Consider the following 57,671-nt stretch of genomic DNA (forward strand, 5'->3'; position numbering starts at 1 on the left):
TGTAAAATAGCCACCCCAGCTGTTGAAAAACAGCCAGGGTGGCTGTTTTGCGTTAAGCACCAGCAATTTGCTGTCATTCAGATTTAGGCTCAGGCAGGGCCCGCAGGGCGCTGGGATTCCAGAAAGAGGCAGCATCGTGAGTGATACACCCAGGCGTGACGGCCCATCCAGGGATGGCCGGCCTTCCAGCGGTCGTTCCGGAGCTGCCGGTGCTCGCGGTACCAGCAGGGGCGGTTCAGACCGCGACCGCGGCGAACGAACCCAGGGCGGCCAGGGCGAACGCGGTCGCGTCGAGCGCGGCCAGGGTGACAGCGGTCAGAAGCCGTCGTGGTCGAAGCGGCCCGAAAATGTTCCGGGGTCGAAGCCCGGTGAGAAGCGCCTATGGACCAAGGGCGGGGCACCGGCCCGTGGTGACAGGGACGCCCGGGAGCGAGAGGTTCCCGAGGATAGGGACCCTTTCGGCATCCGCTCTGTACGTGCGTATCACGAGGCACCCGAGATCCCCGAAGATGTCACTCCGAAACAGCTCGATCGGGTTGCGCTCAACGAGCTGAAGACCCTGAGCAAGGAGAACGCAGAGGGCGTAGCGAAGCATCTCGTGATGGCCGCACGTCTGATCGAGGATGACCCGCAGCTCGCTCACAGCCATGCCATCTCGGCAGCGAGGCGCGCCGGTCGGATCGGCGTGGTCCGCGAAACCCTCGCGATCACGGCTTACGCGATAGAGGATTACGCCCTCGCGCTGCGAGAACTGCGCACCTACCGCCGCATCACCGGGCGCGACGACCAACTGCCGATGATGGTGGACAGTGAAAGGGGGCTCGGTCGCCCTGAGAAGGCGCTTGAGCTCGGTCGTTCCGTGTCCCGGTCCACACTCGCGGTTGGCGTGCAGGTTGAGCTTGCGATCGCGATGTCAGGTGCGCGACTCGATCTCGGCAATGCTGAGGCCGCCCTGGTGGAGCTGGAGATTGCGCAACTCGATCCGGAGACGGCCTTCTCCTATAGTCCGGGCCTGTTCGGTGCCTACGCGACAGTTCTCGAGGAGCTCGGTCGTGGCGCCGAAGCCGAGCAGTGGTACGCCCGGGCGGAACAGGCTGAAGACGCGCTCGACGAGCTGGGCGGCGACGATGACATGATCGAGGTCATCGAGGAGGACGCGATCGAGGTCATCGAGGAGGACGCGATCGAGGTCATCGAGGAGGACGCGATTCGGTCGGATGCCGTCGACCAGCAGGCCCCTCAAGAGCAGGCCCCTCAAGAAAACATCGCTGACGAGAAGACCGCTAACGAGCAGATCGAGGATGTGCGTGATGACGCCGAAGTTGCCAGGTCCCTTCAGGCGGCGGAAGACGACAACGTCGATGACTGACATTTCGTCGATGACTGACATCTCGGCGCTGGCGGGGACTTCGGTGCTGGCGGGGATCGACCTGGTGCTCACCGACCTCGACGGAGTGGTCTACCGCGGTCCGACGGCGTTGCCGCACGCGGTGGAGACTCTCAATCGCATCGCCGAAACCTCACGAGTTGCGTACATCACCAACAACGCATCACGCACTGATGCGTCGGTCGCCGCGCACCTGACGGAGCTCGGGCTCACCGTGGTGCCGACAGACGTCGTAACGTCGCCGCAGGCGGCTGTCGCCATCCTGAAGCAGACCGTCGACGCGGGTGCGGTGATCCTTGTCGTCGGGGGTGACGGGCTCGTCGATGAAGTCAGCAAGGCCGGATTCATCGTCACGCGGTCAGCGCTCGATGCTCCAGCCGCGGTGATTCAGGGTTTCGCACCGGAGGTCGGATGGGTGCATCTCGCCGAAGCTGCCTTCGCGCTCAACGGGGACGGTGCCTCGGGAGACCTGCCCTGGATCGCCACGAACACTGACTGGACTATTCCGCAGTCGCGCGGCACGGCGCCGGGCAACGGCACGCTCGTGTCGGCGGTGCACACCGCGGTGGGTCGCCTTCCGATCGTCGCAGGGAAGCCCGAGGTCGCGATCTTCACTGAGGCCCTGGACAGGTTCGGCTCGCGAGCCGCATTGATGATCGGCGATCGACTCGATACCGACATCCTGGGTGCCAATCGCTCCGGAATCCCGTCGGTACTCGTGTTGACGGGCATCGATGGGCCGAAGCAGGTGCTTGCTGCCGTCGAGGCAGAGCGCCCGACGTTCATCGTCGACGATCTTCGGGGGCTGCTCGAGCCATATCCGGCCACGGAGACCCGTGAGATTGCGGGCGGAACGATCACCATCGTGGGGAACGCCGCTGTTCGCCGCGTCGGAAACGTGCTCACTGTGGACTCGGGCAACGGTATCGACCTGCTCAGGGCGGGTTCCGCGGCAATCTGGAATTCCGGGCTCGCGATCTATGCCCTCGAGGTTCCACCGGAACTATATTCGTGACCATGACCGATTCGGGCGACGAGGAACCGACTGCAGACGCCATCGAGCTCGATTCGAATTCCCTGCTGTCACGCTTGCGTGTTATCGAGGATCAGCCGCTCGAATCCCGGGCTGCCGCGTTCGCACGGGTGCATGACACGTTGCAGCGCAGGCTCGAGGGTGGAGACTCGACGGCCTCGCGTGGTTGACGGCGCCCAGCGGCTCGACGCAGCCCTCGCGACCCGGGGCCTTGCCAGGTCACGCACCCACGCCGCGAAGCTGATCGCCGACGGACTCGTCAGCGTCGATGGCACCCCCGTCGTCAAGTCCTCGGTGCAGGTGACGCAGAGCCAGGGCATCACGGTGGCCGACAGCGACCACTACGTGAGCCGGGCCGCGCACAAACTCATCGCGGCGCTCGACAGTTTCAGCGTGGATCCGACGGGGCTCCTCGCGCTCGACGTCGGGGCGTCGACCGGGGGGTTTACGCAAGTGCTGCTCGAGCGTGGCGCCAGGCACGTGATCGCGCTCGATGTGGGGCACGGCCAGCTCGCGGCATCCATTCGCTCTGACGCGAGGGTGTCGGTCGTGGAGGGCTCGAACGCCCGCTACATGACTGCTGCGTCGCTCGCAGCCGATGCTCGCACGACCGAGATCCCGACACTGGTTGTCGGCGACATCTCCTTCATTTCGCTCACAACAGTGCTGCCAGCGCTTGTCGCATCGATAGGACTCGATGCTGACTATGTGTTGCTGGTGAAGCCGCAGTTCGAGGTCGGAAGAACGGGCATCCGCGAAGGGATCGTGCGTGACGCCGGACGTCGGGACGATGCGGTGATGGGGGTGCTCTGGGCGGCCTGGGATCTCGCCCTTCCGACCGCGGGCATCATCCCCTCCCCACTAGCGGGAAACTCTGGAAATCAGGAGTATCTCGTCTGGCTGAGCGCGAGCTCGGGCAGCAATCCGACAGAATGGACTGCGCAGGTTTCTGCGATAACCGCCAACCGCTGACACAGCCTGGCGACGAAAGTACTGGACAATCAGCAGTGTTCGACGATGAAGGGGCATTCACCGTGACATCCGACCGCCACATTCTCATCGTGGCGCACATGGGCCGCGCGGAATCTCGCAATGCCGCCATCAGCGTGTGCCGTCAGTTGATCGCTGACGGACTGACCCCCGTGCTGTCGCGGGACGAATACCATGACGTCCTCGCCGTCGCCCACGACCTCGCACCCATCGCACTGCTCGGCGACACCGTGCAGATCGGGGAACTCGAACTCGTCATAGTGCTCGGGGGTGACGGAACGATTCTGAGGGCAGCCGAACTGGCTCGTGGATGCTCCGTTCCGCTGCTGGGGGTCAATCTCGGTCACGTGGGATTCCTCGCCGAGAGCGACAAAGAAGATCTCACTGACACTGTAACCAGGGCCCTCGCCCGGGACTATCTGGTCGAGGAACGCATGACGCTGTCCGTGCGGGTCAAAGTGGATGCCGAGGTCGTGTTCGAGACCTGGGCGCTCAACGAGGCGACGGTGGAGAAAGCGAGCAGGGAGCGCATGCTCGAGGTCGTCATCGAAGTCGACGGTCGACCGCTCTCATCGTTCGGCTGTGACGGGGTCGTGATGTCGACACCGACAGGTTCTACCGCATACGCGTTCTCGGCGGGAGGGCCTATCGTCTGGCCGAGCCTGAACGCGATGCTGTTGGTGCCGTTGAGCCCGCATGCACTCTTCGCGCGTCCCTTGGTCGTCGGTCCGGATTCGACGCTCGCCGTGGAAGTTCTCGACCGCACGCAGGGTACCGGGGTGCTGTGGTGCGATGGCAGGCGCACCCGCGATCTTCCCCGCGGCGCCAGGGTGATCGTGCGGCGTTCTCCCGTTCCGGTCAGGCTCGCGCGGCTCTCGCAGGGACCGTTCACCGATCGTCTCGTCAACAAGTTCAACCTGCCGGTCAACGGGTGGCGTGGGCCACTCGACGACGAGGACCAGCGACCGTGATCGAAGAGATCACCATTCACAATCTCGGTGTGATCGGCGAAGCGCGACTCCCGCTCGGGCCGGGCTTCACCGCACTCACCGGCGAGACCGGTGCCGGAAAGACCATGATCGTGACGGCCCTGGGCCTGCTTCTCGGAGACCGGGCGGACAGCGGGGCCATCCGCTCCGGAAGCTCGCAGGCGGTCGTCGAAGGACGCTGGCAAATCGACGACTCCGGCTCTGTCGCCGAGCGGGTGAGGGATGCCGGGGGAGACCTCGACGACGGCGAACTGATCCTGAGCAGGTCCATCTCGCAGGAAGGCCGCGGACGCACCGTCGTCGGCGGGCGCAGCGCTCCCGTCAGCGTGCTCCATGAGATCGGTCACCAGTTGGTGGTCGTACATGGCCAGTCCGACCAGGTTCGGCTGCGATCATCCATGGCCCAGCGCGAAGCCCTCGACCGGTTTGCCGGGGCGTCGGTATCGCGTGTGCTCGGCGAATACCAGGACGTCTTTGCGCGCTGGCAGTCCCGCCAGGGCGAACTCGACCTGCTCATGGCCGAAGGCGATCGGCGCGCCCGCGAGGCCGACGACCTGCGAGACGCCATGGCGCAGATCGAGGCCGCGGGCGCGACCCGCGGTGAAGACCGTGCACTGGGTGAGCGAGCGGACCGACTCGGCAATCTCGAGGAACTGCGGCTCGCGGCCGGAGAAGCCAGAGCCATGCTGTCGTCAGAGGTGTCGGACGAATCCACGGATGTCGTTGGCCTGCTGACGGCCGCCCGACGGCAACTCGAGCGCGTGGCGGACCATGACGCGGCGCTCGCGGCGATCGCCACGACCGTTGCCGAGGCGTCCATCGCCGTCACTGAGATCTCGGGGGAGCTGTCACGCTACCTCGCCACCCTCGATGCGGATGGTGCTCGCGAGCTCGACGTCGTAAACGACCGTCTCGCCCAGCTGAACTCCCTCGTTCGAAAGTTTGGCCCCAGCCTGGACGACACCCTGGACTACCTCGACTCTGGCAGCAGCAGGCTGTTGGAGCTCGACAACGACTCCACGCGAATCGAATCACTGGAACGTGAGGTCGAAACCGATCGCGAGAGCGTCATCGAACTCGCGCAGCAACTCAGTTCCATCCGCAGTGAATTCGGCGTGGCCCTGTCGGAACGCGTCACAGCAGAGCTGGCGGCGCTCGCGATGCCCAACTCGAGGGTGACTGTCGTCGTCGACGACCGCCCGGACTACTCGCATACCGGAAAAGACCAGGTCTCGATCCTGCTCCAGGCGCACTCCGGTGCGGAACCACGGCCGCTCGGGAAGGGCGCCAGTGGCGGAGAGCTATCCCGTGTGATGCTCGCCATCGAGGTCGTCATCGCGGGCAATGACCCGGTTCCCACCTTCATCTTCGACGAGATCGATGCTGGCGTAGGCGGGGCATCAGCAATCGAAGTGGGCCGGAGGCTCGCGCGACTGAGCCGCACTGCGCAGGTCATCGTCGTCACCCACCTCGCCCAGGTCGCGGCATTCGCCACGAATCACCTGCAGGTGAGCAAGGACAGCGACGGCGCAGTGACGGCCTCCAGCGTGACCCAGCTCCTGGGCGAAGACAGGATCTCTGAGATGGCGCGACTGCTGTCTGGACTCCCGGATTCCCAGAGCGGACTGGCTCATGCTCGCGAGCTGCTGGATATAGCGCAGGAGCTCCAGCAATAGCATCGAGCACGACCGTGCTCCACATCTGCCGGATCCATGACCAATACCTGCGAGTCACAGCGAGCGGCAGTGATCGGGGATAAGATGAAATCCCGTGGTGGATAACTCTGAGCGGTTCGTAACTAAGCATATTTTCGTCACCGGTGGAGTCGTCTCCTCCCTCGGTAAAGGGCTTACGGCTGCCAGTCTCGGCAACCTGCTCACGGCTCGGGGCCTGCGGGTCGTCATGCAGAAACTCGATCCATATCTCAACGTCGACCCCGGCACGATGAACCCGTTCCAGCACGGCGAGGTGTTCGTCACCGACGACGGTGCAGAAACCGACCTCGACATCGGGCACTACGAGCGATTCCTCGACATCAATCTCGACCAGGCAGCCAATGTCACGACGGGCCAGATTTACTCTCAGGTGATCGCGAGGGAGCGCCGCGGCGAGTACCTCGGCGACACGGTCCAGGTCATCCCGCACATCACGGACGAGATCAAGCGAAGGATGCGACTGCAGGCGCAGGCCGGACCAGGCGGCGAGCAGGCTCCCGACGTGATCATCACGGAGATCGGTGGAACCGTCGGCGACATCGAGAGCCAGCCGTTCATCGAGTCTGCACGCCAGGTTCGCCATGAGCTCGGCCGCAAGAACGTGTTTTTCGTGCACGTCTCACTCGTGCCCTTCATGAATGCCTCGGGCGAGCAGAAGACCAAGCCGACCCAGCACTCGGTGGCGGCCCTCAGGTCGATCGGTATTCAGCCGGACGCCCTCGTGCTTCGCTCAGACCGACCGGTGTCTGACAGCAACAAACGCAAGATCGCCCTCATGTGCGACGTCGACGAGGACGCCGTCGTCAACGCCGTCGATGTGCCATCTATCTACGACATCCCGACCATGCTGCACGACCAGGGTCTCGACGCGTACATTATCGAGCAGCTCGGGCTGACGGCATCCGACGTCAACTGGGACGGCTGGAGTGAACTGCTCACGGCAGTGCACGAGCCTCGACACGAGGTCACGATCGGCCTCGTCGGAAAGTACATCGACCTGCCCGATGCCTACCTCTCGGTCACCGAAGCACTCAAGGCTGGCGGCTTTGCGCAGCAGACGAAGGTCAACATCCGCTGGGTGCCGTCTGACGAATGCGAGACGTACGAGGGTGCAGCGCGCAAGCTGGGCGACCTCGAGGGAATCGTGATCCCCGGAGGTTTCGGGGTCAGGGGCATCGAGGGCAAGCTCGGAGCACTGAAATTCGCCCGTGAGAACGGACTGCCCGCGCTCGGCCTGTGCCTGGGAATGCAGTGCATGGTGGTCGAATATGCGCGGGATGTCGCCGGGCTCTCCGGTGCTTCATCGTCGGAGTTCGATCCGGACACCGAGTTTCCCGTGATCGCGACGATGGCAGAGCAGGTCGACATCATCTCGAGCGGTGACATGGGCGGCACCATGCGACTCGGGCTCTACGAGGCCGCGCTGGCGCCGGGATCCATCGTCTCGGAGCTTTATGGAGCCACCACGATCGCGGAACGGCACCGTCACCGCTACGAAGTCAACAATGCCTACCGGGAGCAGATCGGCGCGGCCGGCCTCCAGTTCAGCGGAATCTCCCCGGACCGTACCCTCGTCGAATTCGTCGAGTTGCCCCGCGACGTGCATCCGTTCTACGTCGGCACCCAGGCGCACCCCGAGCTGCGCTCGCGACCGAACCACGCGCATCCATTGTTCCGCGGCCTGATCACCGCGGCGCTCGAGCGCCAGCAGGCCAGCAGGCTGTTCGAGGTCGCCGAGAGTTCCGACGACCCTGCGGTCACCGCGGTCGATGCCTGACAACCCGTCCGGGTCCGGCCGGCTCGTCGATGATGCGATCGAACTCACTGTCGCCAGCACCGACATCGTGTTCGAGGGCAAGGTATGGAACATTCGGCGCGAAGCCTTCGAACTCGACGGCCACCGGATCACCCGCGAATTCACGGATCACCCCGGGGCCGTCGCCGTGCTCGCCCTCGACGAGCACGACCGCGTGCTGCTGATCAAGCAGTACCGGCACCCCGTGAGGCTGCGCGAGTGGGAGCTGCCGGCAGGCCTGCTCGACATAGCCGGTGAGCCACCACTTCTCGCGGCACAGCGTGAACTCGCCGAGGAGGTCGACAAGGTCGCCGCCGACTGGAACCTGCTGGCCGATTTCATGACCTCGCCGGGGGGCAGCAACGAAGTGCTCCGCGTCTACCTCGCTCGGGGAATCACCGACACCGCAGAGGTATTCGACCGCATCGCGGAGGAAGCCGGAATCGAGGTGCGCTGGGTTCCCCTCGATGAGGTGGTCGACGCGGTGCTCGCGCGTGACGTGCAGAACTCGATTCTCGTGATCGCCGCGCTCGTTGCCGCCGCCGGCCGCGCAAGAGACTGGACGACTCTCGGTGATGCCAACGCTCCGATGACGAGGCACCCATTGGAGCGCGCGGCGCGATGACTTCCGGGGCGGTCGACATTGCGGTCGCCGTCGACCGCTACCTGCGCCACGTCTCGATCGAGCGCGGACTGTCGCCCAACACCGTGCAGGCTTATCGCCGCGACCTCGGTGCGTACACCGACATGCTCGCTGGTCGCGGCATCCACAACCCGTCGGCGATCGCGACACAGGATGTCGTGGCTTTCGCCCACGAGCTGCGCACCAGACATGAGCGGCCGCTGAGCGCGTCATCCACAGCCAGGATGCTGTCATCGGTGCGCAGTTGGCACCGGTTCCTGCTCGATGAATCGATCGTGGAGGTGGATGTCGCATCCGAGGTGCAGCCGCCGAAACAGTCGATGCGGCTGCCGAAGGCGATCTCGATCGAACAGATGGAATCTGTGCTCTCGGCAACCGATGGCGACGACGTGCAGTCCCTGCGGGATAAAGCACTACTGGAGCTGCTGTATGCGACGGGTGCCCGAATCTCGGAGGCTGTCGCACTGAACGTCGATGACCTCGTCGATGGCGACATCGTGCGGCTGTTCGGCAAGGGCAGCAAGCAGCGCATCGTGCCGGTGGGCAGCTTCGCAAGATCGGCGATCGATGCATACCTCGTGCGTGCGCGACCCATATTTTCCGCGCGCGGAGCTGCCACTCCCGCGTTGTTCCTCGGTTCCCGGGGCCACCGGGTGTCGAGGCAGAATGCGTGGCTCATCATCAGGGCGGCGGCGGAAAGAGCGAAGCTCGGCCTCGAGATCTCACCGCACACCTTCAGGCACTCGTTCGCCACCCACCTGCTCGCCGGCGGAGCCGATGTGCGCGTGGTGCAGGAGCTGCTGGGGCACTCATCGGTTGCCACGACCCAGATATATACGATGGTCACTGCCGATACGCTGCGCGATATGTACACGACCGCGCATCCCCGGGCGCGTTGACGAGTAATAACCTTCAACCTCTGGTAGAGGCGAACCGCGCGCGCCGCTCGCGTGGCGGCAGTTGCTCCCAAAATCGGCACCGTACAGTGGAGCCATGACGGTGCACAGGGACGATTCGGCGGTGCTGTCCGGCATGGAAGCACCGGTCAAGGGGCCCACTGGCAGGCCGTTGCGAACCTTCGCAGAACCGCCGGTTTTGAAGGGCCACGGACCCGCGCGCATCATCTCCCTCTGCAACCAGAAGGGCGGCGTCGGCAAGACGACGACCACCATCAACCTGGGGGCGACACTGGCCGAACTCGGCAGGCGTGTGCTGGTGATCGACTTCGATCCGCAGGGTGCGCTCTCCGCCGGGCTCGGAGTGCAGACGCACGATGTCCCGACGATCTACGACCTGCTTCTCGGGACCGTGAAGAACCCGGTCGAGGCCATCGTCCACACGAACTATCCGAACCTCGACATCATCCCGGCGAACATCGACCTCTCTGCGGCGGAGGTGCATCTCGTCAACGAGGTCGCCCGTGAAACAATCCTCGCCAGGGTGCTGCGCAAGGTCAGCGACCAGTACGACGTCATCCTGATCGACTGCCAGCCCTCGCTCGGCCTGCTGACCGTCAACGCCCTTACGGCAGCGCACGGGGTGCTCATCCCGCTCGAGTGCGAGTTCTTCGCCCTGCGTGGGGTTGCCCTGCTGGTCGAGACGATCGAGAAGGTGAAGGATCGGTTGAACTCGGCCATCGAGCTCGACGGAATCCTGGCCACCATGTACGACTCCCGCACCCTGCACTCGCGCGAGGTGCTCGACCGGGTGGTCGAGACCTTCGGCGACAGTGTCCTGGAGACCGTCATCGGCCGTACTGTCAAATTCCCTGACGCCAGTGTCGCCGGTGCCCCGATCACGAGCTTTGCTCCCGAGCACGCGGCATCGCAGGCGTACCGCCAGCTGGCCAGAGAACTGATCTCCCGTGGCGCTGTCGCCTGACGGCGTCGGCACCGGACACGCAATCGCTGCCGAACCGGTGGAGCCCCCCGTCGGCTTCTCCGTCAGCCTGAACAACTTCAACGGTCCGTTCGACCTGCTTCTCTCCCTCATCACCAAACACGAGCTCGACATCACCGAGGTGTCGCTCTCGAAGATCACCGACGAGTTCATCTCTTACCTGCGCGGGCTCGACTCCGAGGCAGAGCTCGACCAGGCGACTGAATTCCTTGTCGTGGCAGCGACACTGCTCGACCTGAAGGTGGCTGGGCTGCTCCCGCAGGGCGAACTCGTCGACGCCGAGGATGTCGCGCTGCTCGAAGCGCGGGACCTCCTTTTCGCCCGGCTGTTGCAGTACCGCGCCTTCAAGGAGGCCGCCCAGTGGTTCTCGGCTCAGTGGGACGCCGAATCCACCCGGCATATCAGGACGGTGCGGCTGGAGGAGAAGTACCGAAAGCAGACGCCCGAGCTGGTCTGGACCATGACGCTCGACGACTTCTCTGCTATCGCCTCACTCGCCTTCGCCCCTCGCGAGATTCCGTCGGTCGGTCTCGACCACCTGCACGCGCCCCTCGTATCGATAAGGGAGCAGGCTGCCTACGTCGTGGCGATGTTGAGACGTGGTGAGGTCCTGACCTTTCGCCAGCTGATCTCGGGTGCAGAGCAGAGGGGCGTCGTTATCGCGCGCTTCCTGGCTGTGCTCGAGCTGTACCGTGGAGCGTTCATCGGTTTCGACCAGGTCGAACCGCTCGGCGAGTTGCACATCCGCTGGTCGGTCGAACACTGGACCGACGACAGCCTCGCCAACCTCGGGAGTGACTATGGAAACTGAGACTGAAACGAACTCGACAGCCCAGGCAGTCGTCGACCTCGAACGCAGCATCGAGGCGATCATGATGGTCGCAGACGAACCGCAATCGCTCGTGGCGCTGGCGACCGCGCTGGCAGCGCCGGTAGCGGCCGTGCGACAGTCGATCGAGCGACTCGTCGCCGACTACGACGGTAACACCGGCGGCACGCGTCGCGGATTCGAGCTTCGCGAGGTTGGCGGGGGTTGGCGCATCTATGTGCGCCCCGAGCACGATGGCGCCGTGCGCGATTTCGTACTCACCCAGAATCCGACGAGACTTAGCCAGGCTGCGCTGGAAACCCTGGCGGTGATCGCCTACAAGCAGCCGATCAGCCGCGGCGCAGTGGCATCCATTCGCGCCGTCAACGTCGACTCGGTGGTGCGCACCCTGCTCGGGCGTGGGCTGATCACCGAGGCGTTCACCGACAACGAGACCGGTGCGATCCACTACGAGACCACCGACCTTCTTCTTACACAGCTCGGGATCAACTCGATCGACGAGCTTCCCCACATCTCTGAACTGCTCGACGATGGAGCAGACGGTTTTTCAACGGCGGGAGCCTGATGAGCAACGGCAGCAGCAGTGACAGCAACAGCAATGGCAGCGACGCACCGAACCCCGAGGGCGAGCGGCTGCAGAAGGTCATGGCGGCGGCGGGTGTTGCCTCGCGCCGGGTATCCGAAGACCTGATCGCGCAGGGGCGTGTCACCGTCAACGGCGAGATCGTCACAGAGCCGGGCCGGCGCGTGCTGTCGACAGACAGGGTGACAGTCGACGGCACCGCGATCCAACTCGACACCACCAAGCGATACGTCATGCTCAACAAACCCATCGGGGTCGTCAGTTCGATGCAGGATGAGGCCGGCCGGCCGGACCTGCGCGAATTCACGCGCGACTACGACGAGCGGCTCTTCAACGTGGGCAGGCTCGACGCCGGCACGTCCGGCCTCCTCGTGCTCACTAACGACGGAGAGCTCGCACACGTGCTGGCCCATCCATCATTCGGGGTGTCCAAAACCTACATCGCCAAAGTCTCAGGTTCCATGAGTGCCCAGACTGTCAGCATGCTGACAAAGGGCATCGAGCTCGACGACGGCCCCATCCACGCCGACAAGGCGCGAATGCTGGGCACGGCATCCGGGGGCGCATCCATGGTGGAGGTAACTCTGCACTCCGGCCGCAACCGCATCGTGCGCAGGATGCTCGACGCCGTCGGTCACCCGGTGATCGAGCTGGTGCGGCGCCAGTTCGGACCCCTCCACCTCGGGTCGCTCGGTGTCGGCCGCACCCGTGACCTCACGAAGGCCGAGCTGGGCGAGTTGCTGACCATTTCCCGGGGTGGCCAGGACGCTGCCGCTCCCGAGGCGCCCGTCGAGCCGGAGAGTAGCGCCCGTGAGTGACCGCCGGCTGGAAGGTCCGGTGCGGATCGTGGGGGCTGGACTCCTCGGGGCGAGCATCGGTCTTGCGCTGAGGGAGCGCGGCGTCGACGTCATTCTCGACGACGTGTCGCCGTCCGCACTCGACCTCGCGATCGACTACGGCGCCGGCCGGCCAGCCGCTGACGGCGACCTGCCCGCACTCGTCGTGGTCTGCGTGCCGCCCGATGTGGTTGCGCGGGTGGTGGCGGCGGAGCTCGCCGCACACCCGATCGCGCTGGTGACGGATGTCGCCAGCGTCAAGGTGGCCCCGCTCGAACAGCTGCGCGCACTGGGTGTGGACCTCTCCCGGTACATCGGTTCACATCCGATGGCGGGCCGCGAACGAAGCGGAGCGATTTCGGCCAGGGCCGACCTCTTCATCGGCCGACCCTGGGTGATCGCCGGTCACGACGCCATCAGCTACGGCAGGGCAGCCCAGGTTGAACAGCTCGCCCTCGACCTCGGGGCGATCCCGATGGAGATGACGGCTGGGGAGCACGATCGCAATGTCGCCCTCGTCTCGCACACTCCGCAGGTCGTGGCATCCCTTCTGGCGCGCAGGCTTTCCGGAGCCACCGATTCCGCTGTCGCGCTAGCCGGCCAGGGCCTGCGTGACACCACACGCATCGCGTCGAGCGAACCCGAGCTCTGGGTACAAATCCTGGGTGCCAACGCCGAGCCGGTCGCAGAGATCCTGGCGGCATTCCGCGACGACCTCGACGCGATGATCGCCGCCCTCCAGCAGCCGACGGCACCGGGAGCCCGCCGCGCCATCGCCGAATCGCTCGCCGGTGGCAACGCGGGCGTTGCCCGCATTCCCGGCAAGCATGGCCAGGCGAGTCACTTCAGCCAGATCGTCGTGAAGGTGGATGACACCCCGGGCGAGCTTGCGCGGCTGCTCACCGACATCGGTGAGGCCGGGGTCAACATGGAAGACCTCAGGCTCGAGCATTCACCCGGTGCGCAGATCGGCCTTGCCGAGATCTCGGTGCTGCCCGAAGTCGAAGAACGACTCGTCTCGGAGCTGTCGGCCCGGGGCTGGAAGATTGCAGGAGCATTCGCATGAACACGACCGTCGTCGCGATCGATGGCCCAGCGGGGAGCGGCAAGTCGAGCGTGTCCAAAGCCGCAGCGGCGAAACTCGGGTTCGCCTATCTCGACACGGGAGCCGCGTATCGGGCGCTGGCGTGGTTCTGCCTGGAGCGCGGTATCGACACCGTCGGTGCTGACGGCATCACGGATGCCCTGTCGGAGTTCGACTTTTCGATCGGCACCGACCCCGACGCATATTTCGTACGCGTCGGCGGTGACGACGTGACCGGCGACATCCGGGAGCCCCGCGTCACGAAGATCGTCAGTAGCGTAGCGAGGGTTCCCGAGGTGCGCAGCTATCTGGTGGCGCTGTTCCGGAAGATCATGGCGGGCGTGCCGAACGGCGGGATCATCGTCGAGGGCCGCGACATCACCACGGTCGTGGCGCCCGATGCGAGAGTGCGGATTCTGCTCACGGCAACCGAAGAAGCTAGAATGGGCAGGCGTTCTGCTGAACTCACCGGGGTCGACGCCTCGACCACAGCACGGGAGCTCAGTTCCCGGGACGCGCAGGATTCGCGTGTCGTGGACTTCATGAACGCCGCAGATGGTGTCACCACCATCGATTCCACCGATCTCGACTTCGAACAGACCGTGCAGGCTGTCGTGGGTCTCGTGCACAGTGCTGTTGATAAGCGCGGTGCTGTTGATAAGCACCGTGAAGCTGACAAGCACAGTGCAGTTGATAAGCACCGTCCGCATAACCCCTAAGGAAAAGCCATGGCTGACGACACCGCCTCCGCAAAAGACGACTTCCCGCAGATCGACGAGGCGCTCGCCGAGCGCATCAGGGGCATCGACGACGACGAGGCCACCCAGCGGGCCAGCGCGCTGCGCCAGGGTCTCGCCGACTATGACCTCGACGACGAAGACTTCGGCATTCTCGATCTCGCATCCGAAGACCCTGACGCGATCGTCTACCTGCCAGCGCTTCCGGTGCTCGCGATCGTGGGTCGACCGAACGTCGGCAAGTCCGCGCTCGTCAACCGCATCATCGGTCGTCGCGAGGCCGTCGTCCAGGACACTCCCGGCGTCACGCGTGACCGCGTCAACTACAAGGCCGAATGGGCTGACCGCTCCTTCACCATCGTCGACACCGGTGGTTGGGAGCCGGACGCCAAGGGCATCAACGCCTCCGTAGCGGCGCAGGCCGAGATCGCGATCGACCTGGCAGACGCCGTGCTGTTCGTCGTCGACGCCACGGTGGGAGCGACATCCACCGATGAGCACGTCGTTCGCATGCTGCGCGCTACCAGGAAGCCCGTCATCCTCGTCGGCAATAAGGTCGACGACGTGCACCAGGAACCGGATGCCGCAGCGCTCTGGTCTCTCGGACTCGGCGAGCCGTGGCCCGTCTCGGCCGTCCACGGCCGTGGTGTTGCTGACCTGCTCGATCACGTCCTGACGATCCTTCCGGAGATCTCCGCCGTAGCCAAGGAGGAGGTGGGTGGACCGCGTCGCGTCGCCATCCTCGGGAAGCCGAACGTTGGAAAGTCGAGCCTGCTCAACAAGACTGCCGGGGAGGAGCGAGTCGTCGTCAACGAGATGGCCGGCACCACCCGTGATCCCGTCGATGAGCAGATCGAGCTGGGCGGTAAGTTCTGGCGCTTCGTCGACACCGCCGGAATTCGTCGCCGCGTCAACCTCTCCCAGGGTGCAGATTTCTACGCCACCCTGCGTACCTCAGCCGCGTTAGAGAAGGCGGAAGTCGCCGTCGTCGTCATCGACGTGTCTGCACCGATCAGTGTGCAGGATCTCAAGATCGTCGATCTCGTGCTCGAATCCGGTCGCGCGCTCGTGCTGGCCTACAACAAGTGGGACCTGCTCGACGACGAGCGCCGCGTGTACCTCGAGCGTGAGATCGAACAGGACCTCTCTCATGTGTCGTGGGCTCCCCGCGTGAACATCTCGGCCAAGACCGGTCGCCACCTCGAGAAGCTCGTTCCGGCCCTTGAACTCGCGCTCGCCTCCTGGGACACCCGCATCCCGACAGGCAAGTTCAATGCCCTGCTCGCCGAACTCACGCAGGAGCACCCGCACCCCGTACGCGGAGGCAAGCAGCCGCGCATCCTGTTCGGCACACAGGCAGCATCGCGCCCGCCGACGTTCGTGCTGTTCACCACCGGATTCCTCGATCCGCAGTACCGCCGGTTCATCACGCGTCGCCTGCGTGAGATCTTCGGCTTCGAGGGCAGCCCCATCAACGTGAACATGCGAGTGCGGGAGAAGCGCAAGCGCACCTGACCCGGATAGACCCGGTGGCCGTCACTGATTCGCCAGCGTGATCGGCTAACGTCGAGTTCATGGATCCGCTCCCCAACAGCCTCCCCCGCCGACCACGAGGACCGGGCGACGAGTGGGTGTACGGCGAGAACGGTGAGAAGTTCTGGGGCAGTTTCGGTGCTGCCGGGCTACTGGTCTGGCATCGCGATCTCGGAGTTCTTCTGCAGCATCGCTCCCTGTGGAGTCATTTCGGTGGAACGTGGGGCCTTCCCGGCGGTGCGCTCAAACCCGACGAGGGTGCGATTGCGGGTGCGATGCGGGAGGCCAACGAGGAAGCCGGTGTCGACCCCGAGCTGTTGCGGGTGATGTTCTCCACCGTGCTGGACAGGGGCGTCTGGACGTACACCACGATCGTTGCGGAAGCCATGGTGGTGTTCGAGCCGGTCATCGGCGACGCAGAGAGCGTCGCGCTCGCGTGGGTGGCATTGGACGACGTGGTCGGGCTGCCGCTTCATCCGGGATTCGAAGCCACCTGGGTGGATCTCAGGTCCCGGCTGGTCTGACTTTCGGTGCCCGCGCCTCGCTCAGCTGCCGGCAACCTCCGGCGAGACGCATGTGCGATCGGCCGGGATCTCGCTGACCGAGGCAGCCAGCTCGCTGAGCACATCGAAACCGGAGACCCCATCGTTGGTCACGTCAGGGTTGCCATCGCTGTCGATGATCACCTCGACAGCGGGGGTACGGCCGTAGGTGGTGAAGACGAAGTTGGGGTCATTGCTGTCGTCGCGCAACCAGTCGATGCCGTCGACGGTGATGCACGGAAGCGTCGCGGTGGGCGCAGGAGACGGAACCCCGCACCGTAGCAGTACGAACGCGGGTTGGCCCCAGGCGGCCGTCGACTGGGCGTCGGTCTCGCGGGCCGCCAGTTCGCCCACGGTGTCGGGCAGTCGCACCATGGCGGGTGCGCATGCGGGATTCGCGGCGTCATCCGCGGCATCCAGCACGACCGCGGGCGTGCACCCCACCAACAGCAGCAGGAGGGGTGCGGTCAGCGCAATGACCAGGGTTGCGCGGGTCGATCTCATCGGAATCCAGGTTACCGTGTGAAGTATGACGACTGCTGAGATCCCTGGGCCTGCTGAGATCTCCGGCCCGGCCGGGACTCTCGGCATCCTCGACACTCTCGGCAGCCTCGGAGAGCAGGCGGTTCTGGCACGGATCTTCCCTCGGCTTCCCGCGGCGGCGAGCGAGCTACTCGGGCCCGGTGATGACGCAGCGGTGGTCGCTGCACCGGACGGCAGGGTCGTGATAACGACGGACATGATGATCCACGGCCCGGATTTCAGGCTCGCGTGGTCGACCCCTTATGACCTGGGATGGAAGGCCGCGGCATCCAACCTCTCTGATATTGCGGCCATGGGAGCCGTGCCGACTGCGCTCGTCGTGGCGCTCGCCGTGCCCGCAGACACTCCCGTGCTCGTGCTCGAGCAGTTCAGTGACGGGCTTCGCCATGGCTGCGACTCGCTCGCCCCGGGCTGTGGAGTCGTCGGCGGTGATCTCTCTGTCTCGACGGTGTTCACTATCGCCGTGACAGCCCTCGGCGACCTCGAGGGCCGTGCGCCGGTGCTCCGTTCCGGTGCCGTGGTGGGTGACGTCGTGGCGGTGTCTGGCGTGCTGGGGGCCGCCGCCGAGGGGCTGCGACTGCTGTTCGAGCACGGAACCGTCGACTCGGTTCCGGATGTCGCATCCGCCGCCCGGCTCAGGCTCGAGCACGCCGCCGCCATCGCCGCCCAACTGGCGCCCCAGCCCCCGATCGCCGACGGGCCCGCCGCCGCGATCGCCGGAGCGACCGCCATGCTCGACCTCAGCGACGGGCTCGCCATCGACGCACGTCGGCTTGCCGCGGCCAGTGGCGTAGCGCTCGACCTGTCGAGTGCGGCCGTGGGCGGAAAGCTGCAGCTCGATGGGGGAGAGGATCACAGCCTGCTCGCCACGTTCCCGGCGACGACGATTCTGCCGGGCGGTTTCCGGGCGATCGGGATGGTCGTGGCCGGTGTCGGGGTGCTGGTCGACGGCGAACCGTACATCGAATCGAGCGGCTGGGACCCGTACCGCGGGTGGGATGGCGAGGCCGGCTGACCTGCGCGGTGCTGTAAGCAGGGCTAGAGCGCGCTGAGCCAGTACAGGGCAGTGTCGCCGTAGTCCTTACGGCGTTCGAGCTCGAGCCCCTCGGGCCACTCCGGTTCCGGGGTGCGCGAACTGCGCTCGAGCACCACGATGGCACCCGGCGAGAGCCGCGGCACGAGGGCGTCGAGGTTGTGCGCGAGTTCGGGCAGGCCGAGATCGTAGGGCGGATCCATGAACACGAGGTCCCAGAAGGCGCGAGCCGAGGTCAGAAACGGCTGCACAGCCTGCCCCGACGATTCGATGGCTGGCTTGCTGCCTTTCGGCGCCTGCTTCAGGATGCGCGCAGCGTTCAGTTTGCCGGTCTGGATGAAGCGGTCGACGAGTGTCACGTGGGTCGCGCCGCGGGACGCCGCCTCGAGCCCCAGCGCGCCCGATCCGGCGTACAGGTCGAGCACCCGCAATCCGGCAATGGCGTCTCTCGCCTCGAGCGCGGAAAAGATCGCCTCACGAACGCGGTCACTGGTGGGCCTGGTGCCGGATCCGGGCACGACGATGGTGAGCGATCCTGCCCACCCTGCGATTATCCGGGTCATAGCGGCAGTCAAATCCAGAAACGGAAGAGGGCGAACCCGCTGCCGACGAAGACGGAGGGAACGCCCAGGAACGAGGTGAGCCCGATGATCGCGGTGAAGAACGCGGCATTGATGGCGGGCACCCACAGCAGGGCGAACAGACCGAAGATGGCGAATGGCGCGATCGGTGCAACCGCCGCCAGGGCACGGTCAGAGAGGTAAGGCTCGATAATTCCGAACCCGTCGAGGCCAGGCACAGGCAGCAAATTGAGCACGGCCGCCGTGACCTGGAGAAACAGCAGGAACGACAGCGTGAACCAGAAAGGGCTCGTGCCCTGCCTGAAGCCCAGTGCGAGGGCCAGTACCAGCGCGATCGCCAGGTTGGTGAGCGGTCCCGCAGCCGAGACAGCCGAGGTGGCGAAACGGGTTCGGATCGCCGCTCGATTGATGAACACTGCGCCGCCCGGAAGCCCGATCCCACCGGCGATGAGGAAGACGAGAGGAAGCACGAGGCTGTAGACCACGTGGGTGTAGCGCAGGGGATCGAGTGTGAGGTAGCCGCGGTGTACGACAGAGACGTCGCCGTTGCGGTACGCCACGAGGGCATGAGCGAATTCATGAAGTGACAGCGAGACGATCCAGAAGAGCAGCACGAACACGAACGACATGATGGCGGGAGGGCCGATCCCCGACCAGAGCGCCCAGCCCGACACGATTGCACCCCCGACGAGCGCGAGAAAGATCGGCGATGGACGGTGACCGGAGTGCGGGGGTGTGGATGTCGGGCCAGACTCCTCGCGGTCCTCGCTGCCGGTTCCACTCATCGTCACGCTGGCAATCCTGTCACAGGGCTGTCCTGTCACAGGGCTGTCGACCATCAGTCGCAGTGGCCGCCTTGGCGCTCCAGTCGGTCCTCGTGGCGTGCAACAGCCTCAGGCTGCAGTCCTTCACGGCACGGAAGAGGAAGGCGCGTGCTGGTCGGCCTCCGCCGTGCCGACCTAGACGCGAGCGAGGACCTTGTTTGTCCAGTCGCTTGAGACCTCGACGCCGGCCCGCACGAAAAGCTGGGTCAGTGGGCAGCGACGGCCCACCTCCGCGACGAACTCATCGAAGGCCGCGTCATTGAGCTCGGTTTCGAGTTCGACCGTCAACTTCACCCGTGAGAAGTTCGGATTGCCCTCTGCCCCGAGGACCAGCACGGAGTTGTCGAGATCTGCCTCGATACGACCAGTGAACTCGCCCAGCACGATGTTCTGGCCGAGTGCAACGATCTTCGACGTGACCTGGTTGCACGAGACGTATGCGGCGAGTACGTAATCGAGCGGGCTGGGAGCACTGTCGGTTCCCCCGAACGCAGGGTGGCCTTCCGCGCGGATCGTGTGTGCGCTTCCGGCGATGGAGACTTCCTGGAGCACCCCCTCGCCCGTGGCGGAAAGATCAAAGGCCAGGATGGTGCCTTTTTCGTGGATCGGCATGGTGTTCTTCTTTCTCGCTGTCGGACTCTGTTACCCGTCACGATAGGGGGGCGAATTCCCGCGTCGCTGAAGATGACAGATTGTTTCCTGCGGCCCCAGACGCTCTCGCACGTGATCGGTCGGTATGCCCGCGCTCGACATGGTCATGTCACCGCGCTGTCCATGTCACGGGGCTCTCCCGTCACGGGGCTCCTGTCCTCGCGCTCCTGTCCTCGCGCTCCTGTCCTCGCGCTCCTGTCACAGGGCGCTGGCGGGTAGCGTTGGATCGTGGCATCCCCCCTCGACCAGAAGCTCGCCGACATCCTCGGCGGGCGTACGGCTGCGGCATTCGCCAAGGGGCTGGGGCTGGAGACAGTCGGCGACCTGCTCAGCCACTATCCGCGGAGGTATGCGCGCCGGGGGGAGCTCACCGCTCTCACCCACCTGCCCGTCGACGAGAACGTGACCATCGTGGCCGAGGTGCTGCGCGTGATGAACAGGCCGATGCGGGCGAAGCGTGGCTCCATCCTCGAGGTGACGATCGGCGACGGCAAGGGCATCCTGACCCTGACCTTCTTCAACCAGGCCTGGCGGGCCAACGAGCTGAAGGCAGGCGCGAGGGGCATCTTCACGGGAAAGGTCGGTGACTATCGGGGCAGTCTGCAACTCGCGCATCCGGACTACGAACTTTTCGAAGCGGATGACGAGACCGGCGCCGACCCCGAACGCGCAAAGGCCTGGGCAGAACTGCCGATCCCGATCTACGGCGCCACCTCGACGGTCGCGAGCTGGCAGATCCAGAAGGCGATCGGGGTGGTTCTCGACACCCTGGATCCCATCGACGACCCTGTGCCGGTAGAGCTTCGAACGACCCTGAAGCTGATGGATTTCTCGCGGGCGCTGCAGCTCGTGCACCGGCCGACCGTCGACGCCGAATGGGGTGCCGCGCGCAAGAGCCTGCGTTTCCAGGAGGCGTTCGTGCTGCAGGCAGCCCTGTTGCAGCAGCGCCAGCGGTTGAGAGAGACGGCGGCGACGGAGCGGGTGGCCGGAGCCATCCTCGACGGGTTCGACGCCACGCTCCCGTTCACACTGACCAGCGACCAGGCTCTCGTGGGGTTGCAGGTCGCCGACGACCTGGCCGCCCCGGTGCCGATGAACAGGCTCGTGCAGGGGGAGGTCGGATCGGGCAAGACCCTGGTCGCCCTGCGGGCCATGCTGGCCGTTGCGGAATCGGGCGGGCAATCCGCCCTGCTCGCTCCGACCGAAGTGCTCGCGCACCAGCACCTCCGGTCGATCGTGAAAACCCTGGGTCCGGATCTCGCCGCGCGACTGCGGCCCACCCTGCTGACGGGCCAGCTCCCGGTGGCGGAGCGGCGCAAGGCGCTGCTCGCGGCGGTCTCGGGTTCGGCGCACATCGTCATCGGCACCCACGCCCTGCTCGGCGACCGGGTCGAGTTCTTCGACCTTGGCCTCGTGGTCGTCGACGAGCAGCACCGCTTCGGGGTCGAACAGCGCGAAGCCCTGCGCCTGAAGGGACGACAGCCTCCCCATGTGCTCGTGCTGACGGCGACCCCGATCCCGCGCACCGTGGCGATGACGGTCTTCGGCGACCTCGACATCTCCACCATCGCGGAGCTGCCAGCAGGCCGGTCGCCGATCGAGAGTTTCGTGGTTCCCCTGGCCGAGCATCCCGGCTGGGTCGCGCGGGTGTGGGCGCGGGTGGCGGAGGAGCTCGCCAAAGGCCACCAGGCTTTCGTGGTGTGCCCCGCCATCGACGCCACACCGGTCGACGCCACACGGGTCGACGACAGCGACCTTCCGGCACCGGATGCCGTCGCCACCGGTGCCCCGGCACCCAGGCCGACCGCTAACGTGACCGAGGTGCTCGCCTCGCTGCGGGCCAACCCGGTGCTCGCGGGCAGGCGCATCGAAGGATTGCACGGTCGAATGCCTGGCGACGAGAAAGACGAGATCATGAGATCGTTCGCCGAGGGGCGCATCGACGTGCTCGTCGCGACCACCGTGATCGAGGTGGGCGTCGACGTGCCCAACGCCTCCACGATGGTCGTTCTCGACTCCGATCGCTTCGGGGTGTCGCAACTGCATCAACTCCGCGGGCGTGTGGGTCGCGGCGGGGTGCAGGGGCTTGCGCTCTTCGTGACCGGTGCGGAGGAAGAGTCGCTCGCGCGCGAGAGGGTGGAGGCTGTGGCATCCACCCTCGACGGATTCGAGCTGGCCAATAAGGATCTCGAACTGCGGCAGGAGGGTGACGTGCTGGGTCGGATGCAGTCTGGCGGCCGATCGAGCCTGCGCCTGGTCAGGGTGGCGAAGGATGGCGCCCTCATCGCTGACGCGCGCGAGCGTGCGGCGGCAATCCTCGCTGCCGACCCGACACTTTCTGCTCACCCCGCGTTGCGTGAAGCACTCGATCGCCGGCTCGACGAGACGGCCGAATCGTTCCTGGCGAAGAACTGACAATCGCCGCCCGCGTGGTCGGTTGGGTGCCCATTCGGTAACGAACCCGCAACTTTGGCCCGGTATGGTGAAAGCATGCACAGGATCGCCGTCGTTCCTGGGTCTTTCGACCCGGTCACCCTTGGACATCTCGATGTCATAGAACGAGCGGCGGGTTTGTTCGACGAACTCCACGTGCTGGTGGTGCACAACCCGGGGAAGGCCGCGTTGTTGCCGATCGCGCAACGGGTCACGCTGATCGAGCAGGCGATTCGCGAGGCCGGTTTCGGGGGCAACATCCGAGTCACCAGCTGGAGTGTCGGCCTGCTCGTCGACTACTGCACCGAGGTGGGGGCAACCGTCATCGTCAAGGGAATCCGTTCGCAGGTGGATGTCGCGTACGAAACGCCCATGGCGATCGTGAACCGTGATCTCGCCGCTGTCGAGACGATCTTCCTGCTTCCCAATCCCGCGCATGCCCATGTCTCGAGTTCGCTTGTGCGCCAGGTGGATGCGCTGGGCGGGGACGTCGCGCCCTATGTTCCGCCCGCGGTCTCGCGCTTCCTGCGGCAGGGCTAGCCAGCACCAGCCGCAGCACCGGGCTCGCGCGCCGGGCTTGCGCACTGCAACGATCGTGGCTGGCTGAGATCACGGCCCGCCGGCCTGCGCTGGCCTGAGGAGTGGGCAGGCCAAAGGAGTGCGCAGGCCTCGCCGCTGAGCCAGCCCGCGGTATCGCCACGCACCCGATCGAGCGCAGAATGGTGTCGTGACCCTCAAACTCGGATACAAGGCATCGGCAGAGCAGTTCGACCCGCGAGAGTTGGTGGAGATTGCGGTCGCCGCAGAAGCGCACGGCATGGAGAGCGTCGCGGTCAGTGACCACTTCCAGCCGTGGCGGCACGAGGGTGGGCATTCACCATTCTCGCTCAGCTGGATGGCCGCGGTGGGTGAGCGCACCTCCACCATCCAGATTGGCACCTCGGTGATGACGCCGACGTTCCGCTACAACCCGGCCGTGCTCGCCCAGGCGTTTGCGACGATGGGATGCCTCTACCCGGGGCGGATCATGCTCGGCGTCGGTACCGGCGAGGCGCTCAACGAGATCGCGACCGGTTTTGCAGGTGAGTGGCCGGAATTCAAGGAGCGCTTTGCCCGGCTGCGCGAATCCGTCGCTCTCATGCGCCAGCTCTGGACCGAGGATCGCGTGAACTTCGAGGGCGAGTACTACACGACCGTCGACGCCTCGATCTATGACAGGCCGGATGTGCCGGTGCCGGTCTATATCGCCGCTGGCGGCCCTGTCGTGGCGCGTTACGCGGGTCGCGCGGGCGACGGCTTCATCTGCACCTCGGGTAAGGGTATGGAGCTGTATACCGAGCAGCTCATTCCGGCGGTGAAAGAGGGCGCCGAGAAGGTCGGCCGGGACTACGACGACATCGACCGCATGATCGAGATCAAGATCTCCTATGAGAGCAGCCGGGAGGTCGCCCTCGAGAACACGCGGTTCTGGGCGCCACTGGCGCTGTCGAAGGAGCAGAAACACGACATCACCGACCCGATGGAGATGGAGAAAGCTGCGGACGCGCTGCCGATCGAGAAGATCGCGTCGCGATTCATCGTCAGTTCCGATCCTGACGACGTGGTCGCCCAGGTCAAGCAGTACGTGGATGCCGGCATGAATCATCTCGTTTTCCATGCACCCGGGCATGACCAGCGTCGATTCCTGGATCTCTTCGAGAAGGATCTCGCCCCGAGGCTACGCGCGCTCGACGCGTGACCGACGACCCGAAAGAGACGTTGCACCGCTACCTCCGGCAGGCGCGCGAGGCGCTGCTCTGGAAGGTCGAAGGCCCCAGCGAGTAGGACATCCGTCGACCGCTCGTGCCGAGCGGCTCGAACCTGCTGGGCATCGTCAAGCATGTGGCGAGCGTCGAGGCTGGTTACTTCGGCGAGATCTTCGGGCGGCCGTCCCCAGACCCGATGCCGTGGTTCGACGAGGGCGCGGAGCCGAACGCGAATATGTGGGCGACCGCCCACGAGTCACGCGAGTGGGTCATCCATCTGTATGAGCGAGTGTGGGCCCACTCTGATGCCACGATCGATGCGCTCGGCCTCGATGCACCCGGTCTCGTGCCCTGGTGGTCTGAAGAGCGTCGAAACGTCACCCTCCATACGATGCTCGTGCACATGGTGACCGAAACAAATCGGCACTGCGGCCATGCCGACATCCTGCGCGAGCTCATCGACGGCAGCGTCTGGCACCGCCCGCAATACAGCAATATGGGTGAGGGGGATGCCGCGGCCTACGCCGCGCACGTCGATCGTCTCGAGGCCGTGGCGAAGACATTCTCCCGAGCCTTGCCCTAGGTGGCGAGCGGTCCGGCGATCTCCCAGATGGTTCCGGCGGGATCGGCGAAGGCGGCGGTGCGAATTCCCCACGGGCGGTCGAGGGGGCCGTTGATGAGGGTGACCCCCTTGCCGACGAGTTCGGCAGCCGAAGCATCCACGTCGTCGACGTCGAGAGTGAACTGTGCCCGCGCACCGTCGTCGGCCGCTGCGACCTTTGCTGGGGCGATCAGGTTGGGCGCTTCCCTCGTGGCAAGGAGGTTGATGAGAATGTTGCCGAATGTGAAGACCACCGACGAGTCGTCTTCGAAGAGCACCTGCAGTTCGAAGACGTCGAGGTAGAACTGTCTCGCGTCGGTGAGGTCATCGGCGAAGATGGTGATCGCACTGATATTTCCAGGCCATGTCGTCATGCTCACAGCATATATTTCCGGCATATCCGGGCACCTCTTCTGCACCGGCATCGACCCCCTCGACGGGCGCTCCGGATGAAGAAGTCCACGGGTTCATCAGTCCACGGGTTAGTCAACGACCTGGAGTGCCCGGTCCGCACCTGCCCGCCGGGCAGGCGCATGTTCGAGGTGATCAGCGGCTGGGCACGATCCCGCCCGACCCGATCATCCTGTCATCGACGACTTCGCTGCGAGCCGGCGCGCCGCGATCTGGCACCGCGCCCCCTCCCGCTCCCTTCCCTTTCCCGCGCGCGCTCCTTCCCAAATGAAGGAGTTTTCTCGTCTGGCGGGAGTTTCTGGCGGCAGTTTGGGTCATGAGTGCGAAATCTCCTTCATTTGGCAGGAGGGGACGACGGAAAAGGGAGGTGACGGGAGGGCGGGGAGGGGACGGAAGGGGGCGGGGACGGAAGGCGGGCGGGGACGGGAGGGAGGAGAGAGGAGCGGAGGTGCGCATGCGGCACGTGCCCGAGGCGCGACCCGCGCCTAAACTGATGCGATGATGCTCTCGGTTTTCGCGGTCGGCGGGCTGCCCGAGTTCGTAGCCGGGGACGATCTGGTGACGATTCTCGGGGACGCGGTCGACGGCATCCTGCATGACGGCGACATACTCGTCATCACCTCCAAGATCGTGAGCAAGGCCGAAGGCCGCCAGGTGCACGCGGATGATCGGGAAGCCGCGATCACCTCGGAGACCGTGCGGGTCGTGGCCACCCGTGAGCACGCGGGAGGTGTCACCCGCATCGTCGAGAATCACCTCGGGATGGTCGCGGCCGCAGCCGGTGTCGACTCCAGCAACGTGCCTGACGGCATCGTGTTGCTTCTTCCCGTCGACCCTGACGCGACAGCGTTGCTGCTCTGCCGTGAATTTCGCAAACGGTCCGGCCGGCGTATCGGCATCCTCATCACCGACACTCTCGGCCGGCCGTGGCGACAGGGCCAGACCGATGTCGCGATCGGTGCGGCCGGCATCCGCGTGCTCGACGACTTACGCGGTTCGACCGATGCAAATGGCAGGCGACTGGATGTCACGGTGCCGGCCGTCGCGGATGAAATCGCCGCCGCGGCCGACCTCGTCAAAGGCAAGTCGCTCGGGCTGCCGGTAGCGGTAGTGCGCGGTCTCGGCCATCTGCTGGCCGAACTGGATGCGCCGGGCGCCAGGTCAATCGTGCGCACGGGCCCCGATGACATGTTCAGGCTGGGGACCGCTGAAGCCTGGGCCGAGGGATTCGAGGCCGGGCGCGCGAGTGCCCACTGACTGGATCGTCATCGTGCCGGTCAGGGTCGCGTCGGCCAAGACCCGCTTCGGCCCGCACGACAACAGTGAGCTGGCGCTGGCAATGGCGATCGACACCGTGGTCGCTGCGCTCCAGGTCGCGCGCGTGATCGTGGTGACCGACACCGCGCAGTCTTTCCTGGAGCTCGGTGCTGCTGTGCATCCTGATCCCGGTACCGGCCTCAACGCCGCCATCGAAGCAGGGCTTGCGCAGGCCGGGATCGGCGCCCGCCGGGCGGTGCTGCTGGGGGATCATCCTGCTCTCACCCCCGCCGAGCTGGACGAAGCTCTGGACGCCGCAACCCATCCGCTGAGCATGGTTGCCGATGCCGCGGGAACCGGAACCGCCCTGACTGCCGCACTGCCGGGGGTCGGGCATCGGCCCGCGTTCGGCGAGGGTTCGAAAGCGGCGCACGAATCGGCCGGCTACATCCCGCTCAGCGGCGACTGGCCGGGGCTCCGCACCGACGTGGACACCGCGGCAGATCTCGCGCGCCTCAGGCGAACCGGCCCGCACACTGCTGCCTGGTCAGCCGACAGCCGCCGCTAGCGCGTGCCTGCCGAGCGTCGCGCTCGACTCCGGGTCGCGCATCCACAGTGGGACGACGTGCGCCCGGATGCCCGCAGCCTCGATCGCGGAGGTGAGCTGGGAGTCAGAGTTATCGACGAGCCAGTCATCCAGCACCCCGCCGTTCGACCGAGCGCCGTAGTGCAGCGCGACCGCGTCGGCAGTGGTGGAGACGCCGATGGCGGTCAGGCACGCGTCGGCCATGCCCCGCACGACGGCGCCCGAGATGATCGGCGAAACCCCGACGACACGTGCCGAGGTTGCGGCAAGTGCCGTCCGAATCCCGGGGATCGCGAGAATCGGGCCGATCGAGACCACCGGGTTCGATGGCGCGAGCAGCACGGCGTCCGCTTCCGTGATGGCGTCGAGTACACCGCGAGCAGGAGTCGATTCGGCAACGCCACGGTAGTCGAACGACAGGGCGGGGATGGATGCCCGATGCCGGGTCCACCACTCCTGGAAGTGCATGGTGGCCTCCGCCGTCACGACGTGGGTCTCGACCTCGTCATCGGTGGCAGGGATGAGGCGCACACCGAGCGGCCATCGCGACGCGATGCGTGCCGTCACCTCACTCAACGGCAGCCCCTCGCGCAGCAGGTGGCTGCGGGTGAGGTGGGTGCCGATATCGAGGTCGCCGAGGGTGAACCACGGCCATCCCACTCCATATGCACGAAGCTCACCGCTGACCCTTTCGGTCTCACCAACGCGACCCCAGCCGCGCCGCTCATCGTTCTCGCCCGCCAGCGTGTACATGATCGAGTCGAGGTCTGGCGCGATGCGCAGCCCGGTGAGCCACATGTCGTCGCCCACGTTCACGACCGCGGTGACCTCGTCGGTCGGGGAGATGGCGTCGCGCAGCCCGCGCAGGAAGCGCGCGCCACCGACGCCGCCGGAGAGAACAGTGATCTTCACCGGGCTAACGCTACGGCGTCGGCGGAGGGAGCAGGCGCTGGCTCTTCCGCCGTCGGCTTCCGACTCCTACAATGCGAAGCATGATTCAGGTTCTGTTGACGGTGGGGTCGCTTGCTCTGATGATCTTCGCCCTGGTGGACGTCATCACGTCGGACTCGTGGAAGTTCCGCTACCTCGACAAGGTGGCCTGGGTATTCATCGTGATCCTGCTGCCGTTGATCGGCTCGATCCTCTGGCTGATCGTCGGCAAGCAGCCGGTGGAGTCCACAGATCGGGGTACCTTCGGTGATCCCCGCAGGTACGAGACACCCGTCAGCCAGCAATCGCCGCAGGATGACGCGGCCGCCGTCGAACGTGAGATCGAGTTTCACGAGCGGGAGGCTCGCATCCGGCGTCTCGAAGCGGAGCTGAAGACGAAGCGGATTGCGCCCTGAACCTTGCCAGCTAACTGGCAGGGTTATCTATTCGTTATGTCTGGCAGACTCAGAAGGTGGACAGTGCAGCGTTGAACATCGATACAGGTCACCCCGATGCCGCCGGGACGGCTATGCCGCACGACGAGTTCTACGCGAGGACCCGTGAGATCCTGCGCATGATCGAGACCGTCATCGACGGCAAGCGCGACGCCGTCGAGATGGCTCTCACGGTGCTGCTGGCCGAAGGGCACCTGCTCATCGAAGACGTGCCGGGCGTCGGTAAGACGATGCTGGCCCGCACGCTGGCCCGCACCATGGACTGCTCGGTCACGCGAATCCAGTTCACCCCGGACCTGCTGCCCGCCGACATCACCGGCGTCTCCGTCTACAACCAGGGCGACCGCGAGTTCGAGTTCAAGCCGGGGCCCATCTTCGCCAACATCGTCATCGGTGATGAGATCAACCGCGCGAGCCCGAAAACCCAGTCGGCCCTGCTCGAGAGCATGGAAGAGGGGCAGGTCACCGTCGACGGCCGCAGCTACTCGCTCGGCACGCCGTTCATCGTGATCGCGACCCAGAACCCGATCGAGATGGAGGGCACTTATCCGTTGCCCGAAGCCCAGCGCGACAGGTTCATGGCACGCATCTCGATGGGGTATCCGGATGCCGCGGCAGAGCTGGCCATGCTCAGGCAGCGTGCCACCTCGAGCCCCCTCGACGCGGTGCGGCCTGTGGTGGGCATATCCCAGCTCGCCGCCATGATCGCGACAGCACGCAGCGTCTTCGCGAGCCGGGCGGTGGAGCAGTACGCGGTCGCGATCGCCCAGGCCACCCGCGACGACAGGGAACTGAGGCTCGGCGCGAGCCCCCGCGCGACCCTTCAGCTGCTGCGCGCTGCCAAGGCGCGGGCGGCCCTCGACGGTCGCGAGTTCGTACTCCCGGACGACATCGACGCTCTGGCCATCCCCGTATTCGGTCACCGGCTGATCGCCGCCCGTCGCTCAGGCGGGGGCTCCACCGGCTTCGGTGGAGGCACCATCTCCGATGTCATCTCCGCCATAGTCGCGGCCACTCCGGTACCGATCAGTGCGGCCGGCCCGGCCTGACGGCGGGGATCCGATCGTGCGTCGAGCAGGCAGGCGGGACGGGGTCGGGCGCCCGAGTGGTGTGCGGCCGACACGGCGCGGGGTGGTGATGCTCGTGGCATCCGCGATCGCATTCATCGCCGCGTACGCACTGGGATTTCGCCAGTTGCTCTATGTCGCGGTGGCGCTCGCCGCACTGCCCCTGATCGCGCTCGCCATGGTGCGGATGCACAGGCCGACGCTCTCGGTGACGAGGAGCTTCTCGCCGCACGTCGTCGAGGCCGGGAGCGCTGCGACGGTCTCCCTCCTCGTGCACAACCTCGGCGCCTCGCGAACCATGCGCGCGACCTGCTGGGACGAGGTTCCGTGGGTCGAGAGCGGAACGAGCGCTCTCGAGTTGCCGGTGACGCAGCCGCGCAGCCCCCGGTTCAGCCGGCGCTCGAGCACTGCCCGGCTCGTTTACGACCTGCGCCCACCCCGGCGGGGGATCTTCCCGATTGGTCCGTTCGTCGTCCAGCTCGATGACGCCTTCGGTTTCGCGACGATGACGTACCGGGTCGGCGTCACGCAGGATGTGATCGTGACGCCCGAGGTCGTCGTGCTCGCAGAAACCGGACTGTCGGTGTCGGCCGGTGATGGGGAGTCACGGCTCGTGCAGCGCCGGTCGTCCGGGGATGACGACGATTCGATGACGAGGGAATACCGAACCGGTGATGCGATGCGTCGGGTGCACTGGCGCGCGTCTGCCCGGCACGGCGACCTGATGGTGAGACAGGAGGAGCAGCGATCCTTCCCGGCGGCTCGCCTGATCCTCGACACCCGCGGCATCGGCTACGAAGACCTGTCGGGGGATGAGCGCACAGGGGAGTTCGACAGCGATTCCTTCGAATGGGCGGTGCGCATGCTCGCCTCCGTCGCCGTGCACCTGCGGCGGTTCGGATTTCTCGTGACGGTGGAGGAGTCCGGATCTCCCCAGCTCGAGATCGACATCTCTCGCCGACACCACAGGCTCGATGAGGAATTCCTCGCCGAGCTCGCCGAACTCCGACTCACTCTCTCATCGGACAGTGCTCCCAATCTCTCCGGCTCGATGGAGAAAGGCCGGGGCAGCAATGGTCCGATCGTCGCCATCGTGGGCGCCCCGGACGGACAGACCCTTGAGTGGATGATCAGCCAGCGTCGACCCGGCGACGTCGCTGTGGCGTTCCTCGTGCAGGCCGTGTCAGCGATCGACTCCGACGGCCGAAGCCCCGGCGTGCGCGAGTCGTCTTCGCTAGCCGCAACCACCACGCGACTGGTGAACGCTGGCTGGCTGGTCATTCCGGTCCGTTCAGACGATGATCACGCTGCGGTGTGGGAAGCCGTCGTGTTCGAGACGGGTCGCTCACGTGTCACCGACTAGCGTCGCCGTCCGGCCGAAGGTGACGCCGAAGCTGGACGTGGCATCCAACTGGCTGCTGAGTGCTCTTATGCTGGTCGGCCTGGGAGCCGCGGCTGCGGGCCTCAGCTCGATCATCTCCGATGCCGTGTGGTGGTTCGTGATCATGACGGTGGCGCTGCTCGTGTTCGCGGCCGGTGCAACCGTGCGATCGTTCGCGAGGCGCCGGATCTGGCCGAGCGTGGCGACGGCCGTCACCGCATTCGGGGTCATCACGCTCATGTTCGCGCCCTCCGAGTCCCTCCTCGCCCTGATCCCCACCCCGGGCACATTTGAGAGGTTCGGGGAATTGCAGGCGCTGGGGGCGGCATCCATCTCGAGGCAGGCGATTCCTGCGAACGCCGATGAGGGAATCCTGTTCCTGCTCTGTGTCGGAGTGGCACTGATCGCCGTCGCCATGGACACGCTCGCGTTCACCCTGCGGGTGCCGGCGACCGCCGGTGTGCCGATGCTGGTGCTGCTGCTCGTGCCGAGTTTCGTGCGTTCAGAACTCGACAACGGTTTCTCGTTCGTGCTCACCGCAGCAGCCTGGATCGCGATCCTTCTTGTGGGCTCACGGCGACCGGGTCGGCGGATGGCGGCGGGCATCGCTGTGGCCGCGGTCACCGCCGGACTCGTGCTTCCACTCGCGCTTCCGCCCCTCGAGTCGAGCCAGGCAGGCGGGGAGAGCCCAGCCGGCTTCTCCACCGGCATCAACCCGATCATCACTCTCGGCGACGACCTCAGGCGCGGCACGCCGTCTCTTGCCCTGCGATACACCTCGAACGAGGCCGAGGGCCAGTACCTCAGGCTGACCGCCCTCACTGACTTCAGCGGTCGCTCATGGGGAGACGGCGATCCCGAGATCTCGCCCGAGAACAGCGTGGACGCCATCGGCGCCGCTCCTGGGCTGGGGCCCGACGTGCCCGTGATCGCGGTCACGACAGACATCAGTGTGTCGAACATCCTGAGCCGCTGGCTGCCTGCGCCGTATGCGCCCACCAGCGTCACGGGGCTCGTCGGCGTGTGGGCCTGGGATCCGGACGCGTTGACCATCCGCACCGAACTGTCGAGCGCTCGCGGGCAGCAGTACACGGTCGAGAGCCAGCGGATCGCGCCATCCATTGACCAGCTCATGGCAGCCGGCACCACCGTGGAGTCCGGATTCGAGCGGTATGTGCAGGTGCCGGAAGACCTGCCTGCCGTCGTCGGTAGCACCGCGCTGGAGGTCACCGCCGCCGCCACCAGCAATTACGAGAAAGCAGTGGCCCTGCAGGACTACTTTCGCGGCGGCGAGTTCACGTACTCCGAGGATGCACCGGTCGACAACGGTTACGACGGCTCGGGGGCGAGTGTGCTCGATGCCTTCCTCGCGGCGAAGGCCGGGTATTGCGTGCATTTCTCGTCGGCCATGGCATCGATGGCGCGCACCCTGGGAATGCCAGCCCGCATCGCCGTCGGGTTCACTCCGGGGCAGGGCACGCTGCAGGATGACGGCACCACGGAATACACGGTGACCACTTTCAACCTGCATGCCTGGCCCGAACTGTATTTCGCGAATATCGGCTGGGTGCGCTTCGAACCGACTCCCGGTCGCGGCACGGTGCCGGAGTTCGCACCGCTCGCCGTCGATGACCCCGCGACCCCGGGTGTCGACGAGTCCGTGCCGGCTGTCGTACCCACGAACGCCGCGACTGCTGCGCCCGATCTGCCTGCCGAAAAAACGCCGGTCGACCCCGATCTGCAGGCGGCGGGCTTTGGATCGTCGACAGGAGCCGTCCCGTGGTGGATCGTCGCGGTGGCTGCCCTGGCCGCGGTGCTGCTCGTGCCCGCGGTCGCCCGCTCGGTGCAGCGCACGCGGCGACTCGCGCGGGTCGCTGCCGGGTCGGCCGAGACCGCGTGGGATGAACTCCGTGACACCGCTGACGATCTCGGTCTCAAAACGGATCGCGGGCTGACTCCACGTCAGTTGCGTGACGATCTCCGGCAGCACCTCTCGCCCTCCGGGGTCGACGCGCTGGATCGGCTGCGCGCCGCGGTCGAGTCCGAGGCTTTTGCTGAGCACGCTGGCGCTCCGGATGCGGCCGACGTGCGGACGGTCATCCGGTCGCTCCGGCGCTCGGCCGGGGTGTGGTCGGCCATGCTCGCGACGTTCGTGCCACGATCGCTCGCGTCGCGCTGGCGGCCGGAGCTCGTGCGCGCGTAGCGACGAGCAGCTAGCGTCGAGCGCCGCGCAGCCAGGGACGGCGGTGTCGGCTCGGGCGGGAAAGCTATCCTTAACTTTCCCCTCCCGATCGAAAGCAGGGCGTGACGATTTCTGGGACAACTGTGCAGGCTGGCGTGCTCAGCGCCCTTGAGCGCGCTGCGAGTGGTGAATCGGTGTCGGTGCACGATGCCGAGCTGCTTCTGCAGGTCCGCGGCGACGACCTGGAACGGCTGTTCGACGTCGCCAGCCGACTTCGCGACGAGGGACTGGAGCGACTCGGCCGACCCGGCGTCATCACGTTCTCGAAGAAGGTGTTCCTGCCGATCACGAACCTCTGTCGAGACCGCTGCCACTACTGCATCTTCGTCGACACCCCCGGCAAGCTCGCGAAGAAGGGCAAGTCGCTCTATATGTCGCCTGAGCAGATCGTCGCGGTGGCCCGGCAGGGCGCGGCGATGGGCTGCAAGGAGGCGCTGTTCACCCTCGGAGACCGGCCGGAAGAGCGCTGGGACGATGCCAGGGCGTGGCTCGACGAGCACGGCTATACCTCGACGCTGCACTACGTGCAGGAGATGGCGGCGCTGGTGCTGAAAGAGACCGGACTGCTTCCGCACATGAATCCAGGCGTAATGAGCCACGACGAGATGCTCGCGCTCAGGCCATTCGCCCCGTCGATGGGCATGATGCTCGAGACCACATCCGACCGGCTCTGGTCGGAGCCCGGGCAGGTGCACTTCGGCTCGCCGGACAAAGATCCGCGAGTCAGGCTGAAGGTGCTGGAGGATGCCGGTCTCGCTCATATCCCGTTGACCACGGGAATCCTGGTCGGCATCGGCGAGACGGTGCGTGACCGGGCGGAGTCCCTCGTTGCGATGCGCGAATCGCATGCGAGGCACGGTCACCTCCAGGAGATCATCGTGCAGAACTTCCGGGCCAAGCCCGCGACGGCTGCGCAGAATGACGTGGATCTCGACGCCATCGAGTACGCCGTCACCGTTGCTGTCGCGCGACTGGTGATGGGCGCAGATGCGCGCATCCAGACTCCACCCAACCTTTCGGATGACGCGGCGCTGGCGATGCTCGTGCGTGCTGGGATCGACGACTGGGGCGGGGTCAGCCCGCTCACGGCAGATCACGTCAACCCGGAGCGACCGTGGCCGAACCTGGATCGGCTCGCCGAGATGACCCGGTCGACGGGCTTCGAACTGCGCGAGCGACTGACCGTGCACGCCGGATACATCCGGGACTCGGCGACCTGGATCGATGCCGCGGTCATGCCCCAGGTGACGGCGCTGCTCGACCCTGTGACCCTCCTTGCCAACGAGGATGCGCGAGCGGCCGGCAGCAACCCGGCGGCTCCCACGTTCATCAGGCTCTCGACGAAAACTGCCGCAGCAACCGGATTGCGCGAGTTGATCGCGCGGGCCGAGCAGTCGCCGGCAAGCCTCGCCGACGAGGACTACGCCGCGCTCCTCGGGGCGACGGGAGACGATCTCGACGCCCTGGCAACCCTCGCGAGTGACGTACGGCGCTATACGGTGGGCGAAGCCGTCAGCATCGTCGCCAACCGCAACCTCGACTCCACGACTCTCGGCCGAGGGATAACGCTCGACGATGTCGCATCGATTGCGGACGATGCCTGGGAGCTCGGTGCCACCGAGTTGTGCATACAGGGGACGGTTTCGGGCGACCTGCCGTCGGGCAGCTACTTCGATCTCGCGGCTCGGGTGCGGGCGGCCCAGCCAGGGCTGCACCTGCATGCGTTCCGACCGGCCGACCTGGTTGACGGCATCCTGCGCACCGGGCTGACCGATGTGCAGTTCCTGACGCAGCTGCGGGCTGCGGGAGTCGACACCATACCCGGCACCGGTATCAAGCTGCTCGACGAGCGTCGGCGGCGCGCGGTCGCTCCCGACGATCTTCCTGTCGACCGGTGGATCGAGATCGTGCGAGCCGCACACGGCGTCGGCCTCAGGTCGACGGCCGTGATGGTCTACGGATTGGGGGAGTCGGCCGCAGACCGGGTCGCTCACCTGCGGGCGCTGCGGGTGATCCAGGACGACACGGGAGGATTCACCGAACTCGTGCCCATGCCTGCCATCGGTCACCGGATGCCTCCACACGAGCACCGCGCGGTGCACGCCGTGATCCGGCTCATGCTGCAGGGCAGCATCGATCACCTCCAGGTGCCGTGGACGCGGCTCGACCCGGAGCTGCTCATACCCCTGCTCCAGGGTGGAGCCGACGACCTCGGTGGCATCCTGCTCGACGGCCGGGTGTTGCCGCAGCACGGTGCCGAGTTCGGTCGCGAGTTGGGCATCGCGCGCGCCAGGACGCTCACGCAGGCGATCTCCCGGCCCCTCAGGCAGCGCACCACGACCTATGGCGAGCCGCCAGAGGAGCGAAAGCAGGCCCTCGAGCGGAAGCCGATCCCCGAGTGAGCGCGAAGCCCACGCTCGTGCTCGTGCCGGGGCTGAGTGGCCGATCTACCTGGGACTTTCCGTTCATCGCGCCCATGCTCTGCCGCCGGTTCGAGGTGACCGAGGTGGACTTCGATGCCGCCGCTCCCGACCTGGACTCGCTGCTGGCGATTGTCGATGCCGCTGTCGCCCGATGCGCCACGCCGCCGGTGCTCCTCGGGTATTCGCTTGGCGCAACGGTGGCCGCTCGGGTGAGTCGCCCGCTCGCGTCGCTGGTGCTGGTGGCCGGATGGTGGCGTCCCTCGCCGAAGCTCGTCGCGTTCGCGAACAGTTGGATGACCCTGCGCGCGGAGGAGTCGACCGCCCTCGACGAGGTTTCGGCGCTCGCGCTGTACAGCGCCGAGGGCTGGGACGCGGCACGGGCCCTTCCTGCCGACTCCGTCACAGACGCCCTGGTCGCGCTCGCCGCAGGGGTGGACGTGTCCGAGGTCGACCTCTCGGCGACCGCGCCGACACTCGTGATCGGTGGTTCCCACGATGAGGTCGCGACCACTCGAGAGACGCAGCTGCTGTTCGGCGCGATCCGGGATGCCCGCTATGCGGAGTTGCGCAGCGGCCATGCCGTCACGCACGAGCGCCCGGCCGAGCTTCTCGAACTCGTGACGTCCTTCGCCGCGCACCCTACGGAGTTTCCGGCCGGGTCGATCATCAGCGAGCAGTCGCCGTGAGCCTCTTCGAACCGGACGTGGATGTCGCGATCATCGGTGCCGGGATCGCCGGGATCGGTCTCGGCATCCGGCTGCGCCGTCGTGGTGACCGGTCATTCGTCATCTTCGAGCGGGCCAGCCAGCCCGGCGGGACATGGCGCGACAACACGTATCCCGGGGTCGCATGCGACGTTCCCTCCCACCTTTATTCGTACTCGTTCATGCCGAACCCTGGCTGGTCGAGGTTCTTCGCACCGGGAGCCGAGATCCAGAGCTATCTCCTCGCCAGCGCGGCCGAGGAAGGGCTCGACGAGCACATCCGGCTGGATACGGATGTCACGGGCGCACGGTGGGACGCCGGGCGCGACCTCTGGGAGCTCGAGTCGAGCGCCGGTACCGTCACCGCCAGGGTGCTCGTGCTTGCCGCTGGCCGGTTGAGCTCACCGCGGTATCCGTCAGTGCCGGGGATCGATGCCTTTCCGGGCCCGGCGTTTCACTCGGCGCGGTGGGACCACGACGTGGACCTGTCTGGCAAGAGGGTTGCGATCGTCGGCTCCGGGGCATCCTCGATCCAGATCGTTCCCGAGGTGGCGAGGATCGCATCCCGGGTGAGCGTCCTGCAGCGCAGCGCCCCGTATGTCATCCCGAGGGCGAACCCCGAGTACACGGCGGCTGAGCGGTCCCTCCTCGAGCGCGACCCGGCCGAGCTCGCCCGGTTGCGGGCAGCCCTGTTCTGGCGGGCCGAAGAGGCCTACGCCCAGCGCGCCGCGGAGCCCCAGGCTCTGGATGCGGCTCGCACCAGGGCGCTCGACCACCTGCACGCGCAGGTTGCTGACACCTCTCTTCGAGAGAAGCTCACCCCGCACTACGAGATCGGCTGTAAGCGCGTACTGATCTCGAGCGACTACTACCCGGCGATGAGCCAGCCGAACGTGAGCCTCGAGGCGTCAGCGCTCGCTGCCATCGAGGGCAACACCCTCGTCATGGTGAACGGAACGCGACACGAAGCCGATGTCGTCATCTTCGCGACGGGATTCCATGCAGCAGAGCAGCCATACGCTGAGACGATCGTCGGTCGGGGTGGCGTCACGCTCTCTGAACACTGGGCGCACGGTATGACAGCGTTCGCCTCCACCGCTGTCAGTGGATTTCCGAACATGTTCGTGATCAATGGGCCCAACGCCGCTGTCGGCCACAACTCGGCGATCTACATGATCGAGGCGCAGATCGACTACATCCTCGGTGCCCTGCAGTACCAGCGCGCCGAGGGTGACCCGGTGCTGACGGTGACAGCGGAGGCTGAGCGCGAGTATGTCGACCTCGTCGATGGGCTGAGCGCATCCACGGTCTGGATGACGGGACGCTGCGACAGCTGGTACCTCGACCCGCGCAGTGGCAGGCTCACCCTCATCTGGCCGGACTTCGCTTTCGCGTTCCGGGAGCGGAACGGTCGCTTCGATGAGCACGCTTACGAGGGCGTTTCACGCAAAATCCCTTCGGCTTAGGGCAGCACGACGAGCAACACTCGGCTCCCTCGCCGGTATTGGCCCAGTCTATTTACGTGCCGGTCACAAACCGAAACAATGGGGAAACGTTCGCCCTCGATGATGAGGGTCAGATCCCGGAGGTTCCATCCATGACTGTTGTACGCGCCGCTATCACTCAGACCACCTGGACGGGCGATAAAGAATCAATGCTCGCCAAGCACGAGCAGTTCGCCCGGGATGCCGCCGCCGCCGGCGCCCAGGTGATCTGTTTCCAGGAGCTGTTCTACGGCCCGTATTTCGGAATCACCGAAGACAAGAAGTACTACCGCTACGCAGAGCAGGCTGACGGCCCGATCGTGCGGCGCTTCGCCGCGCTCGCCAGAGAACTCGGCATCGTGATGATCCTGCCGATCTACGAGGAAGACATCACCGGGGTGTACTACAACACCGCTGTCATCGTCGAATCGGATGGGACGATCCTCGGCAAATACCGCAAGCACCACATCCCGCACCTCGACAGGTTCTGGGAGAAGTTCTATTTCCGCCCGGGCAACATGGGCTACCCCGTCTTCGACACTTCGGTCGGCAAAATCGGCCTCTACATCTGCTACGACCGTCATTTCCCCGAAGGATGGCGCGAGCTGGGGCTGAACGGAGCGCACATGGTGTTCAACCCCAACGCCACCAAGCCGGGTCTCTCGAACCGGCTGTGGGAGGTGGAGGGCCCATGCGCCGCTGTCGCCAACGGATATTTCGTGCTGCAGCCCAACCGCGTCGGACGTGAAGACAACGAATACGGTGACCTTGCCGTGGACTTCTACGGCACCAGCCAGGTGATCGACCCGCGCGGCAATTTCGTCGGCGAGCGCGGCTCAGGCACGGATGAGGAGATCATCATCCGCGACCTCGACATGGACATGGTGCAGCAGATGCGAGACGACTGGCAGTTCTACCGCGACCGTCGTCCCGACTCCTACACGAGCATCCCGAAACCGTAGTCACGAGGAGCAATCAATGAAGACGCTCATCACCAATGGAACGGTCGTCACCTCGACCGGTCGATCGCGTGCCGATGTGCTCATCGACGGCGATACCATCGCCGCCGTGCTGGCACCCGGGTCGAGCCTGCTCGGCTTCGACGTGGCGGGCAACGTCGACGTCGTGATCGACGCCGCCGGCAAATACGTGATCCCCGGTGGGGTCGACGCTCACACCCACATGGAGCTGCCGTTCGGTGGCACCGCTGCGTCAGACACCTTCGAGACCGGCACACGGGCTGCCGCATGGGGTGGCACGACGACCATCATCGACTTCGCGGTTCAGACCTACGGCCAGCGGGTGCTGGATGGCCTCGCCTCCTGGCACCAGAAGGCCGCCGGCAACTGCGCGATCGACTACGCGTTCCACCAGATCATCGGTGACGTCAACGACGACTCGCTCGCCGCTATGCGCACGCTTCCCGATGAGGGGATCTCCAGTTTCAAACTGTTCATGGCGTATCCGGGCGTGTTCATGTCGGATGACGCGCAAATCCTCAGGGCGATGCAGGTGTCGGCCGACACCGGCATGATGACGATGATGCACGCCGAGAATGGGCCGGTTATCGACGTGCTCGCCCAGCAGTTGATCGACAAGGGCAACACCTCGCCGTTCTACCACGGGGTCGCCCGCGCCTGGCAGATGGAGGAGGAGGCGACGCATCGCGCGATCATGCTCTCGCACCTGACGGGGGCGCCGCTCTACGTGGTCCACGTCAGCGCGAAGCAGGCCGTCCAGCAGCTGGCCTGGGCCCGTGACAACGGCCAGAACGTCTTCGGGGAGACCTGCCCGCAATACCTGTACCTCTCGCTCGAGGAGCAGCTCGGCGCCCCGGGGTTCGAGGGCGCGAAGTGGGTGTGCTCCACCCCGCTGCGGTCGAGGGAGGAAGGCCACCAGCACGCAATGTGGCAGTCGCTGCGCACCAACGACATCCAGATGGTCTCGACCGACCACTGCCCGTTTTGCATGAAAGACCAGAAAGAGCTGGGGCTCGGCGATTTCCGAAAGATTCCGAACGGGATCGGCTCGGTAGAGCATCGGATGGACCTGCTCTACCAGGGCGTCGTCGACGGGCAGATCTCGCTCGAGCGCTGGGTCGAGATCACCGCGACCACGCCAGCCAGGATGTTCGGTCTGTACGGGAAGAAGGGCGTCATCCAGCCGGGAGCCGACGCCGACATCGTCATCTACGACCCGAACGGTCACACCTCGATCGGCTTGGAAAAAACCCACCACATGAACATGGACCACTCGGCATGGGAAGGTTTCGAGATCGACGGTCACGTCGACACCGTGCTCTCGCGCGGCAAGGTCATCGTCGACGACAACCAGTACCTGGGCGCCAAAGGCGATGGCCGGTTCGTCAAGCGTTCACTCTCGCAGTACCTGATCTAAGCGGTACCTGGTTCAACAGAAAGCGGCACCATGGAATTCGGAGCAGTTCTCCAAACCAATCCACCAGCATCACGCACGGTCCACCTCGCGAAACTCGCGGAGCAGCACGGCTTCGAATACGTGTGGACGTTCGACTCGCACCTGCTGTGGCAGGAGCCCTATGTGATCTACAGCGCGATACTCGCCGAGACCAACCGCGTGATCGTCGGGCCGATGGTGACCAACCCGGCGACCCGTGACTGGACAGTGACGGCCTCGGTATTCGCGACCCTGAACGAGATGTACGGCAACCGCACGGTCATCGGGATCGGGCGCGGCGACTCGGCGGTGCGCGTCACCAACGGGGCTCCAACGACGTTGAAGACGTTGCGCGAGTCGATTCACGTGATCCGCGAGCTGGCGAACAGCCGCTCAGTCGAATACAACGGCGCCGAACTGCAGTTTCCGTGGTCGCGCGGCTCCGAGGTCGAAGTGTGGGTGGCCGCCTACGGACCGCTGGCGCTGAAGCTCACCGGCGAGGTCGGGGATGGGTTCATCCTGCAACTGGCCGATCTGGACATCGCGGAATGGATGATCAAGACGGTGCGGGATGCCGCGGAAAAAGCGGGTCGCGATCCGATGTCGATCAAATTCTGCGTGGCGGCGCCCATGTACATCGGCGACAACATCGAGCACATGCGAAACCAGACGCGATGGTTCGGCGGGATGGTCGGAAACCACGTCGCCGACATCGTGGCGAAGTACGGCGAAGGATCGAGCGTGCCCAGCGCACTCACCGACTACATCAGGGCGCGCGAGGGCTACGACTACAACCAGCACGGGCTTGCCGGAAACAGCCATGCCGACTTCGTGCCGGACGAGATCGTTGACAGGTTCTGCGTGCTGGGCACGGCCGAACAGCACATCGAGAAGCTCACGGCACTCAAGGAGCTCGGGGTCGACCAGTTCGCCGGTTACCTGCAGCACGACAACAAAGAAGAGACGATGCGCCAGTATGGCGAGATCGTGATGCCGGCGCTGCGCGAGCACATCGTCGCTAAAGCATGACGCGACAGCGGGCAGGCATCGCGTGGGGAGCGCTCGGCGTGTTGGCCGTCATGGCGCTGTGGGAGCTTTACAAGGCGCTTGGGCCGGCAGAAGGATTCGTCGTCGGGGCGATTGCCGGCAAGACGGGCTCCGGCGTCATGCTGCTTCCCCGCACCAACGACCGGGCCATGCCTCACATCTGGGACATGGTGGCGCGGCTGTTCCAATCGACGAGTGGCGGAGACACCCCACCGCTCATAGTCCCCGTGGTCACGGCCTGTCTCACCACACTCGGAATCGTGGCCGTCGGATGGCTCATCGGAGTAACGGTTGGCCTCCTGCTCGGCCTCGTGATGCAGCGCTGGCGCCTCGCGGAATGGGGCCTGCTGCCCTGGATCGTCGTGAGTCAGACGGTGCCGCTCATCGCCTTTGCGCCTATCCTTGCGAGCATCGGCAGCCAGGTCGATCGCGCTGGATCCATCCCGTGGCCACAATGGCTCTCCGTGGCGATCATCGCATCGTATCTGGCGTTCTTCCCGGTCGCGGTCGGTGTGCTGCGCGGCCTCGAGGCGCCGGACCGCATCCACCTCGACCTGATGCGTACCTACGCGGCCGGGTACTGGCAGACGCTGTTGAGCCTTCGTCTGCCGGCGGCCGTGCCGCACCTGCTGCCAGCGCTGCGACTCGCCGCGGCCAGTGCCGTGGTCGGTGCGGTCGTCGCCGAGGTCTCCATCGGGATGCGTGGAGGGATCGGCAGGATGCTCATCCAGCTTGCCGGCCAGGGCTCAAGTGATCCAGCCGCCCCATGGGGCCCCACGTTCGGCTCGATCGCGCTCGGACTCGTCGCGGCCGGAACCGTCGCACTCATCGGCTTCGGCCTCAGGAACTACCGCAGGGGAGAAGCAACATCATGATCGAGCTCGCAGTCAATGCACGGGGAGTGGGGAAGACTTTTCCCACGAAAGATGGTGACGTCGTCGCTCTGACCGAGGTCGAGCTCACGGTCGAGGCTGGCGAATTCGTCTCCCTCATCGGGCCGTCGGGCTGCGGGAAGTCCACGCTGCTGCGTCTGATCGCCGACCTCGATCCGGCGTCGACGGGAACGCTCGAGATCTTCGGCAAGCCCGCAAGCCAGGCTCGTGTCGACCAGGACTACGGCATCGCGTTCCAGCAGGCGGGGTTGCTCCCGTGGCGAACGGTGGCGGGCAATATCGCGCTGCCGCTGGAGCTGCACGGCATGGCGAAGCCAGCCAGGGCGGCCAGGGTCGCCGAGCTCGCCGAGCTCGTGGGGCTCACCGAGTTCGTCGACCGGTATCCCGACCAGCTCTCCGGTGGTATGCAACAGCGTGTCGCCATCGCGCGGGCGCTTGCCGAGCAACCGCGGCTGCTGCTCATGGATGAACCGTTCGGGGCGCTCGACGAGATGACGCGCGAATACCTGCAGGGCGAGCTCACGCGCATCGCCGCAGAAACAGGAGCCGCTGTCGTCTTCGTGACGCACTCGATTCCCGAGGCGGTGTTTCTCTCCGATCGTGTGGTCGTGATGAGCCCGCGACCGGGCCGCATCACCGAGATCCTCAGCACCGGGCTCGATGACATCCGGGATGAAGCGCTCAGGGAGTCGCCGGAGTACTTCGAACGGGTCACGGCGGTGCGCGAGGCACTGCACGGCATTCCCGTCGAACGGGCGAACGAACGATGACCACCACGAGCAACGCCGTGCGCACTCCACCGGTGTGGGTGCGAGTCGTCGCGCCGATCACCGTCGGCGTGGTTATCCTCGTCATCTGGATCGTCGCCGTCGACGTGGTGAAGGCTGCCCCACGCGCGCTGCCAAGCCCGATCGCGATCACCAACGAATTCGTGTTGCGATCCGGAATCATCGTCGAAGACATGGGCATCACGGCCTCCAACGCACTCATCGGGCTGGTGGCTGGCGCGATCGTGGCCATCGTGCTCGCGGCCCTCGCCGCGACCTCCCGCCCCGTCGACGGCATGCTCGCCCCGTTGGTCGCGGCGATCGCCGTCGTGCCGATCGTGGCGCTCACCCCGATCCTCAACACGATGTTCGGCGCATCGAGCCAGTTCGGGCGCCAGTCCGTCGCGGCGATCGCGGCGTTCGTCCCGGTTTTCGTGAACGTGCTGCGAGGGCTTCGACAGACGAGGCCCGTGCATCGCGACGTCTTGCGATCGTCGGCGGCGACCGGGCTGCAGACCTTCAGGGTGCTGACGCTGCCGACCGCGCTCCCGTACCTGATGAGCGGACTTCGCATCGCGAGCTCGATCGCGGTGATCGCCGCCCTCGTCGCCGAATATTTCGGAGGCCCGGCCGACGGTATCGGTACGGCGATCGCCACGTACGCGAAGTCCGGCCGAGCCTCCCTCGCGTTCGCCTATGTCGCCGGTGGCATCGCCATCGGGCTCGTGTTCTTCCTCGTCACGTCGCTGCTCGAGTGGCTCGTGTCGAGGCGAAAGCCGGTCTGACCGGCACCCGCATCACAGCACAGTTACGCATCATCCATCACGAAAGGGAACAGCATGAGACACAGCACCAGGCGCCTGCTCACCGTGGCATCAGTCGTCGCCATCTCGTCACTCGCGCTCAGCGCGTGCTCCGCTCCGGCGGAAGACACCGGATCGGCTTCGGGCGATTTCGAGCCGATCACCGACATCAGCCTCCAGTTGCAGTGGCTGCCGCAGGCGCAGTTCGCGGGCTACTACGTGGCTCTCGATAAGGGCTACTTCGAGGACGAGGGTTTCGACAACGTCGACATCATCCCGTCGGGCGGCGACATAGTCCCGCAGGATGCGCTTGTGGCCGGCGACGTCGACTTCGCCGTGGCCTGGGTTCCGAAGGTGCTCGGCACCCTCGAAGCAACCGGCGCGGAACTCACCGATATCGCGCAGGTCTTCCAGAAATCCGGCACCCTGCAGGTCTCCTTCAAGGGCGACGGCGTCGCTGACGTCGCTGACTTCGAGGGGAAGCGCATCGGGTCATGGGGCTTCGGTAACGAATGGGAGATTTTCGCGGCGATGGCTGCCGATGGCCTCGACGCGTCGTCCGTTTCGATCACCACGCAGGACTTCTCGATGAATGCGCTGCTCGATGGTGACGTCGACGCTGCCCAGGCCATGACCTACAACGAGTGGGCGCAGATTCTCGAGGTCGTCAACCCGGCCACAGGCAAGCTGTACCAGCCCGGGGACTTCGACGTCGTCTCGTATGAAGACACCGAGGGCGCGATGCTCCAGGATGCGATCTGGGCCGACACCGCCAGGCTCGACGACCCCGCCTACGCCGATGCGGCCGTGAGGTTCCTCAAGGCGGTCACCAAGGGCTGGATCTTCGCCAGGGACAACCCCGAGGAGGCCGCATCGATCACGTACGACGCCGCGGTCAACGCCGAGGCCGCGTTCCCCGTCGGTCCAGTCCACCAGACCTGGCAGATGAACGAGGTCAACAAGCTCATCTGGGCCGGCGGTGACTTCGGTCTCGTCGACCAGGCAGCGTGGGACAAAACCGTCGCTGGCGCACTCGCGGCAGTCAACCAGGACGGCATCAACCTGATTAGCGGCGAGCCCGCGGACTCGGCATATTCGAACGAGTACATCAAGAAGGCACTGGAAGAACTCGCGGCTGAGGGCATGACAGTAGGCGGCGAATACACGCCGATCGACGTCGTGCTCACCGAGGGTGGCCAGTAGCACTCATCCCTACCAGCGGGGCGGGCGACTTTCGGGTCGCTCGCCCTTCTGCATGCCCCTGTGGCATGAACCGCTGGCAACCATTCGAGGGAAATAATGTCATTCTGCGCCCGTATTATCGAAGGATGATAGAGCAGTTCAATCCCACTCGGGGCGCAGCGCTGGCAGCCCTGGCGGAGTTCGTTCCGCGGGCGGGTCGCGCCTACACGCTGGACCGCAATCACGACCGTGGACCGGAGGATCGCAGCAACGTATCGGCGTTGTCGCCCTACCTGCGGCACCGGCTGCTGACCGAGAGCGAAGTGGTCGAAGCCGTGCTCCAGCGGCACAGTCTCGCTGCGGCCGAAAAGTTCGTGCAGGAGGTGTTCTGGCGCACCTACTGGAAAGGGTGGCTGGAGCTTCGACCCGAGGCCTGGCGGCGCTACCGGCGAGAGGTCGAGACGCTGGTTCCCGACATCGGTACGGCCGAGTGGTCGAATGATTATGCCCGCGCCTGCGAGGCCCGCACGGGAATCGAGTGTTTCGACGCCTGGGTCACCGAGCTGGCCGAGTTCGGCTACCTGCACAATCACACCCGCATGTGGTTCGCGAGCATCTGGATCTTCACGCTCGGCCTGCCGTGGCAGCTCGGTGCTGACCTGTTCTACCGTCAGCTACTGGATGGCGATGCAGCATCCAATACCCTCTCGTGGCGCTGGGTCGCCGGCCTGCAGACTGCGGGCAAGACGTATCTCGCACGGCCCGACAACATCCAGCGCTACACGGATGGGCGATTCTCCCCAACAGGGCTCGCAAGCTTCGCACCAGCGTTGGCAGAACCGGCGCTTCCTCCGGCCCGGGAGCTGGAGGCCGCTCCCGGTCTGCCCCAGGGCCGGGTAGGCCTCCTGCTGCACGAGGAAGATCTGCACGCCGAGAGCCTGCCGTTAGGTAACGCAATCGTGCATGCAATCGCGGGCTGGCACCGGGCGGCTGATCGTTCGCCGCTCGGCTGCTCAGACTCCGTCGCCGCTTTCACCTCCACCGCTGTCAGTGACGGCCTTGCCCGGGCCTCAGCCCACTTCGGAGTGGATTCGGCGCCGCTACTCGAAAGCGACGCCTCGGCTGTGCTCGCCTGGGCCCGCGAGAGCGGTGTGACCACGATCGTCATCCCGTTCGCCCCGGTCGGGCCCGTACGCGAGCGCGTCGACGGGATGTCGGCGGAACTCGCGTCGGCGGGCGTGTCCCTGATCGAAGCTCGACGACAGTGGGACTCGGTGGCGTGGCCGCACGCTGGCCGCGGCTTCTTCCCCTTCCGCGAGCGGATTCCGAAACTGCTCAGAGGGCAGGGGATCAGGACTCAGTAGAACCGTGCTGACGGGGCTTCAACGTAATACTCTGTACTGGTGACCACGACAGTTGATACCGATAAAACCCCCGCCTCCGTTCCGACCGCGCCGACGCCGTCTCCTGAGGGCACGCGAGCATACGATCTCGACCGCGCGCACGTCTTCCATTCGTGGTCTGCGCAGGGCGCCCTCAACCCGATGGTGATCGCGGGCGGCAGGGGCTCCGAGGTCTGGGACTTCGACGGCAACACCTATCTCGACTTTTCCAGCCAGCTCGTCAACACCAACATGGGCCACCAGCACCCGGCGATCATCGACGCGATCAAGGCGCAGGCCGACATCCTGGCGACCGTCGCCCCCGCAGCAGCCAACCTTGCCCGTGGCGAAGCAGCCCAGCGCATTGTCGCGAAGGCCGACGCCCACTTCGGCAAGGTCTTCTTCACCAACGGCGGGGCCGACGCGATCGAGAACGCCATCCGGATGGCTCGCATCACGACCGGCCGCGACAAAATACTCTCCACCTACCGCTCGTACCACGGCAATACGGGCGCCGCGATCGTCGCCACCGGCGACTGGCGCCGCATGCCCAACGAGTTCGCCAGGGGGCACGCCCACTTCTTCGGCCCCTTCGAATACCGCTCCGAGTTCTGGTCGACGTCGCAGGAGCAGGAGTGCGAGCGTGCGCTGCAGCACCTCGAACGCGTGATTGTCTCGGAGGGCGCGTCCACTATCGCTGCCATCCTGCTCGAGACCGTGCCCGGCACTGCTGGCGTGCTCGTGCCGCCGCCCGGCTACCTTCCCGGTGTGCGCGCGCTGTGTGACAGGTACGGCATCCTGCTCATCCTCGATGAGGTCATGTGCGGCTTCGGCCGGACGGGCCAGTGGTTCGCCTGGCAGGGCTTCGATGTCGTGCCAGACCTCGTCGCCTTCGCGAAGGGCGTCAACTCGGGCTACGTGCCCGCCGGTGGCGTGCTCATCTCTGAATCGATCGCGAACGAATTCGAGACGCAGGTGTTCCCGGGTGGGCTCACCTACTCCGGCCACCCGCTCGCGATGGCCTCCATCGTCGGATCGATCGATGCGATGGATGCCGAGGGCGTCGTCGAGAATGCCCGCACCATCGGCACGGATCACCTGGGACCGGGCCTGGCCGAGCTCGCCGAGAAGCATGAGATGATCGGCAACGTGAGGGGGCTCGGCGTGTTCTGGGCACTCGACCTCGTGGACGACCGGGAATCCCGCCAGGCCGTCTCCGGCGGGGTCATCCTGCAGCTCAAGAAGGCGATGCTCGCCCGCGGGCTCCTGCCGTTCTCTGCAGATAACCGCATCCACGTGGTGCCACCGTGCATCGTCACGCCAGACCAGGTGGCCCAGGCGCTGTCCATCTACGACGAGGCCTTCACGGAGGTCGAGGCGAACCTGTAGCGGGCACGAGCACCTCCTTTCGGTGGTGCGCAGCGCCATCCGGCCCAGAAGCGTAGAATCTTCTCTCGTGTCACATCTCATTCAGTCCCCGTACACGGTTGCGGTCTACGACCTCATGCACCGCCCAGGCGAGATGCGCGAGAAGGATCTCGATGTCGTCGTGCCGGAAGGCTTCGGCAATGCTGTCATCGGGGTGGCGACCGGTTCCCAGATGCATATCGACGTGCGACTGGAGTCGCTTCACGACGGCATCCTGGTGTCAGGAAAGATCCGCGCGACGGCCGACGGGGAGTGCGTCCGATGCCTCATCGAGGTGCAGCTTCCGGTTCGGGTCGAATTCCAGGAGCTTTTCGCGTATTCTTTTGACGAAGCTTTTGACTATACGGTTCACGACGACCACGTCGACCTGGAACCGGTAGTCAGGGATGCGGTGGTGCTGTCACTACCGTTCCAACCGGTCTGTCAGGAAGATTGCCTCGGCCTGTGCCCAGAGTGTGGGGTGCGGCTTCTGGACAACCCGGGTCATGAGCATGAAGCTCCCGTCGATCCACGATGGGCTGCTCTTGCTGGACTCGACAACCTGAACGACACCATCACCACAGACCCTGTCGATTTCGACACAGAAGAAAAGAGTTAGCCATGGCTGTACCGAAGCGCAAAATGTCGCGGGCAAGCACCCGCATGCGCCGCGCCCAGTGGAAGGCCACCGCCCCCACGCTCGTCAAGACCATCGAGAACGGCAAGACCGTCTACAGCCTTCCGCACCGCGCGAAGGTTGTCGAGGACTCGACCGGCACTCCCCTGTACATGGAATACAAGGGCCGCAAGGTCGCCGACGTTTGAGCTGATGGCTCGCCCTCAGGGGCGAAGCATCGACGAGAAGATCGTGACGCTGAACCATGACGCCGAACGCTGACGAGCTATCGTCGGTACTCGGCCTCGTGGTGGTACCCGCGCTCTTCGAACTGGCGCTGATCCACAGGTCGTTCGCCTACGAGAACGGCGGGCTCGCCCACAACGAGCGGCTCGAGTTCCTCGGAGATTCGATTTTGGGCCAAGCCGTCACGGTGATGCTCTACACCGAGAATCCGGCCCTCGACGAGGGAGAACTGGCCAAGCGACGGGCCAGCCTGGTGTCGAGCGTTGCGCTTGCCGAAGTGGCACGCTCGATCGGGCTTGGTGCGTATATCCGTCTTGGTCGTGGCGAAGAGTTGACGGGTGGCCGCGACAAGTCGTCGATTCTGGCCGACACGGTCGAGGCGCTCATCGGCGCCACGTACCTCGACCTCGGCGGTGAGACAGCAACTGCTCTCGTGCTGAGGCTTATTCGCCCGCTGCTCGAGAATCCGAACCGTTTCGGTGCATCGATGGACCCGAAGACCAGTCTCCAGGAGCTGGCAGCCAGGCAGGGCCGTGGGCTCCCGAAGTACGAGGTCGCTGATAGTGGCCCGGATCACTCCAAGCGCTTTCACGCGACCGTGCTGCTCGGCACTGAAGCGGTCGCGGAGGGTCACGGCTCGAGCAAGAAGCAGGCCGAGATGGCGGCAGCGCTGCAGGCGTGGACGCTGCTGCAGACACCCGTCGCCTGACCGTGCCCGAGCTGCCCGAAGTCGAGGTTGTGCGTGCCGGGCTCGAGCCGGCCGTGACCGGTGCGCGCGTGGCATCCGTCACCGTCTTCGACGGGCGTTCACTGCGCCGTCATGACGGCCCTGCCGAAGACTTCATCGATCGCCTGGTCGGCCGCACGCTGCTCGCGCCGCAGCGCCGGGGCAAGTTCATGTGGATCCCGCTCGCGCCCCTTCCCCTTTCGGAAATTCAGGAAGTCGCGGGGCCAGCGTCCAAGGCGCCGGGGCAGGAGAGTTCCGCCCCCACGTCGCTCCCTGAATTTCCAACAGAGGCGGTCGTGACCCACCTCGGCATGAGCGGCCAAGTGCTGCTTCGTGACACGGCGACGGATGACCTGCGCACGAGAATTCGCATCGACCTGCAGCATCCCGTGCACGGGCCGCTGCGGCTCAACTTCGTCGACCAGCGCATCTTTGGCTCCATGGCGATCGACACTCTCGTGCCCTCCGTGGACGGCGGTGACACGGTGCCGTCGAAGGTCGTGCACATCGCCCGGGACCCGCTGGATGAGCGATTCGACGACTCCCTGTTCCTGGCGCGACTGGCGCGAAAGAACACGACGATCAAGCGTGCTTTGCTCGACCAGACCGTCATCAGCGGCATCGGTAACATCTATGCCGACGAGTCTCTGTGGGCCGCGAGGGTGCACTACGACCAGCCGACGGCGACCCTCAGTCGCCCCAGGGCGAAGCTCCTGCTCGCCGAGGTTCGGCTGGTTCTTCGCAGGGCGCTGGCGGAAGGTGGCACCAGTTTCGATGCGCAATACCTGAACGTCAATGGCCAGTCAGGCTACTTCGCCCACTCGCTCAACGCCTACGGGCAGCAGGGCAAGCCGTGCCCGCGATGCGGGAGGCCCATCATCCGCGAATCATTCATGAACCGTGGGTCGCACTTCTGCGGCTTCTGCCAGCGGGTGCGTTAGCTCTCGTCGCCGCTGCCGGTCTGCTTGAAGAACACTTGGCCGTGAAAGTCGATGCCGAGCGCGCCCATTGCGGCGAGCAGGTCTGCGGGGATGAGAAATCCGGCCTGCATCCGGTCGGAGTAGCCGTTCCAGGCGATCTCGATGAAGTAGTGCTCGCGCAGCTTGTCGAGCGCTGTGCGTTTGGGCTGCAGCGTCTCGATGAGCCCATGCACGCTGGAGAAATCGGATTCCTCCGCCGAGAGCATCTCGGGCGAATCCAGAACCCAGATCGAGTGGGTGCGTTCGCGCATGGACGGCTTGCCGTCGGACCCGGTGCGAACCCGACCCACAGGGTCACCCAGTTCGGCGGTCGCCGTGGGCTCGAGCCCGAGCACTGCGGTCACCGCTGCTGCTGTGTGCGTGAGGCTCTTGATCGAGAGACTCGCTTTTCCATCAATGACCACCCGATAACCCTAACGACCCTTCGGCACCGCTGTCGCACCCCGGCCCAGCGCCGCGGATAATTTTGCCCCCGGGGGCACGTTCGAGACGTCCGTCGTCTTCCGAACCTCGACCAGCCGCACGGCTGGTCGACACCCTGCGGCAGGTCGACACCTCGTGCAGATCAGACCAGATCCTTTCGCCAGGCACTCTCGCTGGCGATCGGCACGAAGCCGACCGCTTCATTGACATCGAGCATGTGGCGGTTCTCCTCAGCGTTGAAGGTGATGACCGATGGATGCCCCGGCGCGACTCGTTCGAGGTGCTCCAGGTTCGCGACCTTCAGCAACATGCCGAGCCGGTGCCCGCGGTGCTCACGCAGCACGAGCGTGGCGTACTGGTCCACTGCGCGGACGAGCTGTTGCGGAACCGACAACACCGTGAATCCGACCAGGCTGCCGCTACGCAGGTGCTCGTCGGCGGCGACCACTCGTCGTCGGGGGTTGAGGCGGGCGTTGCGATCGTCGAACTCGATCACGCGCTCGACGGTCCAGACATCCTCGGGCTCCTCGAGACCCGCGGAGGGGGCATCCGTGCTCATCCGAGTGGCAAGGTGGGCGAAGCCTTCGAGCCAGCGTTCCGGAGTGCGCCCCTCCCAGTAGCGCAGAACGTAGTCGACGCCACTGGACTGCTCGGCGTCAGCCAGGCGCGTCGCGAGACCGTCGACGGGCAGCCCGAGCCTGCTCGCCCGTTCCACCTGTTCGAGCCGGTAGCCGCGTCGCAGCAGAAAGCGGGTAGCTGCGTGGTCGCGAACGACAGACCCGAATCCGGTGGGCGGTGTCAGCTGCTCGCCGCTCATCGGTGGAATCGGCGTGTAGACGAGCGCTTTCGACTTGCCCGCGGATGCCGCCATCGTTTCGACGGCCTCCGCGAGGGCGGTGCCGATGCCGAGCCCGCGAAACTCGGGCAGCACCTGTGCGGCCAGCCACGCCGAATCCGCATCCTCACCGGTCTGGGTTTCATAGATACCGCGACCGGCCATGCGACCGTCGACCCTGGCCACGAGTAGCGTCATCGGTTCGTGGGGGTTGAGAAAGTGCGGCAACTCCTCAGCGGGTTCGTAGTTGATGTCCGTCGTGCCGTAGCCGAGGGCGTTGACGGCATTGCCGAGGTCGATAGCCTCGATGAAGTCGACGGCTCCGGGATCAGCAATACCGCTGGGGATCGTCACCTCGTCGATGGTGAACGTGGTCACGGCGGTGGCTCCCCTGGTGCTGTGTAGTGGATGCCACCGATCGGCAGCCGTCCAAAATACGACCTCGCGGCACTGTGTCGACACACGAAGAGGGTTGAGGCTATAGACCGAATCCGTTGCTGACCGGCGCGATGATCCTGGAGACCACCCCTTCGCCCGCAGTCGACGTGACGACAACCGAATACGAAAGATTCGAACCGCTGGCTCCAAAACGAGCTTGGTCGTCCGGGAGCGCGATGGTCCCCATGTGAAAATAAGTCCGATCAGGTTGATAAGGAACGCTGTAGTGCTCTGCAAAAGCCGGATCATCCGCTGGGAGAGCCAATACATCATCCCCGACCCTGGCGTGGTCGACTGTGTCGACGATGACTCCGCGAACGGACGGGGCAGTCACCCAGACCGTTGTTACGGGAGCGTATGGAGGCTCCCCGGGCGTATTGCTGTCGCCGGAGGTGTTTCTTTCCCCGAGGAGGAAGCCGTCCCAGTTGTGCTCGAGGCGGAAGCGGCCATCGCAGGCACATTCTTCAGGGATCACGCTGTCGGGTGCGAAACCGAACGCGTCGGTCAGCACTCGCAGTACCTCAACCGGGGCTGTGAAGTAGTCGACAGTATCCACTATCGTGCCCGTGGAATCTATGACCCTGATCGCGTCGGCAAGAACCGAGACCCGGGCGACCGTTGGGGCTGGGGCTGGGGTCGGACTGGCCGCCTCGACGAGGGGAGTCGGAACGGACGTCGAGGTCGACGCTGGCGTTGTGCTCGCGCAACCGACCATCGGCAGTGTCAGCGCGATGAGAAAGACAAAATGGCGACGAGTGATTCTCATAGTCGCATCACAGGTGCCGACGGCATTCAGATCCCATAATTCCGATCCGGGGCGATGATGCGGGTGACTTTGTCGAAGGGTGCCGTTCCGGAGACCTCCACGGCGACCCAATTCTCTGGGAATGGCACGTCCGGGTTGGGCGAAGGAGAACGCCCGACAGTTATTCCGAGGACACCGAATTCGTTGAATGCAAAATCTGGGTATTCCTGGGCTAGAGCCTGGAGGTCGTCACCGACGGTGCTGCCCTCGAAGCTCGAAATCTCCACCTCGCCCACCTTCGCTACCGTGGTGCTGACCGTCGTCTCAGTAAATGGGCCGTCTGGATACCAGGCGATCTGAAACCCTGTCCATGTTGCCGTCGTTCGGGCGACGAAGCCGCCTTCGAAGCTTTCATTGATGGTTTCGATCGCAGGTGCACCTCCGAAGATCTCGGTCAGGGCAACAACCGACCCTGGGTCATGAGGTTGGTGCGCCCAGGAGTGGACGAGTGTGTCCCCAACAAAAGCGTCGAGGGTAATTGCGGAGATGACAAGACGAGTCGTAGCCGTAACACTCGGCCCTGCGGTGGGCTCCGTGGTGGTCGGCATCCCGTTGGACGGGCGGGTGGGCTCTGTGGTTGTCGCAAGCGCGCATGCGTTGAGAGCGAACAAAGTTGCCACAGCGAGAGCAATCGCGGCGCTGGGTTTTAGCTTCATGAACAAAGAGTATGGTCAACGCGCTGGCTGAATGCATCCTCACCCGGCACGATTACGTGACCAGAAGAGTTCACCACCTCTCAAGTTTCTGATCGTGATGGAGTCGACCAGGATCGGTGCCCGCGCGATCGACGGTGATCGGTGATCGGAGATCGGGCTCGCGATCTCGGCGATTCCCGGAGCCGGTCCCGCGGTAGGGGTGGCATGCTGGGGCCACCATGCGGCGTGAACCCGTTCAGGGCGGTGTCGCGGTCTGGGCTCCGCGCTCCGGTACCGTGGTTGCAGCATCCGAGACCACTGAAGGGCGGCGACTTGTACCTGAAAAGCCTGACCCTGAAGGGGTTCAAGTCTTTCGCGCAGCCGACGACTTTCGCCTTCGAGCAGGGTGTCACGTGTGTCGTCGGTCCGAACGGTTCAGGCAAATCCAATGTGGTGGATGCCCTGGCCTGGGTCATGGGGGAGCAGGGGGCCAAGACCCTCCGCGGCGGCAAGATGGAAGACGTCATCTTCGCTGGAACGGCGACCAAAGGGCCGCTCGGGCGGGCAGAGGTCATCCTCACCATCGACAATGCCGACGGCGCCCTGCCGATCGAGTATTCCGAGGTCACGATCAGTCGAACACTGTTCCGAAACGGCGGCAGCGAGTACGCGATCAACGGTGACCAGTGCAGGCTTCTTGACGTTCAGGAGCTACTGAGCGACAGCGGTCTCGGCCGCGAGATGCACGTCATCGTCGGGCAGGGCCAGCTGGATGCCGTCCTCCGCGCGACACCGGAGGAGCGGCGCGGGTTCATCGAGGAGGCCGCCGGCATCCTGAAGCACCGTCGCCGTAAAGAGAAGACGATCCGCAAGCTCGATGCGATGCAGGCGAACCTGCTGCGACTATCTGACCTCGCCGGGGAAATCAGGCGCCAACTGAAGCCGCTGGGCCAGCAGGCCGAGATCGCGAAGGAGGCGGTATCCATCGCGTCGATCGTGCGGGATGCCAGGGCGCGACTTCTCGCGGACGAGGTGGTCGAGCTCCGGGCCGCGATCACCGGCTTCAGTCGCAGCGAGTCCGAACGAAAGACAGAGCGGATCGTGCTGCAGGAGCAGCTCGACCAGGCGAAGCTGCGCGAGGGCAGGCTGGAGCACGCGCAGGTCGGTGACGCGGTCGACCTCGCGCGCCGCACCGCGTTCGGGCTGGAGTCTGCTCAGGAGCGACTGCGCAACCTCTATACGCTCGCGAACCAGCGGCTCGCGCTACTCGGTCAACAGGGTGAGGGGCCGTCTCTCGGCAACTCCGTGAGCCAGGCCTCCGTCACCGAGGCGCAGGATGAGGCGAAGCGGCTGGCGGCGGGGGTCGCCGACGCGGAGGTGGCCGTGGGCATCGCCGCTGCGGCGTCCGCTACGGCAAAAGCGTCACTGGATTCGCTGGACGACGAGATCTCGGCCCAGAGCGCGCTCGTCTCTCGTCACGAGCTCGAACTCGCCGGTCTCGCGTCCCGCGTCGATGTGACCCGTTCCACACTCGCCGCAGCCCGGGGCGAGTTGCTGCGCCAGCAGAACGCGATGGAGCAGGCCGAGCAGCGTCGGGACACCTCACGCACCCAGTTCGTTGCGCTCGAAGCGACGGCCGCAACCGCCGACGAGGGCGACGGCTCGCTCGATGCCGCGTATGAGGCCGCCGAGGCGCTGGTGGCGCTGGTGCAGGTCGACATCGAGACTCTGCGCGACCAACTGCACGCCGCTGAACGTGAACGCGATGCGCTCGCCGCGCGAAGCTCGGCACTATCGCTTGCGGTCGACCAGAAAGACGGCTCCAGTGCCCTCGTCGGCGCGAAGCTCCCCGGCATCCGCGGGCTTGTCGCCGAGCATGTGAAGATCGAACCGGGCTTCGAGGCTGCTATCGCGGCCGCCCTCGGCTCACTCGCGGATGCGGTGCTGGCGGATGACGCGGACAATGCCTTCTCGGCGCTGGAGGTTTCTGCGGCGAAAGATTTCGGCCGCGTCGAGGTCGTCCTCGCCGCGACCGCAGTGACAGCCGCTTCGCGAAACCTGCCGGGTGTGCGGGCCGCTATCGACGTCGTGACCGCCCCGAATGGAGTGCTCGGTCTGCTGGCCGACGTGTACATCGCAGATGACCTGGACACCGCCCGAGCGGCCTTCGCCGACATCGATGATGCAACAGTCGTCACGCGCTCGGGAGACGTCTTCACGAGGTTCGTGTTACGCGGCGGGTCCGGTGCGAAACGCTCGCGGCTCGAACTCGTCGCCGAGCGTGATGCCGCGGCCACCAAACTTGCTGTCGTCAGCACGCAGATCGAACGCTCGAAGTTCGCCCTGGCCGAGCGTCGCGGTGCGCTCGAGACCTCGAAGGTCGAAGCATCGACCTCTCTTTCCGCTCTGCGGGATTACGACGCCGCACTCGCCGCCCAAGCTGAACAGCTTGCCCGGTACCGCATCCAGCTCGACGCGGCTCAGGCCGAGTGGGACCGGCTGTCGCACGGTCTTGACCTCACCGCCGAGAAGGTTCAGGATGCCGAATCCGCCGTGGAGCGCGCGACCGTGACACACGATGACTACGCCTCGACCCCGCGACCCATGCTCGACGTCTCGGCGCGCGAGGGCGTGCTCGACGAGGTGGAGGCGGCTCGCAGCGCCGAACTGGAGCTGCGCATCCAATTGGAAACGATTCGCGAGCGGGTCAGGGCCGAGCGGGCCAGGGCTGAGGCTCTCGCCGCCCGGCTCATCGCCGAGCGCGCAGCAGCCGAAGAGCAGGCGCGATTGACGATCATCCGGCAGCGACAGGTTTCTGCGGCGACCGATGTGATCGCGGCGCTTCCCGCCGTGCTCGACGCAGCAGACCGTTCGGTGTCTGAGGCGAGAGTGCAACTCGCAGCCAGGGAATCCGAGCGGTCGGCCCAGAACGAGGAGCTCGCGCAGTTGCGCCGCGAAGAGGGCGCGCTGCGGCAGCGACTGTTCACGGTCAGTGAGAACGTGCACGGGCTCGAGATGCAGATCTACGAGAAGAAGCTGCACCTCTCCACATTGCTCGAACGTTCGGGGAACGAGCTCGGCCTGGTCGAAGATGTGCTCGTGGCCGAGTACGGCCCCGAGGTTCCCGTTCCTTCCGAAATGACGGACTCCCCGAGGGCTCAGGCTGATATCCAGGATGCTGCTCGCGAGCAATCGCCCAGTTCTCCGTCATTTCGGAACCCGGCCGACAACATCCGGCGCTTCGTACGCACTGAACAGAAGGCGCGGCTGGCCGCAGCCGAGCGCAAGCTTGCACAGCTCGGTCGGGTCAATCCGCTCGCGCTGGAGGAATTCGAGGCGCTCGAGCAGCGACACAGGTTCCTCACGGAGCAGCTGACCGACCTCACGAACACCCGCAAAGACCTGCTCACGATCATCGAGGAGATCGATGAGAAGATGCAGGATGTCTTCGGCGCAGCCTTTGACGACACTCGCGCGGCGTTCAACGAAGTCTTCCCCGTGCTGTTCCCGGGAGGCACGGGCAGCATCCACCTGACCGACCCTGAGAACCTGCTCACCACGGGTATCGAGGTCAGCGTGAAGCCTGCAGGCAAGAAAATCGAACGGCTCTCGCTGCTCAGTGGTGGCGAGCGATCCCTGGCGGCCGTTGCGCTGTTGATCGCGATCTTCAAGGCGCGCCCCAGCCCGTTCTACATCATGGACGAGGTCGAGGCGGCGCTCGACGATGCCAACCTCGGGCGGCTGCTCACCATCTTCCAGGACCTGCGCGAGACATCCCAGCTCATCGTCATCACGCACCAGAAGCGCACGATGGAGATCGCAGACGCCCTGTACGGCGTGAGCATGCGCGCCGACGGCATCAGCGCGGTCGTCGGCCAGCGGATCGCGGCCGCAGCGAGCTAGTTGCGATCGGCGGTGGAATCGAGTGGTTGCCCGTTGACGGTGAGCACATCCCACTCGTCGCCGTCGAGCCTGAAGGTCGAAATCGATCCGTTGTGAATAGCGTCGAGCGGTCGCCCGGCCAGGGCCGCGAGCGTGTACCGGATGATCGTGCCGTGGCAGACGATCACGACGTTCTCGCCGGGGTAATCTGCGGCGATGCGGGCGAGCCCCGCGCGACCACG

At 65.6% G+C, this 57,671-nt stretch carries 56 protein-coding genes (1 of these 56 running past the window's edge); 45 read left to right on the forward strand and 11 right to left on the reverse strand.

The window, feature by feature from the left end:
• Window positions 1-136 precede the first annotated feature (136 nt).
• The 17 genes from IEW81_RS10080 (at window position 137) to IEW81_RS10160 (ending at window position 16,577) form a co-directional block, all read left to right on the forward strand.
• Window positions 137-1,369, forward strand: coding sequence for a tetratricopeptide repeat protein (locus tag IEW81_RS10080; RefSeq protein ID WP_229671354.1), 1,233 nt, complete (start codon window positions 137-139; stop codon window positions 1,367-1,369).
• A gap of 10 nt (window positions 1,370-1,379) precedes the next feature.
• A complete protein-coding gene (locus tag IEW81_RS10085) occupies window positions 1,380-2,402 on the forward strand; it encodes an HAD-IIA family hydrolase (protein ID WP_097061508.1) in 1,023 nt (340 codons plus the stop codon).
• Between the two features lie 2 nt (window positions 2,403-2,404).
• Complete coding sequence (locus IEW81_RS10090) at window positions 2,405-2,590, forward strand: hypothetical protein (protein ID WP_097061447.1); 186 nt, start codon at window positions 2,405-2,407, stop codon at window positions 2,588-2,590.
• Window positions 2,583-3,392 carry a TlyA family RNA methyltransferase gene (locus IEW81_RS10095; protein ID WP_229671355.1) on the forward strand — a complete coding sequence of 270 codons (810 nt, stop codon included), beginning with the start codon at window positions 2,583-2,585 and terminating at the stop codon, window positions 3,390-3,392. Before IEW81_RS10090 ends, IEW81_RS10095 begins: the two co-directional genes overlap by 8 nt.
• Window positions 3,393-3,454: 62 nt before the next feature.
• Entirely contained in the window at window positions 3,455-4,381 is a 927-nt protein-coding gene (locus IEW81_RS10100) for an NAD kinase (RefSeq protein WP_268236659.1), read from the forward strand.
• Window positions 4,378-6,075, forward strand: a complete 1,698-nt coding sequence (recN, locus tag IEW81_RS10105; protein ID WP_097061444.1) for a DNA repair protein RecN — start codon at window positions 4,378-4,380, stop codon at window positions 6,073-6,075. The genes IEW81_RS10100 and recN overlap by 4 nt, the downstream gene beginning before the upstream one ends.
• Window positions 6,076-6,169: 94 nt before the next feature.
• A complete protein-coding gene (gene pyrG / locus IEW81_RS10110; RefSeq protein ID WP_097061443.1) occupies window positions 6,170-7,891 on the forward strand; it encodes a CTP synthase in 1,722 nt (573 codons plus the stop codon).
• Window positions 7,884-8,534 (forward strand): NUDIX domain-containing protein, encoded by a 651-nt coding sequence (locus IEW81_RS10115; protein ID WP_097061442.1) that lies wholly within the window; start codon window positions 7,884-7,886, stop codon window positions 8,532-8,534. Before pyrG ends, IEW81_RS10115 begins: the two co-directional genes overlap by 8 nt.
• Complete coding sequence (gene xerD / locus IEW81_RS10120) at window positions 8,531-9,451, forward strand: site-specific tyrosine recombinase XerD (protein WP_097061441.1); 921 nt, start codon at window positions 8,531-8,533, stop codon at window positions 9,449-9,451. Before IEW81_RS10115 ends, xerD begins: the two co-directional genes overlap by 4 nt.
• 94 nt (window positions 9,452-9,545) lie before the next feature.
• Window positions 9,546-10,433, forward strand: a complete 888-nt coding sequence (locus IEW81_RS10125; RefSeq protein ID WP_097061440.1) for a ParA family protein — start codon at window positions 9,546-9,548, stop codon at window positions 10,431-10,433.
• The gene (locus tag IEW81_RS10130) at window positions 10,417-11,262 is read left to right on the forward strand and encodes a segregation and condensation protein A (protein ID WP_373285390.1); all 846 of its coding nucleotides are present in this window, start codon (window positions 10,417-10,419) and stop codon (window positions 11,260-11,262) included. The genes IEW81_RS10125 and IEW81_RS10130 overlap by 17 nt, the downstream gene beginning before the upstream one ends.
• Complete coding sequence (scpB, locus tag IEW81_RS10135) at window positions 11,252-11,845, forward strand: SMC-Scp complex subunit ScpB (protein ID WP_097061439.1); 594 nt, start codon at window positions 11,252-11,254, stop codon at window positions 11,843-11,845. Before IEW81_RS10130 ends, scpB begins: the two co-directional genes overlap by 11 nt.
• Window positions 11,845-12,681 (forward strand): pseudouridine synthase, encoded by an 837-nt coding sequence (locus IEW81_RS10140; RefSeq protein ID WP_097061438.1) that lies wholly within the window; start codon window positions 11,845-11,847, stop codon window positions 12,679-12,681. The genes scpB and IEW81_RS10140 overlap by 1 nt, the downstream gene beginning before the upstream one ends.
• Entirely contained in the window at window positions 12,674-13,765 is a 1,092-nt protein-coding gene (locus tag IEW81_RS10145) for a prephenate dehydrogenase (RefSeq protein WP_097061437.1), read from the forward strand. Before IEW81_RS10140 ends, IEW81_RS10145 begins: the two co-directional genes overlap by 8 nt.
• On the forward strand, window positions 13,762-14,502 hold the full coding sequence (cmk, locus tag IEW81_RS10150; protein WP_097061436.1) for a (d)CMP kinase: 741 nt from the start codon (window positions 13,762-13,764) through the stop codon (window positions 14,500-14,502). Before IEW81_RS10145 ends, cmk begins: the two co-directional genes overlap by 4 nt.
• Window positions 14,503-14,511: 9 nt before the next feature.
• The gene (gene der / locus IEW81_RS10155; RefSeq protein WP_097061435.1) at window positions 14,512-16,035 is read left to right on the forward strand and encodes a ribosome biogenesis GTPase Der; all 1,524 of its coding nucleotides are present in this window, start codon (window positions 14,512-14,514) and stop codon (window positions 16,033-16,035) included.
• A gap of 59 nt (window positions 16,036-16,094) precedes the next feature.
• A complete protein-coding gene (locus IEW81_RS10160) occupies window positions 16,095-16,577 on the forward strand; it encodes an NUDIX domain-containing protein (RefSeq protein WP_097061434.1) in 483 nt (160 codons plus the stop codon).
• Window positions 16,578-16,598: 21 nt separating this feature from the next.
• On the opposite strand, the gene IEW81_RS10165 is transcribed toward IEW81_RS10160, so the two are convergent.
• The gene (locus tag IEW81_RS10165) at window positions 16,599-17,099 is read right to left on the reverse strand and encodes a DUF3515 family protein (protein ID WP_097061433.1); all 501 of its coding nucleotides are present in this window, start codon (window positions 17,097-17,099) and stop codon (window positions 16,599-16,601) included.
• Window positions 17,100-17,124: 25 nt separating this feature from the next.
• Between IEW81_RS10165 and thiL the strand changes: the two genes are divergently transcribed.
• Window positions 17,125-18,153, forward strand: a complete 1,029-nt coding sequence (gene thiL, locus IEW81_RS10170) for a thiamine-phosphate kinase (RefSeq protein WP_097061432.1) — start codon at window positions 17,125-17,127, stop codon at window positions 18,151-18,153.
• A gap of 23 nt (window positions 18,154-18,176) precedes the next feature.
• Here thiL and rsmD read toward each other — a convergent pair whose 3' ends face one another.
• From rsmD to IEW81_RS10185, 3 genes are all read right to left on the reverse strand, one after another.
• Window positions 18,177-18,734: a 16S rRNA (guanine(966)-N(2))-methyltransferase RsmD gene (rsmD, locus tag IEW81_RS10175; protein WP_097061431.1), complete on the reverse strand. Its 558-nt coding sequence runs from the start codon at window positions 18,732-18,734 to the stop codon at window positions 18,177-18,179.
• A gap of 8 nt (window positions 18,735-18,742) precedes the next feature.
• Window positions 18,743-19,543 carry a site-2 protease family protein gene (locus IEW81_RS10180; protein ID WP_218840047.1) on the reverse strand — a complete coding sequence of 267 codons (801 nt, stop codon included), beginning with the start codon at window positions 19,541-19,543 and terminating at the stop codon, window positions 18,743-18,745.
• Between the two features lie 168 nt (window positions 19,544-19,711).
• Window positions 19,712-20,188: an OsmC family protein gene (locus tag IEW81_RS10185; protein ID WP_097061430.1), complete on the reverse strand. Its 477-nt coding sequence runs from the start codon at window positions 20,186-20,188 to the stop codon at window positions 19,712-19,714.
• A gap of 264 nt (window positions 20,189-20,452) precedes the next feature.
• Here IEW81_RS10185 and IEW81_RS10190 point away from each other — a divergent pair, with 264 nt between their 5' ends.
• From IEW81_RS10190 to IEW81_RS10205, 4 genes are all read left to right on the forward strand, one after another.
• Window positions 20,453-22,642 (forward strand): ATP-dependent DNA helicase RecG, encoded by a 2,190-nt coding sequence (locus IEW81_RS10190; RefSeq protein WP_097061429.1) that lies wholly within the window; start codon window positions 20,453-20,455, stop codon window positions 22,640-22,642.
• A gap of 75 nt (window positions 22,643-22,717) precedes the next feature.
• Window positions 22,718-23,200, forward strand: coding sequence for a pantetheine-phosphate adenylyltransferase (coaD, locus tag IEW81_RS10195; RefSeq protein ID WP_097061428.1), 483 nt, complete (start codon window positions 22,718-22,720; stop codon window positions 23,198-23,200).
• A 187-nt stretch (window positions 23,201-23,387) separates the two neighbouring features.
• Window positions 23,388-24,398, forward strand: coding sequence for a glucose-6-phosphate dehydrogenase (coenzyme-F420) (gene fgd, locus IEW81_RS10200; protein WP_097061427.1), 1,011 nt, complete (start codon window positions 23,388-23,390; stop codon window positions 24,396-24,398).
• An 89-nt stretch (window positions 24,399-24,487) separates the two neighbouring features.
• Window positions 24,488-24,988 (forward strand): DinB family protein, encoded by a 501-nt coding sequence (locus tag IEW81_RS10205; RefSeq protein WP_308421908.1) that lies wholly within the window; start codon window positions 24,488-24,490, stop codon window positions 24,986-24,988.
• Here the strand turns inward: IEW81_RS10205 and IEW81_RS10210 are convergent.
• Window positions 24,985-25,380, reverse strand: coding sequence for a VOC family protein (locus IEW81_RS10210; RefSeq protein ID WP_097061505.1), 396 nt, complete (start codon window positions 25,378-25,380; stop codon window positions 24,985-24,987). The genes IEW81_RS10205 and IEW81_RS10210 overlap by 4 nt on opposite strands.
• A 538-nt stretch (window positions 25,381-25,918) precedes the next feature.
• Here IEW81_RS10210 and cofE point away from each other — a divergent pair.
• Window positions 25,919-26,674 carry a coenzyme F420-0:L-glutamate ligase gene (gene cofE / locus IEW81_RS10215; RefSeq protein ID WP_218840050.1) on the forward strand — a complete coding sequence of 252 codons (756 nt, stop codon included), beginning with the start codon at window positions 25,919-25,921 and terminating at the stop codon, window positions 26,672-26,674.
• On the forward strand, window positions 26,664-27,242 hold the full coding sequence (cofC, locus tag IEW81_RS10220) for a 2-phospho-L-lactate guanylyltransferase (RefSeq protein ID WP_179691890.1): 579 nt from the start codon (window positions 26,664-26,666) through the stop codon (window positions 27,240-27,242). The genes cofE and cofC overlap by 11 nt, the downstream gene beginning before the upstream one ends.
• Here the strand turns inward: cofC and cofD are convergent.
• Window positions 27,222-28,172 (reverse strand): 2-phospho-L-lactate transferase, encoded by a 951-nt coding sequence (gene cofD, locus IEW81_RS10225; RefSeq protein WP_097061424.1) that lies wholly within the window; start codon window positions 28,170-28,172, stop codon window positions 27,222-27,224. The two genes, cofC and cofD, sit on opposite strands and share 21 nt — an antisense overlap.
• An 80-nt stretch (window positions 28,173-28,252) precedes the next feature.
• Between cofD and IEW81_RS10230 the strand changes: the two genes are divergently transcribed.
• The 20 genes from IEW81_RS10230 (at window position 28,253) to mutM (ending at window position 50,372) form a co-directional block, all read left to right on the forward strand.
• The gene (locus IEW81_RS10230) at window positions 28,253-28,606 is read left to right on the forward strand and encodes a PLD nuclease N-terminal domain-containing protein (protein ID WP_179691889.1); all 354 of its coding nucleotides are present in this window, start codon (window positions 28,253-28,255) and stop codon (window positions 28,604-28,606) included.
• A gap of 113 nt (window positions 28,607-28,719) precedes the next feature.
• The gene (locus tag IEW81_RS10235) at window positions 28,720-29,694 is read left to right on the forward strand and encodes an AAA family ATPase (protein WP_097061422.1); all 975 of its coding nucleotides are present in this window, start codon (window positions 28,720-28,722) and stop codon (window positions 29,692-29,694) included.
• Window positions 29,695-29,788: 94 nt separating this feature from the next.
• Entirely contained in the window at window positions 29,789-31,075 is a 1,287-nt protein-coding gene (locus IEW81_RS10240; RefSeq protein ID WP_179691888.1) for a DUF58 domain-containing protein, read from the forward strand.
• Window positions 31,062-33,296 carry a transglutaminase TgpA family protein gene (locus IEW81_RS10245; RefSeq protein WP_179691887.1) on the forward strand — a complete coding sequence of 745 codons (2,235 nt, stop codon included), beginning with the start codon at window positions 31,062-31,064 and terminating at the stop codon, window positions 33,294-33,296. The genes IEW81_RS10240 and IEW81_RS10245 overlap by 14 nt, the downstream gene beginning before the upstream one ends.
• A gap of 101 nt (window positions 33,297-33,397) precedes the next feature.
• Window positions 33,398-35,737 carry a 7,8-didemethyl-8-hydroxy-5-deazariboflavin synthase CofG gene (gene cofG / locus IEW81_RS10250; RefSeq protein WP_218840045.1) on the forward strand — a complete coding sequence of 780 codons (2,340 nt, stop codon included), beginning with the start codon at window positions 33,398-33,400 and terminating at the stop codon, window positions 35,735-35,737.
• Window positions 35,734-36,444 carry an alpha/beta fold hydrolase gene (locus IEW81_RS10255; RefSeq protein WP_097061419.1) on the forward strand — a complete coding sequence of 237 codons (711 nt, stop codon included), beginning with the start codon at window positions 35,734-35,736 and terminating at the stop codon, window positions 36,442-36,444. Before cofG ends, IEW81_RS10255 begins: the two co-directional genes overlap by 4 nt.
• The gene (locus IEW81_RS10260; RefSeq protein ID WP_097061418.1) at window positions 36,441-37,928 is read left to right on the forward strand and encodes a flavin-containing monooxygenase; all 1,488 of its coding nucleotides are present in this window, start codon (window positions 36,441-36,443) and stop codon (window positions 37,926-37,928) included. Before IEW81_RS10255 ends, IEW81_RS10260 begins: the two co-directional genes overlap by 4 nt.
• A 131-nt stretch (window positions 37,929-38,059) precedes the next feature.
• A complete protein-coding gene (locus IEW81_RS10265; protein WP_097061503.1) occupies window positions 38,060-38,908 on the forward strand; it encodes a nitrilase-related carbon-nitrogen hydrolase in 849 nt (282 codons plus the stop codon).
• 16 nt (window positions 38,909-38,924) lie between these two features.
• Window positions 38,925-40,343: a dihydropyrimidinase gene (hydA, locus tag IEW81_RS10270; RefSeq protein WP_097061417.1), complete on the forward strand. Its 1,419-nt coding sequence runs from the start codon at window positions 38,925-38,927 to the stop codon at window positions 40,341-40,343.
• 30 nt (window positions 40,344-40,373) lie between these two features.
• On the forward strand, window positions 40,374-41,390 hold the full coding sequence (locus IEW81_RS10275; protein ID WP_097061416.1) for a TIGR03842 family LLM class F420-dependent oxidoreductase: 1,017 nt from the start codon (window positions 40,374-40,376) through the stop codon (window positions 41,388-41,390).
• Entirely contained in the window at window positions 41,387-42,283 is an 897-nt protein-coding gene (locus IEW81_RS10280) for an ABC transporter permease (RefSeq protein WP_229671356.1), read from the forward strand. Before IEW81_RS10275 ends, IEW81_RS10280 begins: the two co-directional genes overlap by 4 nt.
• Window positions 42,280-43,071, forward strand: coding sequence for an ABC transporter ATP-binding protein (locus IEW81_RS10285; RefSeq protein ID WP_097061415.1), 792 nt, complete (start codon window positions 42,280-42,282; stop codon window positions 43,069-43,071). The genes IEW81_RS10280 and IEW81_RS10285 overlap by 4 nt, the downstream gene beginning before the upstream one ends.
• Window positions 43,068-43,853, forward strand: a complete 786-nt coding sequence (locus IEW81_RS10290; RefSeq protein ID WP_097061414.1) for an ABC transporter permease — start codon at window positions 43,068-43,070, stop codon at window positions 43,851-43,853. Before IEW81_RS10285 ends, IEW81_RS10290 begins: the two co-directional genes overlap by 4 nt.
• Window positions 43,854-43,907: 54 nt before the next feature.
• Window positions 43,908-45,074, forward strand: coding sequence for an ABC transporter substrate-binding protein (locus IEW81_RS10295; protein WP_097061413.1), 1,167 nt, complete (start codon window positions 43,908-43,910; stop codon window positions 45,072-45,074).
• Between the two features lie 125 nt (window positions 45,075-45,199).
• Complete coding sequence (locus IEW81_RS10300; protein ID WP_097061412.1) at window positions 45,200-46,417, forward strand: FAD-binding domain-containing protein; 1,218 nt, start codon at window positions 45,200-45,202, stop codon at window positions 46,415-46,417.
• Window positions 46,418-46,456: 39 nt separating this feature from the next.
• Entirely contained in the window at window positions 46,457-47,824 is a 1,368-nt protein-coding gene (locus IEW81_RS10305; RefSeq protein ID WP_097061411.1) for an aspartate aminotransferase family protein, read from the forward strand.
• A 67-nt stretch (window positions 47,825-47,891) separates the two neighbouring features.
• Window positions 47,892-48,461: a YceD family protein gene (locus IEW81_RS10310; RefSeq protein ID WP_229671357.1), complete on the forward strand. Its 570-nt coding sequence runs from the start codon at window positions 47,892-47,894 to the stop codon at window positions 48,459-48,461.
• Window positions 48,462-48,463: 2 nt separating this feature from the next.
• Complete coding sequence (gene rpmF, locus IEW81_RS10315; protein ID WP_097061410.1) at window positions 48,464-48,667, forward strand: 50S ribosomal protein L32; 204 nt, start codon at window positions 48,464-48,466, stop codon at window positions 48,665-48,667.
• Between the two features lie 56 nt (window positions 48,668-48,723).
• Window positions 48,724-49,413, forward strand: coding sequence for a ribonuclease III (gene rnc, locus IEW81_RS10320; protein WP_097061409.1), 690 nt, complete (start codon window positions 48,724-48,726; stop codon window positions 49,411-49,413).
• Window positions 49,414-49,415: 2 nt separating this feature from the next.
• Complete coding sequence (mutM, locus tag IEW81_RS10325; protein ID WP_097061500.1) at window positions 49,416-50,372, forward strand: bifunctional DNA-formamidopyrimidine glycosylase/DNA-(apurinic or apyrimidinic site) lyase; 957 nt, start codon at window positions 49,416-49,418, stop codon at window positions 50,370-50,372.
• Here the strand turns inward: mutM and IEW81_RS10330 are convergent.
• The 4 genes from IEW81_RS10330 to IEW81_RS10345 form a co-directional block, all read right to left on the reverse strand.
• Complete coding sequence (locus IEW81_RS10330) at window positions 50,369-50,815, reverse strand: DUF4279 domain-containing protein (protein WP_097061408.1); 447 nt, start codon at window positions 50,813-50,815, stop codon at window positions 50,369-50,371. The two genes, mutM and IEW81_RS10330, sit on opposite strands and share 4 nt — an antisense overlap.
• Before the next feature lie 161 nt (window positions 50,816-50,976).
• Complete coding sequence (locus tag IEW81_RS10335; RefSeq protein ID WP_179691886.1) at window positions 50,977-52,047, reverse strand: GNAT family N-acetyltransferase; 1,071 nt, start codon at window positions 52,045-52,047, stop codon at window positions 50,977-50,979.
• Window positions 52,048-52,147: 100 nt separating this feature from the next.
• Window positions 52,148-52,873: a hypothetical protein gene (locus IEW81_RS10340; RefSeq protein WP_179691885.1), complete on the reverse strand. Its 726-nt coding sequence runs from the start codon at window positions 52,871-52,873 to the stop codon at window positions 52,148-52,150.
• Window positions 52,874-52,899: 26 nt separating this feature from the next.
• Window positions 52,900-53,568 carry a hypothetical protein gene (locus IEW81_RS10345; RefSeq protein ID WP_143544715.1) on the reverse strand — a complete coding sequence of 223 codons (669 nt, stop codon included), beginning with the start codon at window positions 53,566-53,568 and terminating at the stop codon, window positions 52,900-52,902.
• A gap of 312 nt (window positions 53,569-53,880) precedes the next feature.
• Between IEW81_RS10345 and smc the strand changes: the two genes are divergently transcribed.
• Window positions 53,881-57,450: a chromosome segregation protein SMC gene (smc, locus tag IEW81_RS10350; protein ID WP_097061405.1), complete on the forward strand. Its 3,570-nt coding sequence runs from the start codon at window positions 53,881-53,883 to the stop codon at window positions 57,448-57,450.
• Here the strand turns inward: smc and IEW81_RS10355 are convergent.
• On the reverse strand, window positions 57,447-57,671 hold the 3' end of the coding sequence (locus IEW81_RS10355; protein WP_097061404.1) for a histidine phosphatase family protein. The gene runs 348 nt beyond the window's last position; the window shows 225 of its 573 coding nt (coding positions 349-573); its start codon lies off the right edge, out of view; its stop codon occupies window positions 57,447-57,449. The two genes, smc and IEW81_RS10355, sit on opposite strands and share 4 nt — an antisense overlap.

The sequence above is a fragment of the Salinibacterium xinjiangense genome (assembly GCF_014645015.1).
GTDB lineage: Bacteria > Actinomycetota > Actinomycetes > Actinomycetales > Microbacteriaceae > Rhodoglobus > Rhodoglobus xinjiangensis.

Coding starts and splice junctions, on each gene's coding strand:
- IEW81_RS10295 (WP_097061413.1), top strand. CDS start 43,908: ATGAGACACAGCACCAGGCGCCTGCTCACCGTGGCATCAGTCGTCGCC.
- IEW81_RS10290 (WP_097061414.1), top strand. CDS start 43,068: ATGACCACCACGAGCAACGCCGTGCGCACTCCACCGGTGTGGGTGCGA.
- cmk (WP_097061436.1), top strand. CDS start 13,762: ATGAACACGACCGTCGTCGCGATCGATGGCCCAGCGGGGAGCGGCAAG.
- IEW81_RS10125 (WP_097061440.1), top strand. CDS start 9,546: ATGACGGTGCACAGGGACGATTCGGCGGTGCTGTCCGGCATGGAAGCA.
- cofE (WP_218840050.1), top strand. CDS start 25,919: ATGCTCTCGGTTTTCGCGGTCGGCGGGCTGCCCGAGTTCGTAGCCGGG.
- IEW81_RS10280 (WP_229671356.1), top strand. CDS start 41,387: ATGACGCGACAGCGGGCAGGCATCGCGTGGGGAGCGCTCGGCGTGTTG.
- IEW81_RS10300 (WP_097061412.1), top strand. CDS start 45,200: ATGATAGAGCAGTTCAATCCCACTCGGGGCGCAGCGCTGGCAGCCCTG.
- rsmD (WP_097061431.1), bottom strand. CDS start 18,734: ATGACCCGGATAATCGCAGGGTGGGCAGGATCGCTCACCATCGTCGTG.
- IEW81_RS10230 (WP_179691889.1), top strand. CDS start 28,253: ATGATTCAGGTTCTGTTGACGGTGGGGTCGCTTGCTCTGATGATCTTC.
- IEW81_RS10160 (WP_097061434.1), top strand. CDS start 16,095: ATGGATCCGCTCCCCAACAGCCTCCCCCGCCGACCACGAGGACCGGGC.
- coaD (WP_097061428.1), top strand. CDS start 22,718: ATGCACAGGATCGCCGTCGTTCCTGGGTCTTTCGACCCGGTCACCCTT.
- xerD (WP_097061441.1), top strand. CDS start 8,531: ATGACTTCCGGGGCGGTCGACATTGCGGTCGCCGTCGACCGCTACCTG.
- rnc (WP_097061409.1), top strand. CDS start 48,724: ATGACGCCGAACGCTGACGAGCTATCGTCGGTACTCGGCCTCGTGGTG.
- thiL (WP_097061432.1), top strand. CDS start 17,125: ATGACGACTGCTGAGATCCCTGGGCCTGCTGAGATCTCCGGCCCGGCC.
- IEW81_RS10185 (WP_097061430.1), bottom strand. CDS start 20,188: ATGCCGATCCACGAAAAAGGCACCATCCTGGCCTTTGATCTTTCCGCC.
- IEW81_RS10235 (WP_097061422.1), top strand. CDS start 28,720: ATGCCGCACGACGAGTTCTACGCGAGGACCCGTGAGATCCTGCGCATG.
- IEW81_RS10285 (WP_097061415.1), top strand. CDS start 42,280: ATGATCGAGCTCGCAGTCAATGCACGGGGAGTGGGGAAGACTTTTCCC.
- IEW81_RS10140 (WP_097061438.1), top strand. CDS start 11,845: ATGAGCAACGGCAGCAGCAGTGACAGCAACAGCAATGGCAGCGACGCA.
- IEW81_RS10345 (WP_143544715.1), bottom strand. CDS start 53,568: ATGAAGCTAAAACCCAGCGCCGCGATTGCTCTCGCTGTGGCAACTTTG.
- IEW81_RS10265 (WP_097061503.1), top strand. CDS start 38,060: ATGACTGTTGTACGCGCCGCTATCACTCAGACCACCTGGACGGGCGAT.
- IEW81_RS10085 (WP_097061508.1), top strand. CDS start 1,380: ATGACTGACATCTCGGCGCTGGCGGGGACTTCGGTGCTGGCGGGGATC.
- rpmF (WP_097061410.1), top strand. CDS start 48,464: ATGGCTGTACCGAAGCGCAAAATGTCGCGGGCAAGCACCCGCATGCGC.
- IEW81_RS10275 (WP_097061416.1), top strand. CDS start 40,374: ATGGAATTCGGAGCAGTTCTCCAAACCAATCCACCAGCATCACGCACG.
- scpB (WP_097061439.1), top strand. CDS start 11,252: ATGGAAACTGAGACTGAAACGAACTCGACAGCCCAGGCAGTCGTCGAC.
- der (WP_097061435.1), top strand. CDS start 14,512: ATGGCTGACGACACCGCCTCCGCAAAAGACGACTTCCCGCAGATCGAC.
- IEW81_RS10210 (WP_097061505.1), bottom strand. CDS start 25,380: ATGACGACATGGCCTGGAAATATCAGTGCGATCACCATCTTCGCCGAT.
- IEW81_RS10115 (WP_097061442.1), top strand. CDS start 7,884: ATGCCTGACAACCCGTCCGGGTCCGGCCGGCTCGTCGATGATGCGATC.
- IEW81_RS10340 (WP_179691885.1), bottom strand. CDS start 52,873: ATGAGAATCACTCGTCGCCATTTTGTCTTTCTCATCGCGCTGACACTG.
- IEW81_RS10090 (WP_097061447.1), top strand. CDS start 2,405: ATGACCGATTCGGGCGACGAGGAACCGACTGCAGACGCCATCGAGCTC.
- hydA (WP_097061417.1), top strand. CDS start 38,925: ATGAAGACGCTCATCACCAATGGAACGGTCGTCACCTCGACCGGTCGA.
- IEW81_RS10165 (WP_097061433.1), bottom strand. CDS start 17,099: ATGAGATCGACCCGCGCAACCCTGGTCATTGCGCTGACCGCACCCCTC.